This window comes from Bacillus sp. TE9106W (assembly GCF_054062215.1).
Map to the genome: position 1 here is coordinate 1 of NZ_JBSSFA010000005.1, position 56274 is coordinate 56274.

Annotated in this window: 68 protein-coding genes and 5 pseudogenes (1 of these 73 only partly in view); 56 read left to right on the plus strand and 17 right to left on the minus strand. The window is 33.4% G+C overall.

Annotated elements, in window-relative coordinates; translation table 11 throughout:
- Positions 1-219: 219 nt before the first annotated feature.
- Positions 220-963 (plus strand): annotated as a pseudogene (locus tag ACVWY7_RS11160) (class I SAM-dependent methyltransferase).
- Between the two features lie 22 nt (positions 964-985).
- Here ACVWY7_RS11160 and ACVWY7_RS11165 read toward each other — a convergent pair.
- Positions 986-1852 carry a CPBP family glutamic-type intramembrane protease gene (locus tag ACVWY7_RS11165; RefSeq protein ID WP_073523686.1) on the minus strand — a complete coding sequence of 289 codons (867 nt, stop codon included), beginning with the start codon at positions 1850-1852 and terminating at the stop codon, positions 986-988.
- 364 nt (positions 1853-2216) lie between these two features.
- Between ACVWY7_RS11165 and ACVWY7_RS11170 the strand changes: the two genes are divergently transcribed.
- The 8 genes and pseudogenes from ACVWY7_RS11170 (at position 2217) to ACVWY7_RS11205 (ending at position 8935) form a co-directional block, all read left to right on the plus strand.
- Entirely contained in the window at positions 2217-4286 is a 2070-nt protein-coding gene (locus tag ACVWY7_RS11170) for a HelD family protein (protein ID WP_456523798.1), read from the plus strand.
- Between the two features lie 62 nt (positions 4287-4348).
- The gene (locus ACVWY7_RS11175) at positions 4349-4681 is read left to right on the plus strand and encodes a DUF952 domain-containing protein (protein ID WP_000629066.1); all 333 of its coding nucleotides are present in this window, start codon (positions 4349-4351) and stop codon (positions 4679-4681) included.
- A gap of 169 nt (positions 4682-4850) precedes the next feature.
- The gene (locus ACVWY7_RS11180) at positions 4851-5198 is read left to right on the plus strand and encodes a PadR family transcriptional regulator (protein ID WP_000339344.1); all 348 of its coding nucleotides are present in this window, start codon (positions 4851-4853) and stop codon (positions 5196-5198) included.
- Positions 5185-6195: an HAAS signaling domain-containing protein gene (locus tag ACVWY7_RS11185; protein ID WP_001048860.1), complete on the plus strand. Its 1011-nt coding sequence runs from the start codon at positions 5185-5187 to the stop codon at positions 6193-6195. The genes ACVWY7_RS11180 and ACVWY7_RS11185 overlap by 14 nt, the downstream gene beginning before the upstream one ends.
- 34 nt (positions 6196-6229) lie before the next feature.
- Positions 6230-6742, plus strand: a complete 513-nt coding sequence (locus ACVWY7_RS11190) for a GNAT family N-acetyltransferase (protein ID WP_000617506.1) — start codon at positions 6230-6232, stop codon at positions 6740-6742.
- 376 nt (positions 6743-7118) lie between these two features.
- Positions 7119-7480: pseudogene (locus tag ACVWY7_RS11195) on the plus strand (hypothetical protein).
- Between the two features lie 26 nt (positions 7481-7506).
- Positions 7507-7922, plus strand: a pseudogene (locus ACVWY7_RS11200) (GNAT family N-acetyltransferase).
- 206 nt (positions 7923-8128) lie between these two features.
- The gene (locus ACVWY7_RS11205; protein ID WP_000540634.1) at positions 8129-8935 is read left to right on the plus strand and encodes a GH25 family lysozyme; all 807 of its coding nucleotides are present in this window, start codon (positions 8129-8131) and stop codon (positions 8933-8935) included.
- A gap of 65 nt (positions 8936-9000) precedes the next feature.
- On the opposite strand, the gene ACVWY7_RS11210 is transcribed toward ACVWY7_RS11205, so the two are convergent.
- Positions 9001-9213, minus strand: a complete 213-nt coding sequence (locus ACVWY7_RS11210) for a DUF3006 domain-containing protein (protein ID WP_000820168.1) — start codon at positions 9211-9213, stop codon at positions 9001-9003.
- Positions 9214-9215: 2 nt separating this feature from the next.
- Complete coding sequence (locus tag ACVWY7_RS11215) at positions 9216-10601, minus strand: S-layer homology domain-containing protein (RefSeq protein ID WP_073523690.1); 1386 nt, start codon at positions 10599-10601, stop codon at positions 9216-9218.
- A 247-nt stretch (positions 10602-10848) separates the two neighbouring features.
- Between ACVWY7_RS11215 and ACVWY7_RS11220 the strand changes: the two genes are divergently transcribed.
- The 7 genes from ACVWY7_RS11220 to ACVWY7_RS11250 all read left to right on the plus strand — a co-directional run bounded on the left by ACVWY7_RS11220 (position 10849) and on the right by ACVWY7_RS11250 (position 15495).
- On the plus strand, positions 10849-11253 hold the full coding sequence (locus ACVWY7_RS11220; protein WP_000288937.1) for a GNAT family N-acetyltransferase: 405 nt from the start codon (positions 10849-10851) through the stop codon (positions 11251-11253).
- Between the two features lie 12 nt (positions 11254-11265).
- Entirely contained in the window at positions 11266-11619 is a 354-nt protein-coding gene (locus ACVWY7_RS11225; protein ID WP_000994638.1) for an MmcQ/YjbR family DNA-binding protein, read from the plus strand.
- Between the two features lie 21 nt (positions 11620-11640).
- Positions 11641-11769 carry a hypothetical protein gene (locus ACVWY7_RS11230; protein WP_000655491.1) on the plus strand — a complete coding sequence of 43 codons (129 nt, stop codon included), beginning with the start codon at positions 11641-11643 and terminating at the stop codon, positions 11767-11769.
- Positions 11770-11834: 65 nt separating this feature from the next.
- Positions 11835-12230: a ribosomal maturation YjgA family protein gene (locus ACVWY7_RS11235; protein ID WP_001093445.1), complete on the plus strand. Its 396-nt coding sequence runs from the start codon at positions 11835-11837 to the stop codon at positions 12228-12230.
- A 15-nt stretch (positions 12231-12245) separates the two neighbouring features.
- Positions 12246-13175 carry a phosphotransferase enzyme family protein gene (locus tag ACVWY7_RS11240; protein ID WP_456523799.1) on the plus strand — a complete coding sequence of 310 codons (930 nt, stop codon included), beginning with the start codon at positions 12246-12248 and terminating at the stop codon, positions 13173-13175.
- Positions 13172-13690, plus strand: coding sequence for a DNA topology modulation protein (locus ACVWY7_RS11245; protein WP_000720566.1), 519 nt, complete (start codon positions 13172-13174; stop codon positions 13688-13690). The genes ACVWY7_RS11240 and ACVWY7_RS11245 overlap by 4 nt, the downstream gene beginning before the upstream one ends.
- Positions 13691-14127: 437 nt before the next feature.
- Positions 14128-15495 (plus strand): lytic polysaccharide monooxygenase, encoded by a 1368-nt coding sequence (locus tag ACVWY7_RS11250; protein ID WP_073523694.1) that lies wholly within the window; start codon positions 14128-14130, stop codon positions 15493-15495.
- A 130-nt stretch (positions 15496-15625) separates the two neighbouring features.
- Here ACVWY7_RS11250 and ACVWY7_RS11255 read toward each other — a convergent pair whose 3' ends face one another.
- From ACVWY7_RS11255 to ACVWY7_RS11265, 3 genes are all read right to left on the minus strand, one after another.
- Positions 15626-16060, minus strand: a complete 435-nt coding sequence (locus tag ACVWY7_RS11255) for a GNAT family N-acetyltransferase (RefSeq protein WP_000555719.1) — start codon at positions 16058-16060, stop codon at positions 15626-15628.
- A 107-nt stretch (positions 16061-16167) separates the two neighbouring features.
- Positions 16168-16830 (minus strand): ribose 5-phosphate isomerase A, encoded by a 663-nt coding sequence (gene rpiA / locus ACVWY7_RS11260; RefSeq protein WP_000364536.1) that lies wholly within the window; start codon positions 16828-16830, stop codon positions 16168-16170.
- Positions 16831-16834: 4 nt separating this feature from the next.
- Positions 16835-17155: a 2Fe-2S iron-sulfur cluster-binding protein gene (locus tag ACVWY7_RS11265; RefSeq protein ID WP_001125392.1), complete on the minus strand. Its 321-nt coding sequence runs from the start codon at positions 17153-17155 to the stop codon at positions 16835-16837.
- Between the two features lie 142 nt (positions 17156-17297).
- Here ACVWY7_RS11265 and ACVWY7_RS11270 point away from each other — a divergent pair, with 142 nt between their 5' ends.
- Positions 17298-17984, plus strand: a complete 687-nt coding sequence (locus ACVWY7_RS11270) for an RNA polymerase subunit sigma-70 (protein ID WP_000337493.1) — start codon at positions 17298-17300, stop codon at positions 17982-17984.
- 21 nt (positions 17985-18005) lie between these two features.
- On the plus strand, positions 18006-18587 hold the full coding sequence (gene clpP, locus ACVWY7_RS11275; RefSeq protein ID WP_000991625.1) for an ATP-dependent Clp endopeptidase proteolytic subunit ClpP: 582 nt from the start codon (positions 18006-18008) through the stop codon (positions 18585-18587).
- 45 nt (positions 18588-18632) lie between these two features.
- On the opposite strand, the gene ACVWY7_RS11280 is transcribed toward clpP, so the two are convergent.
- A complete protein-coding gene (locus ACVWY7_RS11280) occupies positions 18633-19490 on the minus strand; it encodes a glycine betaine ABC transporter substrate-binding protein (RefSeq protein ID WP_073523696.1) in 858 nt (285 codons plus the stop codon).
- A 171-nt stretch (positions 19491-19661) separates the two neighbouring features.
- On the opposite strand from ACVWY7_RS11280, the gene ACVWY7_RS11285 reads away from it, so the two are divergent.
- The 8 genes from ACVWY7_RS11285 to ACVWY7_RS11320 all read left to right on the plus strand — a co-directional run bounded on the left by ACVWY7_RS11285 (position 19662) and on the right by ACVWY7_RS11320 (position 24508).
- Complete coding sequence (locus tag ACVWY7_RS11285) at positions 19662-20867, plus strand: quaternary amine ABC transporter ATP-binding protein (protein WP_000370609.1); 1206 nt, start codon at positions 19662-19664, stop codon at positions 20865-20867.
- Positions 20860-21696, plus strand: coding sequence for an ABC transporter permease (locus ACVWY7_RS11290; protein ID WP_001084757.1), 837 nt, complete (start codon positions 20860-20862; stop codon positions 21694-21696). The genes ACVWY7_RS11285 and ACVWY7_RS11290 overlap by 8 nt, the downstream gene beginning before the upstream one ends.
- Before the next feature lie 283 nt (positions 21697-21979).
- Complete coding sequence (locus ACVWY7_RS11295) at positions 21980-22153, plus strand: septum formation initiator (protein WP_073524232.1); 174 nt, start codon at positions 21980-21982, stop codon at positions 22151-22153.
- A 20-nt stretch (positions 22154-22173) separates the two neighbouring features.
- On the plus strand, positions 22174-22413 hold the full coding sequence (locus ACVWY7_RS11300) for a hypothetical protein (RefSeq protein WP_456523800.1): 240 nt from the start codon (positions 22174-22176) through the stop codon (positions 22411-22413).
- 2 nt (positions 22414-22415) lie between these two features.
- Positions 22416-23252 carry a PP2C family serine/threonine-protein phosphatase gene (locus ACVWY7_RS11305; RefSeq protein WP_000557595.1) on the plus strand — a complete coding sequence of 279 codons (837 nt, stop codon included), beginning with the start codon at positions 22416-22418 and terminating at the stop codon, positions 23250-23252.
- A 41-nt stretch (positions 23253-23293) separates the two neighbouring features.
- Entirely contained in the window at positions 23294-23632 is a 339-nt protein-coding gene (locus ACVWY7_RS11310; RefSeq protein WP_168176182.1) for a DUF4181 domain-containing protein, read from the plus strand.
- Positions 23633-23667: 35 nt separating this feature from the next.
- The gene (locus tag ACVWY7_RS11315; RefSeq protein WP_001082142.1) at positions 23668-24108 is read left to right on the plus strand and encodes an NUDIX domain-containing protein; all 441 of its coding nucleotides are present in this window, start codon (positions 23668-23670) and stop codon (positions 24106-24108) included.
- A gap of 19 nt (positions 24109-24127) precedes the next feature.
- Positions 24128-24508 carry a DUF4181 domain-containing protein gene (locus ACVWY7_RS11320; protein WP_071728953.1) on the plus strand — a complete coding sequence of 127 codons (381 nt, stop codon included), beginning with the start codon at positions 24128-24130 and terminating at the stop codon, positions 24506-24508.
- A 78-nt stretch (positions 24509-24586) separates the two neighbouring features.
- On the opposite strand, the gene ACVWY7_RS11325 is transcribed toward ACVWY7_RS11320, so the two are convergent.
- Positions 24587-25096 carry a GrpB family protein gene (locus tag ACVWY7_RS11325; protein ID WP_017561560.1) on the minus strand — a complete coding sequence of 170 codons (510 nt, stop codon included), beginning with the start codon at positions 25094-25096 and terminating at the stop codon, positions 24587-24589.
- A 41-nt stretch (positions 25097-25137) separates the two neighbouring features.
- The gene (locus ACVWY7_RS11330) at positions 25138-25983 is read right to left on the minus strand and encodes an oxidoreductase (RefSeq protein WP_212113762.1); all 846 of its coding nucleotides are present in this window, start codon (positions 25981-25983) and stop codon (positions 25138-25140) included.
- 194 nt (positions 25984-26177) lie between these two features.
- Here ACVWY7_RS11330 and ACVWY7_RS11335 point away from each other — a divergent pair, with 194 nt between their 5' ends.
- The 5 genes from ACVWY7_RS11335 (at position 26178) to lpdA (ending at position 31502) form a co-directional block, all read left to right on the plus strand.
- Positions 26178-26657 (plus strand): DinB family protein, encoded by a 480-nt coding sequence (locus ACVWY7_RS11335; protein WP_071735916.1) that lies wholly within the window; start codon positions 26178-26180, stop codon positions 26655-26657.
- A 169-nt stretch (positions 26658-26826) separates the two neighbouring features.
- Complete coding sequence (gene acoA, locus ACVWY7_RS11340) at positions 26827-27825, plus strand: acetoin:2,6-dichlorophenolindophenol oxidoreductase subunit alpha (RefSeq protein WP_105989878.1); 999 nt, start codon at positions 26827-26829, stop codon at positions 27823-27825.
- A gap of 17 nt (positions 27826-27842) precedes the next feature.
- On the plus strand, positions 27843-28877 hold the full coding sequence (gene acoB, locus ACVWY7_RS11345) for an acetoin:2,6-dichlorophenolindophenol oxidoreductase subunit beta (protein WP_000198887.1): 1035 nt from the start codon (positions 27843-27845) through the stop codon (positions 28875-28877).
- A 27-nt stretch (positions 28878-28904) separates the two neighbouring features.
- Positions 28905-30107: an acetoin dehydrogenase complex dihydrolipoyllysine-residue acetyltransferase gene (gene acoC / locus ACVWY7_RS11350; protein ID WP_105989877.1), complete on the plus strand. Its 1203-nt coding sequence runs from the start codon at positions 28905-28907 to the stop codon at positions 30105-30107.
- A 15-nt stretch (positions 30108-30122) separates the two neighbouring features.
- Positions 30123-31502: a dihydrolipoyl dehydrogenase gene (gene lpdA, locus ACVWY7_RS11355; protein ID WP_105989876.1), complete on the plus strand. Its 1380-nt coding sequence runs from the start codon at positions 30123-30125 to the stop codon at positions 31500-31502.
- Between the two features lie 82 nt (positions 31503-31584).
- Here the strand turns inward: lpdA and ACVWY7_RS11360 are convergent, their stop codons facing one another.
- On the minus strand, positions 31585-32181 hold the full coding sequence (locus ACVWY7_RS11360; protein WP_456523801.1) for a hypothetical protein: 597 nt from the start codon (positions 32179-32181) through the stop codon (positions 31585-31587).
- Positions 32182-32402: 221 nt separating this feature from the next.
- On the opposite strand from ACVWY7_RS11360, the gene ACVWY7_RS11365 reads away from it, so the two are divergent.
- Positions 32403-33059, plus strand: coding sequence for a DUF4085 family protein (locus ACVWY7_RS11365; RefSeq protein WP_105989875.1), 657 nt, complete (start codon positions 32403-32405; stop codon positions 33057-33059).
- Between the two features lie 48 nt (positions 33060-33107).
- On the opposite strand, the gene ACVWY7_RS11370 is transcribed toward ACVWY7_RS11365, so the two are convergent.
- Positions 33108-33605, minus strand: coding sequence for a lipoprotein (locus tag ACVWY7_RS11370; protein WP_000836192.1), 498 nt, complete (start codon positions 33603-33605; stop codon positions 33108-33110).
- Between the two features lie 250 nt (positions 33606-33855).
- Here ACVWY7_RS11370 and ACVWY7_RS11375 point away from each other — a divergent pair, with 250 nt between their 5' ends.
- From ACVWY7_RS11375 to ACVWY7_RS11410, 8 genes are all read left to right on the plus strand, one after another.
- Positions 33856-34626 carry a DeoR/GlpR family DNA-binding transcription regulator gene (locus ACVWY7_RS11375; RefSeq protein WP_073523717.1) on the plus strand — a complete coding sequence of 257 codons (771 nt, stop codon included), beginning with the start codon at positions 33856-33858 and terminating at the stop codon, positions 34624-34626.
- A gap of 12 nt (positions 34627-34638) precedes the next feature.
- Positions 34639-35181, plus strand: a complete 543-nt coding sequence (locus tag ACVWY7_RS11380; protein WP_000584352.1) for a GNAT family N-acetyltransferase — start codon at positions 34639-34641, stop codon at positions 35179-35181.
- 150 nt (positions 35182-35331) lie between these two features.
- Positions 35332-35547: a hypothetical protein gene (locus ACVWY7_RS11385; RefSeq protein WP_000654325.1), complete on the plus strand. Its 216-nt coding sequence runs from the start codon at positions 35332-35334 to the stop codon at positions 35545-35547.
- A 23-nt stretch (positions 35548-35570) separates the two neighbouring features.
- Positions 35571-35738: a hypothetical protein gene (locus tag ACVWY7_RS11390; RefSeq protein WP_009879864.1), complete on the plus strand. Its 168-nt coding sequence runs from the start codon at positions 35571-35573 to the stop codon at positions 35736-35738.
- Positions 35739-35862: 124 nt separating this feature from the next.
- Entirely contained in the window at positions 35863-37713 is a 1851-nt protein-coding gene (locus tag ACVWY7_RS11395; protein WP_073523719.1) for a sigma-54-dependent Fis family transcriptional regulator, read from the plus strand.
- A gap of 114 nt (positions 37714-37827) precedes the next feature.
- A complete protein-coding gene (locus ACVWY7_RS11400) occupies positions 37828-38085 on the plus strand; it encodes a DUF3977 family protein (RefSeq protein ID WP_000873852.1) in 258 nt (85 codons plus the stop codon).
- 136 nt (positions 38086-38221) lie between these two features.
- Positions 38222-38455, plus strand: coding sequence for a YczI family protein (locus ACVWY7_RS11405; RefSeq protein ID WP_001080072.1), 234 nt, complete (start codon positions 38222-38224; stop codon positions 38453-38455).
- 152 nt (positions 38456-38607) lie between these two features.
- A complete protein-coding gene (locus tag ACVWY7_RS11410; RefSeq protein WP_456523802.1) occupies positions 38608-39066 on the plus strand; it encodes an SRPBCC domain-containing protein in 459 nt (152 codons plus the stop codon).
- A 22-nt stretch (positions 39067-39088) separates the two neighbouring features.
- On the opposite strand, the gene ACVWY7_RS11415 is transcribed toward ACVWY7_RS11410, so the two are convergent.
- Positions 39089-39892 (minus strand): arylamine N-acetyltransferase family protein, encoded by an 804-nt coding sequence (locus ACVWY7_RS11415; protein ID WP_001077639.1) that lies wholly within the window; start codon positions 39890-39892, stop codon positions 39089-39091.
- Positions 39893-39988: 96 nt separating this feature from the next.
- On the opposite strand from ACVWY7_RS11415, the gene ACVWY7_RS11420 reads away from it, so the two are divergent.
- Positions 39989-40426 (plus strand): NUDIX hydrolase, encoded by a 438-nt coding sequence (locus tag ACVWY7_RS11420; protein WP_000062916.1) that lies wholly within the window; start codon positions 39989-39991, stop codon positions 40424-40426.
- Between the two features lie 35 nt (positions 40427-40461).
- Here ACVWY7_RS11420 and ACVWY7_RS11425 read toward each other — a convergent pair whose 3' ends face one another.
- Positions 40462-41073 carry a TetR/AcrR family transcriptional regulator gene (locus ACVWY7_RS11425; RefSeq protein WP_000799606.1) on the minus strand — a complete coding sequence of 204 codons (612 nt, stop codon included), beginning with the start codon at positions 41071-41073 and terminating at the stop codon, positions 40462-40464.
- Positions 41074-41232: 159 nt separating this feature from the next.
- On the opposite strand from ACVWY7_RS11425, the gene kynU reads away from it, so the two are divergent.
- The 4 genes from kynU (at position 41233) to ACVWY7_RS11445 (ending at position 45058) form a co-directional block, all read left to right on the plus strand.
- Complete coding sequence (gene kynU, locus ACVWY7_RS11430; protein WP_073523724.1) at positions 41233-42519, plus strand: kynureninase; 1287 nt, start codon at positions 41233-41235, stop codon at positions 42517-42519.
- Between the two features lie 2 nt (positions 42520-42521).
- Positions 42522-43151, plus strand: a complete 630-nt coding sequence (gene kynB / locus ACVWY7_RS11435) for an arylformamidase (protein ID WP_000858055.1) — start codon at positions 42522-42524, stop codon at positions 43149-43151.
- Positions 43152-43184: 33 nt separating this feature from the next.
- Entirely contained in the window at positions 43185-44024 is an 840-nt protein-coding gene (gene kynA / locus ACVWY7_RS11440) for a tryptophan 2,3-dioxygenase (RefSeq protein ID WP_000661954.1), read from the plus strand.
- A 116-nt stretch (positions 44025-44140) separates the two neighbouring features.
- Entirely contained in the window at positions 44141-45058 is a 918-nt protein-coding gene (locus ACVWY7_RS11445) for a serine hydrolase domain-containing protein (protein ID WP_456523803.1), read from the plus strand.
- Positions 45059-45170: 112 nt separating this feature from the next.
- Here the strand turns inward: ACVWY7_RS11445 and ACVWY7_RS11450 are convergent, their stop codons facing one another.
- Entirely contained in the window at positions 45171-45503 is a 333-nt protein-coding gene (locus tag ACVWY7_RS11450; protein WP_001228775.1) for a DUF3889 domain-containing protein, read from the minus strand.
- Between the two features lie 145 nt (positions 45504-45648).
- Between ACVWY7_RS11450 and sleB the strand changes: the two genes are divergently transcribed.
- From sleB to ACVWY7_RS11490, 8 genes and pseudogenes are all read left to right on the plus strand, one after another.
- Positions 45649-46410 (plus strand): spore cortex-lytic enzyme, encoded by a 762-nt coding sequence (sleB, locus tag ACVWY7_RS11455; RefSeq protein WP_062921296.1) that lies wholly within the window; start codon positions 45649-45651, stop codon positions 46408-46410.
- Between the two features lie 15 nt (positions 46411-46425).
- The gene (gene ypeB / locus ACVWY7_RS11460; protein WP_000943705.1) at positions 46426-47766 is read left to right on the plus strand and encodes a germination protein YpeB; all 1341 of its coding nucleotides are present in this window, start codon (positions 46426-46428) and stop codon (positions 47764-47766) included.
- 26 nt (positions 47767-47792) lie between these two features.
- Positions 47793-48389, plus strand: a complete 597-nt coding sequence (locus ACVWY7_RS11465) for a YhcN/YlaJ family sporulation lipoprotein (protein WP_000697989.1) — start codon at positions 47793-47795, stop codon at positions 48387-48389.
- A 112-nt stretch (positions 48390-48501) separates the two neighbouring features.
- Positions 48502-48858: a lipoprotein gene (locus tag ACVWY7_RS11470; protein ID WP_000976539.1), complete on the plus strand. Its 357-nt coding sequence runs from the start codon at positions 48502-48504 to the stop codon at positions 48856-48858.
- Positions 48859-48883: 25 nt separating this feature from the next.
- The gene (locus tag ACVWY7_RS11475; RefSeq protein WP_456523804.1) at positions 48884-49381 is read left to right on the plus strand and encodes a GNAT family N-acetyltransferase; all 498 of its coding nucleotides are present in this window, start codon (positions 48884-48886) and stop codon (positions 49379-49381) included.
- Positions 49382-49489: 108 nt separating this feature from the next.
- Positions 49490-50567: pseudogene (locus tag ACVWY7_RS11480) on the plus strand (aromatic acid exporter family protein).
- 104 nt (positions 50568-50671) lie between these two features.
- Positions 50672-51100, plus strand: a complete 429-nt coding sequence (locus ACVWY7_RS11485; protein WP_073523753.1) for a hypothetical protein — start codon at positions 50672-50674, stop codon at positions 51098-51100.
- A gap of 91 nt (positions 51101-51191) precedes the next feature.
- Complete coding sequence (locus tag ACVWY7_RS11490; RefSeq protein ID WP_000366657.1) at positions 51192-51773, plus strand: SMI1/KNR4 family protein; 582 nt, start codon at positions 51192-51194, stop codon at positions 51771-51773.
- A 210-nt stretch (positions 51774-51983) separates the two neighbouring features.
- Here ACVWY7_RS11490 and ACVWY7_RS11495 read toward each other — a convergent pair whose 3' ends face one another.
- Positions 51984-52385: a hypothetical protein gene (locus ACVWY7_RS11495; protein WP_001015812.1), complete on the minus strand. Its 402-nt coding sequence runs from the start codon at positions 52383-52385 to the stop codon at positions 51984-51986.
- 209 nt (positions 52386-52594) lie between these two features.
- Here ACVWY7_RS11495 and ACVWY7_RS11500 point away from each other — a divergent pair, with 209 nt between their 5' ends.
- Together ACVWY7_RS11500 and ACVWY7_RS11505 are read left to right on the plus strand one after the other, a co-directional pair.
- Positions 52595-53764, plus strand: a complete 1170-nt coding sequence (locus tag ACVWY7_RS11500) for a ParM/StbA family protein (RefSeq protein WP_000025610.1) — start codon at positions 52595-52597, stop codon at positions 53762-53764.
- 11 nt (positions 53765-53775) lie between these two features.
- Positions 53776-54111 carry a hypothetical protein gene (locus tag ACVWY7_RS11505; protein WP_001257753.1) on the plus strand — a complete coding sequence of 112 codons (336 nt, stop codon included), beginning with the start codon at positions 53776-53778 and terminating at the stop codon, positions 54109-54111.
- Between the two features lie 118 nt (positions 54112-54229).
- On the opposite strand, the gene ACVWY7_RS11510 is transcribed toward ACVWY7_RS11505, so the two are convergent.
- Positions 54230-55084 carry an alpha/beta fold hydrolase gene (locus tag ACVWY7_RS11510; RefSeq protein ID WP_073523755.1) on the minus strand — a complete coding sequence of 285 codons (855 nt, stop codon included), beginning with the start codon at positions 55082-55084 and terminating at the stop codon, positions 54230-54232.
- Positions 55085-55263: 179 nt separating this feature from the next.
- Between ACVWY7_RS11510 and ACVWY7_RS11515 the strand changes: the two are divergent.
- A pseudogene (locus tag ACVWY7_RS11515) lies at positions 55264-55356 on the plus strand (NADP-dependent oxidoreductase); the annotation flags it as partial.
- A 177-nt stretch (positions 55357-55533) separates the two neighbouring features.
- Here the strand turns inward: ACVWY7_RS11515 and pdxR are convergent.
- Positions 55534-56274, minus strand: the 3' portion of a protein-coding gene (gene pdxR, locus ACVWY7_RS11520; protein WP_000706764.1) for a MocR-like pyridoxine biosynthesis transcription factor PdxR. Its footprint extends 693 nt past the window's final position; 741 of the gene's 1434 nt are visible here — the last part of the coding sequence; its start codon lies beyond the right edge, outside the window; its stop codon occupies positions 55534-55536.

The following is a 56274-nucleotide window of genomic DNA, read 5'->3' on the forward strand; positions in this document are numbered from 1 at the left end:
CACGTACGGTTTGATGAGGGGAAACTGAAACAGAAAAGGGATGGCAAAGCCACCCCTAAAGAAAATATAATCTGTTTCAGTTTTCTACTCTACTACTTTTAAAATTCTTATTATTTTGATAAATTGTAAATATAGAAAAGAAAGGAGGATTTTTCATGGGTATCAGAAATTTAGTTTCCCACCTGTAGTAGAAAAATAACGTACAGGAGGAGAATAATAATGAACGAATTAAATGTAAAAGAATTTTATAAAAAACAATTTGAATTACTAAGCTATGATATAAAAAATGAAAATTGGTTGCAGGAAGTTGCGAAAGAAGTACAAGAACAAATTGGATATCCATTTCAAACGATGTTAGAACTAGGAGCTGGAAATGGTGGTTTTGCAAGAGCGATGTCTAATTTGAATGTAAAAATGACTACTGTTGAGCTTGTACCAGAGTTAGTTATGTTTGCAAAAGAACATTCTACTAATGACATTGAGATTCATTGCGCTGATTTTTATAAAATTAACTTTGAAGAAAAGTTTGATGTTGTTAGTTATTTAGATGGATTTGGTGTAGGGACAGATGAAGAACAATTGGTTTTATTAAAACGAATCCATAATTGGTTGAAAGATGATGGGTGTGCACTTATTGATATTTATCAATCATTATATTGGGAAAAAGCAAATGGACAAGAAATGCCGATTTAGTCTGCAATGCGAAAATATGAATATGATAGTGAAAATGCTAGGATGCTGGACCACTGGTGGGAAACAGATTCTTCAAATGATATCGTGACACAATCTTTACGTTGCTATACGATAGATGAGATTAGTAATTTATGTGCAGAGGCTCATTTCAGTATAGTTGGAATTTTCCCAGGAGGAGCGTATGACTTTGAAGAGAGAAAATATAAAGAGCAAGCATCTTTAAATGAATGTTTATCATATCGAATAAAAGTAAAAAAGAGTAAGGATTAAACTCCTTACTCTTTTTGTGCTTCTATAGTGTGAATAATTGACTGTTTTTTGTATTTAATTTTCGTTCTTTTTTAATTCTTATAGATCTTAGTACGATCCCAATTCCAAGAAATATAATAGTAGCAACGACTCCGCTAATAGGGTTTAACCAAAAATCACTGCTGTTAGTAAGTGTAATGATCCCTGTTATTGTAACTAAAACAGTAGGAACGGCATCTTCAATTGCATGCATGATAACGCATGGCCATACTGACTTTGTAAGTCTATATATTTCAACATACATAATAGACCAAGAAACCATAAGTATACAGCCTGATAAAAGCATATGTAACCTTGAAATAGATTCAAAATATTCATTTGGTAAAAAGACTAAATAATAAGCGGCATGCCAAAGAGCCCAAACTAAACCAGAAATAATATAAATAAACCAATCGTTTAACTGTAGTTCAATGAGCTTAGGAGTTAAATAACCGCGCCATGAAAACTCCTCAAAAATATTTTTAATAAAGTTACCAATAGTAGACATGAATATGAGTGACAATAACGAATATATTTCAAAACTAGTTATGTTTGCTACTCCAAAAATAAGTGCTAAACTTATCGTTATTACTGTAACGAACGGATAAATTAGTATCGCAACGAAGTACCATTTAAAGTTTGCCTTCAAATTTAGTTTTATACCAAAATCATTCCAATCTCGGCTAATAACTCTAAGGAAAATACATGAGAGAAAAGGTAATATTAGCCACAGTCCCATGCCTAAAGAGTTCCCTTCAGGCTGATCTGTTAGAAAAGAATCTAGAATTACGCCAATCCAGCCACTTGCCAATACAATGAATACAAAAATAAGTAAATGTAACTTAATGGGTTTTCTTTTGGTAGCAGTCATTTTGAATAGACTCCTTTACTTTTATTTTTGTTTTTGTGATTTTAGTTATTTTATAAATGAAATAATAGATATCTAGAAAAGAAGCTGGAGAGTATGTAAGGGGGACTTAGTTAGATAGTATAAAGTCCTTTTAATCAATAGAAAATAGCAGCTTTTGTATAAATCACTTTATTATATGTGTAGTTGTATGATTTAGATGTTATATATTCTTATCATGTAAAAATATCATTTGAATTTCAATATTAGAAAGGTGAAAAGTAAGTTTTTTCAGAAAAAACAAATTAAGTCCTTGACTTTATAATTGGATTTTTAATACAATTATATTTCGACTGAAAAATTAGAACGGACAGGAGGGAATCATCAAATGAACAACATTTTTGAAGAAGAGTTACAAAAAATGAAAGATACATTACGTACGATGGATGATCAATTAGAACAGCTTGAAAAAATCCCAGTTTATTATGGCGATGATTTTAAAGAGCAAATTCTTGAAAGTATGAGGGAGTCTAATAGACAAAATTTACGTATTGGTGTACAAGAACCGTACTTTGGAAGATTAGATTTTCAAGAGGATGGTAAGGAAGAAGTTATGCCGATCTACATCGGTAAGGTAGGTGTTTCAGATAAAGATACGATGAAACCAATTGTAATTGATTGGCGGGCACCTGTCGCAAGTATGTTTTATTCATTTACCGGCGGTGATGAATTAGCGTTTTATCAATCACCAGACGGATTAGTAGAAGGTGATGTTTATTTAAAGCGAAACATCTCTATTCGAAAAAGAGAATTAGAACGTGTTGTTGATACATATGTAAAAGGAAATGAAGATGTCTCGCATGCCGATGATTTTCTTCTATATCGATTAGGTGAGAATAAAGATAATAAACTAAAGGATATTGTTTCGACGATACAATCGGAGCAAAATGATATTATTCGTGCGGAAAGAAACTTACCATTACTTATTCAAGGGGTTGCAGGAAGCGGTAAAACAACAATCGCTTTACATCGCCTTGCTTTTTTAATTTATGAATATCGTGAGCAATTAGAAGCGGAGCGAATGATTGTTTTCGCTCCGAATAGTCTGTTTTTAGACTATATTTCGAGTGTACTTCCTGAATTAGGTGTAGGGAATATTAGTCAAACAACATTTCCGGACTGGGCATTACGTACGTTAGATGATTCGGTGAAACTGAAGCAGACAGAAGAAAAGTTGAAAGAAGCATTTTCTATTCATCGTGATGAAAGAAAGGTTATGCTTGGTAAATTGAAAGGTACGCTAGAATTTAAGTCCTTTATTGAAGAGCAAATGATTCGAATTGAAAAAGAACTAGTACCAACAAGTAATTTTGAGGCATGGGATAAAGCTGTTATTCCAGTGGAAGATATTAAAAAGTGGATGCAAGTGGAATATAAACACTATCCATTAAAGAAAAGAAGAGAACGTCTAGTCGGCCGAATGAAACGCTGGATTGAAATTGAACTGAAAAAGTATGGAGAAACAAACGAGAAAAAATTACTCAAAAAAGAAGCAACTAAAAGACTGAACACTTATATGAAGTTTTGGCCGAAAATGAGTGCTCTTTCACTGTATAGTTCAATATTAAAAAGTAAGGAAATACTCGAAGTATTACCTGAAGAACTTGTTAAAGAAACAGAAAAGAATTGTCGTAAAAAAGAAGTGTATGTAGAAGATTTACCTGCTTTAATATACATACATCACCGCATCACAGGTATTGAAATTGGACAAAAGTTTCATCACGTCGTTATCGATGAAGCGCAAGATTTCTCGCCATTCCAAGTTTATGTATTAAAAGAAATTACACTTGGTAACTCTTTCACTATATTAGGTGATTTATCTCAAGCGATTTATGACTATCAAGGGATTGAAGATTGGAGTGCGTTTAAGGAAGTCTTCCAAGAAACCGGTTATTATGAACTGACGAGAAGTTATCGTTCTACAAAAGAAATTATTGAATTCGCAAATGAGATAATAAAAAATGCAGAAATTCCTGTAGGGCTTGCAATGCCAGTTTTCCGTAGTGGAGAAGAAGTAAAAGTAATTCATACAGAAGATCAGTTTACTGAAATTTTGAAGACATTAAAACAGCTACAAAATGCAGATGTGAAAACAATTGCGGTAATCGGAAGAACAGACGATGAATGCCGCGATATGTATGAGAAATTAACGAATGCAGGATTGACTGTAAACGTCATTGAAGCAGATCAAAGTAAATATGAAGGTGGTATTTCGGTAGTACCTGTATACTTAGCGAAAGGATTAGAATTTGATGCTGTTCTACTCATTGATGTCGATGAAGAACACTATAAAAATACGAAACACGATGCGAAGCTATTATATGTCGGATGTACAAGGTCGCTTCATGATTTATGGATTTTCCATAGCGGGGAAGCATCTCCGTTAATTAAGAAGTAAAAATTCAAATGGTTTTTCAATAGAGAAGCATCTTATTTTATAAAAATATAGGGGACATGATAATGATTACAAAAGTAATAACAAAGAGAAATTGGGAAATCGCAAAAATAACTGGAGAAATTAATGAAAAATCACTAATAGAAGAGAGATTTATCCACTGTTCATTTTTAGAACAAGCTTTAAACGTTGCTCAAAAACATTTCGTTCATGAAGAAGATGTTTTATTACTTACAATTAATCCAGCCGTTGTAAAAGCAGAAGTAAAATATGAACTTGCTTCAAATGGTCAAAAGTATCCACATGTTTACGGAGCAATTAATATAGATGCAATTATTGATGTTGTTCCATTCCCTAAAGAAACCGGGGAATTTATATTACCAGAGATACAAAGGTAATCGTGTTACAAGTAAATAATTTAGTTAGAAAAGCACAAATCATATAGTTTGTGCTTTTTATTATCCGTTTTTTGGTAAAATATTGTTGTTTTTGTCACACTAATACTGTACGATACATAGTATAAAACACATACTGTATGACATATAGTAATGGAAATGAGGTGAACACATGGATGCTTTATTAAATTCATTAATTACTGAACTAAGAAGAGGTACATTAACATTAGCGGTTTTAAGCCAATTAAGAACGCCACAGTATGGGTATTCACTTGTCCAATTATTAGAGAAATCAGGAATCGCAATCGATCAAAGCACTTTATATCCGCTGCTTCGCCGGTTAGAAAAGCAAGAGCTAGTGACGAGTAGTTGGGATAAAACAGAGAGTAGGCCTCGTAAGTATTATGTTTTAAGTGAATACGGATTAGAGATATTCCTGCAGTTGAAAAAGGAATGGATAAAGGATTCGAAAGAACTTTATAACTTACTAAAGGAGGAGGACAAGAATGAATTTAATTGATATTTATGTCGAGGAAGTAGCGAAGAGATTACCTGAAAAAAATCGTGAAGATATTATTCTTGAGCTACGGTCAACAATTGAGGATATGTTGCCTGATAATTATAATGAAGACGATGAAAAAAGAGTTCTTGAAAAATTGGGGAGTCCGGTTTCATTAGCTAATGGATATTTGGATAGACCGATGCATTTAATTGGACCGCGTTATTTTGATGTATATTTGACGTTATTAAAAATGATCATTCCAATTGCAGCTATTATCGCACTCATTGCAATGGTTGCAGAAAATTTCATAAATTATACTGGTGATCAAGCAGTATTAAATGTTATTTTACAATTAATAGGTAAAAGTATTGGGGGGATTTTTGAAGTGGCCCTCCATGTATTTTTCTGGTTAACACTTGTATTTGCTATTTTAGAAAGAACGGATAAAAACAAAGATACCGAACCATTGACGACAAGTTTAAAAAAGTGGACGCCAGATGATTTGAAAAACATTTCGCATATTCCGAAGAAAAAAGCAATCTCCAAGTTTGAAGTTTTTGGAGGATTAATGTGGACAGCAATATGGGGTACACTTTACTTTTATGCGAATCATCTCGTTGGCGTATACAGTGGTACAGAAAATGGATTGAAGTTTGTCGCGCCAACGTTTAATCAAGAGGTGTTACTTCAGTATTGGCCAATTGTTATGATTATGATTGTTCTTGAAATAGCTATATCTCTTTATAAGTTAGTACAGGGACAATGGACGAAAAGATTGGCAATCGGGAATGCTATTCTTCAAATAGCTGGAACGATAGTATTCATTATAATTGTAGTAAATCCGCACATATTTACCGATGGATTTATTACGTTTGTGGCAAATGTGTTCACTATTTCTCCGGAAGAACTTAAAAAGTGGCTAATTGGTGGGGGTATTCTCATTTACGTTTTATCTGCTGCATTAAACATTTATGATGGCTTTCGAAAAGCTAGTGTTCGTGTAACAAATAGGTAGTTAAAAAGAGAATGTATATGAAAGGAAGAAAACGATGATAAGGGAAGCAACGGAAAAAGATGTAATATACATTTTAGATATTTATAATGATGCAATACTGAATACAACTGCTGTATATACGTATAAACCCGTAACCCTTGAAAATAGAATAGATTGGTATGGACAAAAAAAGGCTGAAGCTTATCCAATCTTAGTAAACGAACTAGATAATAAAATAGTAGGATTTGCGACATTTGGCCCATTTAGAGCTTGGCCTGCCTATAAATATTCAATTGAACATTCTGTATACGTTAATAAGGAATATAGAAATAGAGGAATTGGGACATCTTTAATGAAAGAACTGATAGCCATTGCATGGGAAAGAGAATATATGACTTTAATTGCTGGAATTGATGCGGAAAATGAGAAAAGTATTGCTTTACATGAAAACTATGGATTTGTTCATGCAGGGACGATTAAAAAGGCTGGTTATAAGTTTAATAAATGGCTAGATTTAGCTTTTTATCAATTGGAGCTTAATGGCCCTAAAAATCCTTTAGAAGAATGAAGGTTTTTATCTTTTAGGTAGCAAGGAGTAATTCATGCTACCTTTTTCTTATTGTAAAAGCCTATTTAATCTGCAAAAAAGGGGTTTTTACATTCTATATTGAATGATTAAAGGTGATAAAACGATATGAAATGAGGAATGAAAATGGAAACTGTCATTCAAAAAATGAAAGAGATACAATCTGATCATGTTGGGGTAGCTATTTATTCTACAAAAAGCAATCGTTAGGAATATTTAACAAATTCCCGTTTCTTTATGTTGTTGGGGGAAAAGATTTACCTAATCGACGTGAAAATAAAGAGGTAGATGAAGCTTTTGCAGTAGCTTTGAAGTACCTATACAAAGAATATAGTGAAAGTATGCTAGGAGTGAGCGATTGAAAAGAAACTTAAAGGCATCAACAATTATTATTTTAATTGTAACCATTATTGCTCTTGAAGTGGGTATCGCACTATACAATCACAATTTGTCATTAGATACTATTTATTTTGCAGTGATCCTCATTTGTATTGTATTACTTTTTGGTACACGTGTTTCTGAGAAGAAAGAGAGACGAAGCAAAACAGCTCTTTTATTTTGGTCATCTATTTTACTGTCTATCGCTTCTTTTGCGGTTATAAGTTATATAGAGTAGGCTATGTTTCTGTGCCAGGGATAATTGGTTTTTCATGCTTTGTTACTTATGGTGGATTCGTATTTATTAGTATTTTAAAGAGAAAAAGTAAAAATGAAAGGTAGCTTAATAAGCTGAAAGGAAGGAATATATGAAACACATAGAGAATGGTACTCGCGCTGAAGGAGAATACATAAAAAATAAGGTCATTCAATATAACATGTCTATTTTAACAGATGAAGCAAAACAGCGATGGAACAAGTAAGTTTTGTAGTGAAAGATGAGAATGGGAGAATCTTCGGCGGAGTAACAGGAACAATGTATTTTTATCATCTTCATATAGATTTTTTATGGGTTGATGAATCAGTTCGTCATGATGGTTATGGTAGTCAACTATTACATAAAATTGAAGACATTGCGAAGGAAAAAGGTTGTAGATTAATATTATTAGATTCATTTAGTTTTCAAGCACCAGAATTTTATAAAAAGCACGGCTACCGAGAATATGGTGTTGTTGAAGATCATCCTAAAGGACATAGCCAACATTTTTTAGAGAAGAGATTATAGTCATAGTATTCTAGAAGAAAAATAGATTTTAAAAGTATCACTAACAAGGTGATGCTTTTTCTTTTTTATTGAAAATGAGCTATTATCTTTTTAGAAGACAGTGGCCGTATTTACTATACGTACTAACAAAGAGTATTGAATTTTTAGAAGGGCATGAGCAATAAGACGAGCACTGAATATAATAGTGATAAAGGAGGTGTTAAGTTATGGGTTATATTGTAGATATTTCGAAATGGAACGGTAACATTAACTGGGATGTAGCAGCTCCTCAATTAGATTTCGTTATTGCCAGGGTACAGGATGGATCAAATTATATAGATCCTTTATATAAAAGTTATGTTCAAGCAATGAAAACAAGAAATATTCCTTTTGGTAACTATGCATTTTGTCGTTTTATTTCAATTGCTGATGCGAAGAAGGAAGCGCAAGATTTCTGGAATCGCGGTGATAAGAGCGCTACGGTGTGGGTGGCTGATGTCGAAGTGAAAACAATGGATGACATGAGAGCCGGTACACAAGCTTTTATTGATGAATTACGCCGACTAGGTGCTAAGAAAGTTGGATTATATGTTGGTCATCATATGTATGGGCCTTTCGGTATGGCGAACGTAAAAAGTGACTTTGTATGGATCCCTAGATATGGTGGTAATAAACCAGCATATCCTTGTGATATTTGGCAATACACTGAGACAGGTAATGTACCAGGTATCGGGAAATGTGATTTAAACCAATTGATAGGAAATAAGCCACTTTCTTGGTTTACTGAATCAGTACCAAAACAAGAAAACATACAAGCACAAGTTTCTAAACAAAATATTATCCAATCTGGAGCTTTTTCACCTTATGAAACACCAGATGTTATGGGAGCGTTAACTTCTTTAAAAATGACTGCTACCTTCATTTTACAATCGGATGGTTTAACATATTTTGTTACTGAACCGACTAGTGATACGCAATTAAACGCACTGAAAAGTTGGCTTGATCGAAAAGGTTGGTGGTATGAAGTTAAATAATAAAAAAATAACTAGCTACCATTTGTACAAAAAAGAGCCGTCCAGTTGTGGAGGGCTCTTTTTTACTATTCAAATAGCTTATTCATTAAATTTTGTATTTCACGTCTTCTTTTAGCTGTTTCGTCCTTATCAATTGTATACGTATCATCCTCTATTATTAGAACATCACCCTCTTTTGCAGTGGAAGGGAGTTTGGATTTAGGTACATCAATTGTTACGTTATTCACTTCAATAACTGCTAGTTTGCCTTCAAAACGGTCAATAATACCTCTCTTCATAATTATCTCTCCGTTCTTACAGAAATGTTAGAACCATCACTATTAATAATTACAGTTCCATTTAAATCAGTTCTATATACCTTAACAGACATTGCATTTAACTTTGCTAAAGTTTCCTGAGTAGGATGGCCATATCGGTTACCTGCACCTGCACTGATTACAGCGATACTTGGTTTCACTGCATCTAAAAATGGCTGAGAAGAAGATGTCTTACTTCCGTGATGGCCAGGTTTTAATACATCGGATTTTAGGCCGGAACCATACGTTGCAACCATATCTTTTTCACTTTTAGATTCAGCATCACCAGTAAATAAGAAAGATTTGCTGCCATGTGTTACTTTTAATACAGCACTCCACTCATTTAAATCGTTACCGTATTCTTTAACAGGAGCTAAAAATTGTGAGTTTAAACCATTGATTGGTAAAGTTACTCCAGATTTCGCTTCTTTAATAGTCAATCCTTTGTTAGCTACTGCAGTTAAAAAGTCTTTAAACGTTTGTGTCGTATGACTTACTTTAGGTGCGTAAACGTTTTTTACATTCATAGCATAAAGTACTTCATCCAATCCGCCTACATGATCGGCATCAGGATGAGTGGCAATCATATAATCGATAGTTTGGAATCCTAATCCTTTTAAATAATTTGCTACAACTTTACCTTTTCCGTTATTTCCGCCATCAATAAGGATCGTTTCTCCACTTGGAGATTTAATAAATGTAGCATCACCTTGTCCGACATTTATATAATGGACTTCTAACTCTCCTTTAGGCTTAGGAAGACCTGGACGGAAATTTGGTTCTAATACTCTTGCTAAGAATGCAGCGAACTGTTCACGAGTTACTTTTACGTCTGGACCAAATGTACCATCAGGAAATCCAGCTGTAATATTATTTTGAGCTAAAATTTTGACATAATTGTAACCCCAATGATTAGATGGAACATCAGGGAAATTGACGTCAGCACCTGTAGGTTTCAAATTAAAAGTTTTAACTAGTACTACTGCCATTTCTGCACGAGTTAATGAGCGGTCAGGGAAGTAGTTTGTTTCACGTTGTACAATATTGTTATGTGCTAACTTATGTACAGAATCATAGTAATAGATACCTTTGGCTACATCGGAAAAAATATGATTATAGTTAGATGGTTTTTCTAATTTTAATGATAAATCTAGCATTAAGGCCATTTGTCCACGAGTTACATGATCACTCGGTTTAAAAGTTCCTTCTGGCGTACCATTAATGATACCTTTATCCGATAAATAGTTAATTTCTTTAATTGCCCAATGATTAGATTGGACATCAGGGAAAGATTTAGCACTTGTAAGATTTGGAATGAACAATGTTAAAATCATGACAAATGCTGTTAATAATAAACTAAACTTTTTCAAAAAATCGCCTCACTTAATGTATTTTTTACCTTATTAACTTTACCATTTCTTACAAGTGATTCAAAGTTTAATAGGTAAATATTTTATTAGTTGTTTTGTATTCCCATAAATTCGTTAATTTGAAATAACCTAACTTAATAGAGGGGATAGGAAAGGTAGTAGAGAATTGTTTGTATTGTAAAATCCATATTATAAATTTATAAAATCGTTTATAATAATTTATATTATGTTAAATGGGAGAAAGAAAATGTACACGTATAAATTACAAGATGAGAAACCAATCTGTTCAGAAAAATTAAAGAGGCTTTATGATTCTGTCGGTTGGTGGCCAGAAAGAAAAGAAATCGATATTCAAAAAATGTTAAAAAACAGTATAGCAATTGGGGTATGGAAAGAAAATGAGTTAATCGGTTTTGCTAGAGTTGTTTCAGATGGTGTTTTTCGAGCGTACATAGAAGATGTTGTTGTGCATGAAAGTGTAAGAAATAAAGGCATTGGTGAGAAGATGCTTACAATGTTGCTTGAAGAGATATCTTATATCGATATTGTGAGCTTATTTTGCGGAGAGAAACTTATAACTTTCTATGGGCAACAGCAATTTCAAGCGACGAAACAAATTGTAATGCATCGTAATCAAATGGTGAAAGAATAAGGGGGAATTAGAATGAATGCAACAAGAGAATATTGTTTATCGAAAAGAAAAGCGACAGAAGATTCACCAGATGGTTGGAATGCAACGTGTATGAGGCTTAATAATAAAATATTTGCAATAGTAAATCATGAAGAAGGAGAAAAAGCTGCAATTACATTGAAATGTGATCCAGAACTTGCGCTAAGATTAAGAGAAGAGTATCCAGAAACAATCATTCCGGGGTATCATATGAATAAAAAACATTGGAATACAGTGTATATACATAAAGATGTAGAACAAGTGCAAATTAATAAGATGATTGATTGGTCATATGATTTAGTTCTGCAGTCATTTTCAAAGAAAAAGCAGCAAGAGTTATTATATTAATATGTATAAGGGGTGGGTGTGTTGAAAGACACGATTAAAGGTACATATGATAAATTAGCGAGTACATATAAAGAAAATCTAGATGAAAAATCTTATCACTATTTAAATAAAAATCCACACTTTCTTATTGTTAAAGCAGTTAATAAATAGCTAGTAAAATGATTATATTTTACTAGCTATTTTGCAGTTTTAAATGATGAATTAGGAGTTTTAAAATGAATACGAAACGAAATAGATTACTATACGCAACGTTTACAATCATTGTTATTATTTTAGGGCTTAGTTCAAGAAAGTTTGCTTTCGCGTTACCTGAGTTATTAAATGATTATTTAGGTGATGCTTTATGGGCATTGATGATTTTTATTGGATTCGGATTTTTATTTCCTAAAATAGAAACGAAGAAATTAGCTTTTATTAGTTTAATATTTTGCTACGGGATTGAAATGAGCCAATTGTACCATGCGGAATGGATAGATAATATTCGTGCAACGACTTTAGGTGGACTTGTGTTAGGGTACGGATTTTTGTGGAGTGATTTAGTTGCTTATACAATTGGTGTTGGGGTAGGATTTCTTTTTGAGTTTATATTAAGGACGAATAAGCGATTTTAAATGGGGGTATTTATTATGGGGGATATATTAGAAATTGTGAATTTTTGGTTTGAAGATAAAGATGTCACAGCTACTGAAATAAAAGCAAACGTAACAAAGATTCATTGTAATAATAAATCCTATATTTTGAAGGAAAAGGGATCGATAAAACAACTATTAGTTGAAATACATGTATTAGAACAGCTTGATGAAAAAGGGGTTAAAGTACAAAAGTTAGTGGAAACGAGTAATAGTGAAAAGTATGTATTTTATAGAGAGAAGTATTATTGTTTGTACGAATATGTTGCTGGAAGTGTACTTGAAATAAAAGATACGGAAAATTTGAAAGAGCTAGGAAGTACAATTGGAGTAGAAATAGCTAATCTACATCAAGCACTTAATTCGGTGAATAATAATAACGAGTTAGTAAAAAGAGATTTGTATAAAGTAGTATACGGATGGGCTTTACCTATTTTAGAAAAGAATGAGTATGTTCATCAGGATGTAATTCGAAAAATGAATCAAATACATATAGATTTCAAGGAAACAGTTCACCCATTACGAAAACAAATTATTCATCGCGATATGCACTTATCAAATGTAATCTTTAAAGATAATGAATTTCAAGGTTTTATAGATTTTGAACTATTAGAAAGTAATGTAAGAGTATTCGATTTATGCTATTGCTGTACGAGTATTTTGAGTGAGTTATATAGTGATGAAGTATTAAGAGGGAAGTGGCAACATATTATCAGCACAATCTTTGAAGGATATAATAAACAAAACATTTTAACGAGAGAAGAACTACAATCCATTTGGTATGTTATGCTTTCTATTCAAGTTATATTTATTACTTATTTTGTTCAGTTAAAAGATTTATTAAAGTTAAATGAAGAGATGTTTTTTTGGATTTTTGTTAATAAAGAGGCTATTGAAGAGTCAATAGAAAGGATCGCAAGAAAATGAAAAAAATTATATTAATAGGTTCTGGTGGTTCAGGAAAATCTACACTAGCAAGGCAGTTAGGAAATAAATTAAATATTAAAGTACATCATCTTGATGCGTTATTTTGGAAACCGAATTGGGAGGGTGTTTCGAAAGAAGAGCAAAGAACGGTTCAAAATGAATTAGTGAAAGAAGATGAGTGGATTATTGATGGGAATTATGGCGGGACAATGGACATAAGAATGAAGGCAGCTGATACAATTATCTTTCTTGATATTCATAGAACAATATGTGTTTATCGTGCTTTTAAAAGGATTGTACAATATAGGAATAAAACAAGGCCGGATATGGGGGCTGGATGTGAAGAAAGATTTGATTTGCAATTTTTCAAATGGATATGGGAATACCCTAAAACGAAACGACCTTCCATTTTAAAGAGGCTAAATAAATTAAGTAAGGATAAAGATGTTGTTATTTTAAAATCTTCAAATGAAGTAAAACTATTTTTAGAGAAGTACGATAACGTAAATAGTTAGATTATAAAATGAAGTAATTTTGAAAATCTAGTGAATATAAACAAGCTGTTGATGAGATTTTTACATTTATAGGTCATTAATAAATAAAAGATTATACGTGAGAAGGGTGTCTATATGAAATGATATAGACACTTTTTTGTTATATGAAGAGGAGAATCAATTACATTGAAAGATAAAATATCATGTTTTATAAATTCTGGCCATAGTATTACCTGTTAGTAATGCTTTCACAGTTTCTGCACAACTTCTGCACATGTTTTGGTGATTTCTATGTCATGATATATTCATTAAGTGAAATGTTTCACATAAAAAGAAATATATTTTCACTGCGGTGTATGCATAACACACACATACATCGTTACAAGATTGTCTCTTGTTATTCTTTTACATCGAAGCCCACATTACACTACAAATTATAACAAAAAGGGGACAGGAACATGAATAATCGATTATTAAAACAACTACAAAACATGAAAATGAACAAAAAAAATCTAGGAGCTGTTGCATTAACAGCTGGAATTATTGGCACGACACTTATTCCTCAAAACACATATGCGCATGGTTTTGTTGAAAAACCTGGCAGTCGATCTGCTTTATGTAGTCCAACTTATGGTGCACTAAATGTAAATTGCAGAAGTGTTATGTATGAACCGCAAAGCTTAGAAGCACCAAAAGGATTCCCGCAAGGTGGCCCAGTTGATGGACAAATCGCTTCTGCAGGTGGTAAGTTTGGTGGTATTTTAGATCAACAAACAGCAAATCGTTGGTTTAAAAATACAATTACAGGCGGGGAAAATACTTTTACTTGGAAGTATACAGCGCCTCACTTAACGAGCAAATGGCATTACTATATTACTAAAAAAGGATGGGATTCAAATAAAGCGCTCACAAGAGCAGATTTAGAACCAATTGGAACTGTACAACATGATGGCTCTGCAGCCTCAAATCATTTAACTCACAAAATCAATGTACCTACTGATAGAAGTGGATATCATGTAATTTTAGCAGTATGGGATGTAGCTGATACTGCAAATGCATTCTATAATGTAATTGATGTTAATCTCATCAATGACGTAAAACCAGACACAGAAGCTCCAAGCATTCCAAATAGAATTCAGGCACAAAAAGTAACAGCGAATAGTATAGAACTAGCATGGAACGCTTCTACGGATAATGTAGGGGTAAAAGGGTATCAAATCTTCCGTAACGGAGAGATGATTGATACAGTAACAGGACCTCATTTTATTGATAAAAAATTACAACCAAGTACAGAATACTCTTATACTGTAAAAGCAATTGACGCAGCTGGAAATGTATCGAAAGAAAGTGCAACGCTTACAGTGAAAACAACAGTTGAGGCTCCTGATACAGAAGCACCAACACAACCAAAAGGATTACATAGTATGGGAACGACAGCGTCAAGTGTGGATCTAATGTGGAGTCCTTCTGACGATAATATTGGTATAGACCATTACGATATTTATAGAGAAACAGAAGGATCGATGAAAAAGATTGCAACATCCAATACGACTTCTTATATGGATAAATATTTACTCTCTAATACTACTTATAAATATGTAGTGAAAGCTATTGATGTAGCTGGAAATGAATCTATACAGAGTGATATATTCACAATTACTACAAAAACTGAAAGCGCTTCATATGGAGAGTGGGATGCAAAGAAAGCATATGAAAAGGGAGATAGAGTTCTACACGAGGGAAAAGTATATGAAGCAGTCCAAAGTTATAAAGGAAATGGGGATCCAAACTGGATTTATGCCTTATCATTATGGAAAACAGTGTAAGCTTTACCTTGGTATGAACTAAGAGATAATGGGCTTTGATGCAAAAGGACATCTTGAGAATTCATTTTTCTACAAATAAAAAAGGGCAGTATATGAATACATAAAGTAGTTTCATATACTGCCTTTTTTATTATGATAACATTTTTGTCATAAGTATATGCGGAATGCCATCTTCCATAAATACATCAGAAGAGGTTTGATAACCTAGTTTTTTATAAAATCCTTCAGCCTGTGTTTGACCGTGTAGTTTTACTTTTGTAGCAACTTTGTTGCGGGCAATTTCTTCTAATGTTTGAATAATTACTTTTCCTAAACCGTATTTACGATAGTCTTTTAAAATACAAATACGTTCTAATTTTCCAGTTCCATCAACAAATCGTATGCGACCTGTACCAACAGGAAGATTGTTATAATAAACTAAAATATGTTTACATTTCTCCCCGATTTCATCAAACATATCGAATTCATCTTCAAGTGGGACATTTTGTTCTTTTACAAATACTTCTTTTCGAATATGAAAGGCAGTTTCTAAATCTGTAAGTTCTGTTATGAGTTTGGAGTGCAAATTGTTCAATCCTTTCTAGTGTGATGTGCTTTTGTTTTCATAGTATATCATAATGTTACGTAATAACGAGAAAATATAAAAAAGCTGACTGTAAGAGTCAGCATTCATTATAATTCCTGTATCCCGTTTTTTGTTCCAATAATCGCCTTACTAGTCATATTAACAAACAATCCGGTTTCAACTACACCAGTAATCATTTTTAATCGTTTGTGTAAATCGGAAGGAGTAGGTATATGATTAGGGAATATACAATCGATAATCATGTTATTATTATCGGTTATAAACGTTTCATTATTTTTTAAGCGTAACGTTGTTTGACATCCTAAAGATTGAATTTTACTTTCGGTTTGTTTCCATGCAAAAGGTATGATTTCAATAGGTAATGGAAAAGTCCCTAAACGTGTCACAACTTTTGATTCATCAACGATAATGATAAGTTCTTTCGAGGAGGAGGCTACAATTTTCTCGCGAAGTAATGCACCACCGCCTCCTTTAATAAGCTGTAAATTAGAATCAATTTCATCAGCTCCATCAATTGTAAGATCAAGACTTTGTACGTCGTTTAACGAAATCAACGGAATATTTAGCTGCTGTGCCAATGCTTCCGTTTCCTTTGATGTCGGGACAGCTTGAATTGATAATCCCTCTTTTACACGTTGACCTAATTTTTGTATCGTCCAGTATGCGGTTGATCCTGTACCAAGACCAATCTTCATACCATCTTTTACGAAGGTTGCAGCATATTCACCAGCTATCTGTTTTAAATCCATCGCTTTACTCCGCCGGACGTGGTCCAGCATCAAGGCCTGAATTTTCAACTGTAAGTACCGGACGAACGACTATATCCTTATGTACACGCATTTGACAAGATAATCGTAAATGATCTTCAATTCCTTTTTCTGTCATCGCATTTTTTTCATTCGCACTCGCTTCACAAAAATCACCGGCTATAATTTCTACTCTACAAGTTGTGCAACGTGCTTTTCCACCACAGCGATGGAGTATGTTTACACCGTTATCTTTAATCGCTAATACTAACTTTGTTCCTTCTTTTACATCAAAAGTTCCCGCACCTTCAATTGTTAATTTTGGCAAATTTGTTCCTCCTCACGTAAAATTGTACATAACATATTTATGACCGCGAATTATTGAACATAAACATAATTTTTTATATGCCCCGTAACTTTTTTATTTGTTGAATCGTTAATTAAGTAAGCGCTGAAAAGGAGTGGTTATTTTGTGCACAAAAGTAACTCATATTTTGAAAAATCATATCGATATGAATCATTCAAATATAACTTTTTTAATTGAGCAATACGGAGAACTGAAAAGGTACTGTACATTTTTAACGAAAAATAAATGGGATGGCGAAGATCTTGCCCAAGAAACAGTTTGTAAAGTGCTTCAAAAATATAGTAATAAAGATATTTGTATGACGCTCGTATATAAAATAGCTAGAAATCGTTGGTTAGATCAAATAAAGTCAAAATCAGTTCATGAAAAAATAAGAGACCAAATTACTTTTGAAGAACCACATGAAAAAATTGCAGATTTGCATGAAATGGTAGGGAAAGTATTATCTTCATTAAATGTACAGCAATCCGCAATTTTATTATTAAAGGATGTTTTTCAATATAGTATCGCTGATATTGCTAAAGTATGTTCCGTATCGGAAGGGGCAGTAAAAGCTTCTTTGTTTCGGAGTAGAAATAGGTTGAAAACTGTAAGTGAAGAAGGGATAGAGATAGTTGAATTCACAGATGATATGGAAGTTGTAGTAACGTCTATTCGAGAAGAGAGACCGGAATTATTAACGAAACTGCTTCCGACAATAGATTTTACTAAGTTACCATCTAAACAGCCAGTCTTATTATTTAATGTGAAACAACCTTCTTCCTACAGTTGTATGCTTTGCGTTGCATAACAATTATTGGAGGGATTTAAAATGAATGCAATTCCATATGTTGTAGAACAAACGAAATTAGGAGAACGTTCCTATGATATATACTCAAGGTTATTAAAAGACCGTATTGTTATTATCGGTTCAGAAATAAATGATCAAGTAGCGAGTAGTGTCGTAGCTCAATTATTATTTTTAGAAGCAGAAGATGCAGAGAAAGATATATTTTTATACATTAATAGCCCAGGCGGATCAACGACAGCAGGTTTTGCCATATTAGATACGATGAATTTAATCAAACCAGACGTGCAAACGCTATGCATGGGCTTTGCAGCATCATTTGGTGCATTGCTATTATTATCAGGTGCAAAAGGAAAACGGTTTGCACTCCCAAATAGTGAAATTATGATTCATCAGCCGCTTGGTGGTGCACAAGGGCAAGCAACGGAAATTGAAATAACAGCAAAAAGAATTTTAAAGTTAAAACATGATATTAATAAAATGATTGCAGAAAAAACAGGGCAACCGATTGAAAGAGTAGCACATGATACAGAAAGAGATTATTTTATGACTGCAGAAGAAGCGAAGGCATATGGGATTGTAGATGATGTTGTTACGAAAAAATAGTAGAAAGCAGGCTAGAGAGTAAAGTATATTCTCTAGCCTGTTTTATTAATCTTTAATCCATTCATCAACTAACGTTTGGTTCTTTTTAATCCATTTTCGCGCCGCTTCTTCGGGATCTTTCGTTTTATTTAACTCGACCATTAATGTACCGAGCTGTTCATCGTTCATTTTCCATTTGTCAAAGTATTTTATGATATCTGGATGATCTTTTTCGAAACCTTTACGAACAGAGTAATAAATGTCATCTTTTTCACCATATACTTTCTTAGGGTCTTTTAAATATTTTAAATCAAATTCTGAAAAGCCCCAATGCGGATTCCAAAGCGTAACAGCGATTGGTTTCTTTTTCGTATATGCTTTTTTTAGTTCACTCATCAAAGCAGCTTCAGAAGACTGGACAAGTTTTAGCTTTATATCATATTCTTTCATCGCTTTATTCGTTAAATTCATAAGACTACTACCTGGTTCGATACCGACGATTTTGTTATCTAATTCATCTTTATGAGCATTTAAATCCTCGATACTATTTATGTTTTTCATATAAGAAGGTACGACAAGGCCAAGTCCAGTACCTTCATACCATTTTGATTTTAAGACAATAGCATCTTTATAGCGATTATTTAGTGGTTTATCTGTAACGGGTAGCCATACTTCTAAATTAGCATCAACATCACCGCGAGCCACACCAGTCCAAATTGCCGCTTTTTCTAAATACATGAGTTCAACTTTGTAGCCTTTTTGTTCTAGTAGTACTTTCCACATATTTGCAGTTGCAATATTTTCTTTCCAACTTGTTACACCAAGTTTAATTTTTCCTTTCGAATTTGCATTTGTTGCATTACATGAAGTGAAAATCATAGTAATAAATAATGCAAGGCATATAAACCAAATTTTCTTTCGCATCGAAAACCTCCTAAGTAACGTTTGCCTCTTTAAATAAATGTATAAGTAAGCATTCTTATTATGAACGGAAACGAGAATTTTAAAGAATTCTTATGAATGTTATTTTTATGTAATATTTCTTTGTAAAATCGCAACACTATGTGAATAGATGGGTAGAAAAGGAGTAGTGACATGGATAATACAAAGGTGCGTGTTGAAAACGTAACAAAAGTATTCGGGAAACATCCGCAAAGAGCCCTTTCCTTATTAAAAGAAGGAAAAAGCAAGTCGGAAATTTTAAAAGAGACAGGAATGAACGTTGGTGTGAAAAAAGCAACGTTTGAAGTATACTCTGGAGAAATTTTCGTTATTATGGGTTTGTCAGGTAGCGGGAAATCTACGTTAGTTCGTATGTTAAATCAATTAATTAAACCGACAGCAGGCCATATATACATAGATGGTGAAGATATCGCGACGATGGGCAAGGAAGAATTACGGAGAGTAAGAAGAACGAAAATGAGCATGGTATTTCAGAAATTCGCTCTATTTCCTCACCGTACCGTTTTGCAAAACGTTGCATATGGATTAGAAATACAAGGAGTTCCAGTAGAAGAACGTGAGAAAAAAGCATTAGAATCATTGAAATTAGTTGGACTTGATCATCATAAAGATAATTATCCAAGTCAACTGAGTGGTGGTATGCAGCAGCGTGTTGGCATTGCAAGAGCGCTTACGAATGATCCAGATGTTTTACTTATGGATGAGTCATTTAGTGCATTAGATCCACTTATTCGAAAAGAAATGCAAGATGAGCTATTAGAACTTCAAGATAAAATGGAAAAAACAATTATTTTTATTACGCATGATTTAGATGAAGCGCTTCGAATTGGTGATCGAATTGCATTGATGAAAGACGGAGAAGTTGTCCAAATTGGAACACCAGAAGAAATTATGATGAGTCCTGCCAATGAATTTGTAGAGAAGTTCGTGGCGGACGTGAATTTAGGAAAAGTAATTACGGCAGAATCTATTTTAAAACGACCGGAGACTTTATTAATTGATCGTGGACCACGTGTAGCACTTCAAATTATGAGGAACGCCGGGGTTTCTACTGTGTATGTTGTTAATAAAAAGTATGAATTTTTAGGTATATTAACTGCGGATGATGCAAGTAAAGCCGTTCAAAAACAGTGGCCGATTGCCGATTTATTACTTAACGATATTCCGCACGTGTATTTAGATACTTTATTAGAGGAAACGTATGCAAAAATGGCAGAGATGAAATATCCGTTACCCGTAATTGATGAGAAGAAAAGACTTAGAGGAATCATTAAACGTGAAAGTGTCATTCAAGCTCTTGCAGGAAACATTGAGGAAGAGGTGAAAGACGATGAATAGTATTCCGCGTATTCCATTAGGGGAATGGGTTGATTCATTTGTTGCAAGTTTATATGAGCACTTTGAAGGATTATTCCGAGGATTCTCTTATATTATTGGAGGATTCGTTGATTTACTCACTAATTTTTTAATAATAATACCGGCCATATTGATGATTATTTTACTATGTTTCCTCATTTGGTACACAACGAGAAAAGTATCTTTAGTTATTTTTACACTGATCGGATTATTATTTATTTTAAATATTAACTACTGGGCACAGACGATGCAAACATTAGCACTCGTACTTACTTCCGTTATTATTTCAATTATTGTCGGAATTCCAATTGGGATATTAGCATCTCAAAATGAGCGTTTCTCAAAATTTTTAAAACCGACATTAGATTTTATGCAAACAATGCCGGCTTTCGTATATCTTATTCCTGCGATTACATTTTTCGGAGTAGGTGTAGTACCGGGGATTATTGCATCAGTAATCTTTGCAATGCCACCGACAATTCGTTTTACTGATTTAGGAATTAGACAAGTTCCAGAAGATTTAATTGAAGCAGCGAATGCATTTGGCTCTACCGCATCACAAAAACTATTTAAAGTACAATTACCACTCGCAACTGGGACGATTATGGCTGGTGTGAACCAAAGCATTATGCTCTCTTTATCTATGGTAGTAACAGCATCTCTTGTAGGAGCGCCAGGTCTCGGCGTTGATGTATACCGCTCAGTAACACAAGTTAATATCGGAATGGGATTTGAAGCTGGACTAGCAATTGTTGTCATTGCGATTATATTAGACCGCATTACACAAGGATTTCATCAAAAAAGAAGATAAAAGGAAAACACACTTTATTATACAAAGTGTGTTTTTTGTTTGAATAGATTACATTCAGCTGATACAAAAACTTGGTTTTGTTGTTATTTCATTGATTTAATTCTTCGATGAATAACGATATGTTTATTTAATATAATAGCGACTTGAAAATCTCTTCTTAAGAAGAGGAATATGTGGTGGAAAAGTATAAGTAATAAAGTACATTTTTTGGAAATTATTAATTGGAATAGCGAATATATTAGGAGACAGTGACGTCATGTAAATAGATATTATTTTGGAAAAAATGATGAGAGGAGATGCTATTTTGTCTAAAAAGAAAAAAAGTAATGATGCCTTGGCAATAGGCGTCGGTATAGGGGTTGTAATCGGTGTAGTCCAAGGTTATTTTACAAATAATTTAGTAATCGGAATTGTGATTGGGATTGTAATTGGAGTTGTGGTTTTGAAGAAAAAATGAGGTGTAAATTCAATTCAAAATTGTCCCATCAAAAGAATGAATTTTCGGAATATAAATCCTATTTTTCCTTTTTTTATGATATTATATATATAAAGGTTGATGGTGGAGATATTAATAAACAATCGTTTGCGAAAAACATTAAGAAAAAGTGTATTGGTTACAAAATGCTTGATATCATCGACCAAATTGCATATTGGACTGGTGCACGATATGAAGATTCAGTGGAAATAAAAAAATATGCGAAAGTATATGGTGAGTGAATATGCATACAACAAATAATACAAAATATTCATGGGTTGGAAGTAGAGAAATGTGCTTAGACGAAATTTCGATAAAGCAATATGGTGAAATCGTAATTGGTAAATACGGGGGGAATATAAGTGCTGGAGCAAAAAAGAATGAAGATGGTGCGTTAGTTTGGTCAAATGGTGATTGGGAATTTGCAGCTATACTAGATGGACATAATAGTGCAGAAAGTGTTGATTTAGTATTAAACACAATTCAAAAAGAATATGAAAGTATAAAAGAAATGATGAATGAATCGATTGATAAAGTATTTCAATCTATTGAAAATCATATTCTTACAATATTTCAATCTTCTTCATTTAAGGAAAAGTGTCAAAAAATTAAAGGTGAAACAGCTTGCTTACTATGTGTAAGAAAAGAAAACTATATATGGTGGCTATCTATTGGAGACTGTTTAGTCTATGTATTTCATGATGAATTACATAAATTAGGACAATACGCACTAAATCAACGGCATTTTTACGAATGGATTGGTAACGTAAATACTTTTGATTTACCTGTTCCTTGCTATTCATCAGGAATTCGTGAATTACGTACGGGCAACAATCGAATTGTAATGGTGACAGATGGGGTATTAGAATGCGGAGAACGTCGATATGAAACACCATTAAATCTGTATAATGATATGAATAGAAATAATATAAAACTTGAAGAAAGTGTTCATCATGTATTAGAGCACGTTCATCATCAATTCGGACGCGATAGTGCGACAATTATTAGTTGGGACATTGATAATAAAGGAAAGGCTACTTATCCGAGTGATCAGCCAGAGAAAATAAAAGTAAGAAAATAAAAGGAGAGGGTTTTCTGTCAATTACCAAAATAACTCTATTAATTTTATGGGTACTATGTATATTCGTTTTTGAAAAAATAGCAAGAAAAAGATTAAACATCCCGAAACAAAAGGGATGGGATAATCAATATGTGAATAAAACACATAAATGGGGGAATAGAATTATTATTTTCTCTTATATAGTTGTTATTGCGATAAGTGCTTTTTTTCCAAACCGTATATTTATGGGGTATGTACCTCTTTTGTTTTTTATCACGTTATATGGATTTCAATCATATATGGAGTGGAAATATGATAAGGAATCGCGCGAGTTCTTGATTTCATTATTTGCAGTTACAGCGCTAATAATAACTGGATTAATTATATACTTCTTTCTTTAATAAATTTTCAATTAAAGATTTAAAGGAGGAAAATAATGAATAGATCTGTATTGCGTGTAGAAGTCATTATTTATAATGGAGATAACTCAAAAGTGCTCGTTCAATGCGATGAAAATGAATCATTTTATCGTTTTCCAGGAGGTTCTATTGAATTTAGTGAAACAGCAAAAGAAGCGATAATACGAGAATTAATGGAAGAATACGATTTGAAAATTGATGTTCAAGAGCTAGCTGTTGTAAATGAGCATATTTTCGAGTGGAACAACGAAAAAGGACATCATTGTACATTGATACATTGGGGAACTGTTAAAGAGAGAGTTACAAATGAAATAAGACATAAAGAATATGAGGATATTATATTAACATGGAAGAGCATAGAGGAATTAAAGGAGAAACCAACATATCCTGAAGGAATTGTAAGTTATTTAGAAGAGAATAAACGTAATATAGTCCACTTTATTACTAAAGATAAATAAGGTAATAGGAGGGGTAGCAATGGGTATTTCTACAATTTTGCTTATTATTATTGGACTTGGCATAGGTGGTTACTTTATAGAACAGTTTTTAAGAAGAAAATTAAATATGGAGAAAAGAGGCTTCTTTGGATATAAGCATGTGAATAGTTTACATGTAAAATTAGAAATAGGACTTATTATTATTTATGTAATAAGTAGTTGTTATTATATGTTTAAATTTGAAAACGCTAAAATGGCTTATGTCATGTTCACTTATTTAGGGATATCATGGACTTTAAGAGCATGGATGGAATGGAAATATGATAGAAAATCAAAAGAATATATACTTTCGATAACGGGAATGGTTTCTTTTATATTGATGCTCTCGATACTATTTTATTTCGTTCCACCTGCTGTATAATAAAAAATTTGATAGTATAAATAATGAGATAACTAATAAATAAGAAACCATTTACTACTAAATGGTTTCTTATTCAATTTAAACATTTAATTTCGCTAATACGGATTTAATGAAATTTGTTTTATCCTCTGCATATTGATGTTTATCATTAGGATTAGCTTGTGAAAGTTGAATCTTTAACTGTTCATACTGTATACGAGCAGTTTTATTGTCTATTAAGTAATCTCGAAATTGTAATTGTTCTATTAAATATGTATTCCCTCGTTCATACATATGAATTTGGTGGGTTCTTGGTTCACCTTTATTAAAATAGTATCGTTCAGGCAATACATCTTTTCTATATTTATAGTTTAGTAGTTCTAATTTTTTAATACAATGTATACCGTCCGTATAATTTTCTAATTCGATTGCTATATCAATAATTGGCTTTGCACTTAAATGTGGAATAGAAGTACTACCAATATGGTGTATCGCTAAAATATGTTCGCCAATTTGTTCCTCAATGAATTGTTTCTCCTTTACAAATTCAATTGCCCACTCTTCAGTCCACGGAACTAAAAACACTTTACCATAGGGTAAACCTAACATTTAATTAGCACCTCTTTCAAAATGGTTTTTAATAAAGGGAACTACATCTTCTTAAAGCTTCTCAAAACAAGGTGTTCCCACAATCTCCAAGGAAGAATCTTCTTTGCTAAGATCATAAATTTTACACCTTTTCCAATTGGGTATCGTAATGTTGTGCGCTTAGCTTCAGCAATATCAACGATTTTTTTAGCAACATCTATTGGATTACCAAATGTATCACTGCCGCTATTAATATGTTTTTGTATTTTGTCCATATATTCTTTGTAAGGAGAAGTAGTATCAGATTGGTTTGTAGCTAGTTGTTTACCAACTTCCCAAATATTCGTGTTATAAGAACCAGGTTCCACTAAAGCAACATCTATTCCGAACGGTTTTACTTCTAAACGAAGGGATTCACTCCATCCTTCTAATGCATGTTTTGAAGAAACGTAAGGAGATAGACCAGGGAATCCAACTTGACCACTAATGCTACTTATATTAATAATTTTCCCACTTTTTTGTTCTCTCATATATGGTAAAACAAGCTGAGTAATCGATATAGCACCAAAAAGATTCGTTTCAAATTGTTTGCGATATTCCTCTACTGGAATTTTTTCTACAAAGCCACCATTAGCATATCCTGCATTATTAATAAGGAGGTCTACTCTGTTTATTTCTTTTAAAAATAATTGAAAGTTATGTATAGAGTTTTGATCGGTTACATCTAATTGTTGAACTGTTATGTTTTGCTGCAAGTTGAGTTGAGTAGCTTGAGATATTAAGTTCGCTTGTTTTTCAAGGTTTCGCATTGTAGCGATAATTAAATAATCTTTTTTTGCGAGTTCGAGTGTAGTTAATAGTCCAAATCCACTTGAGGCTCCTGTAATAATTGCGACTTTTTTGTTCATTTTCTGCCAGCTTTCTTTTTCTTTTATCATAACGAGTTATGATAAGAAAATCTATTATTCTATCATTCATTTTGAAAGAAGTACCCATTCATGTTATACGAGCTTTTTTAACGACTTTTAAAAGAGGAAATTATACGGACTCAGCGTATATAGAGAAGTGAGTATGAATACGTTTATGAAATGAGGGAAGAATAATGGCCCATGTGAAGGATGTATTAGCAGATCAATTGTTGGCGAATGCAAATGATCCTAGTTGGTATATCCCATTTTCAGATGCAGTGAAAGATTTATCTGAGAGGGAAGCTTTCTGGAAACCGAATGAAGAGAGTAATAGTATAGCTGAAATTGTACAACATTTACTGTATTGGAATTCAACGTGGCAAACTAGGTACAAAGAATCGAATGTGAATGCAGTGCCCGCTATTGGTGATAATAACAAAAGTTTTATGCTTTCAAATAATCAAACTTTCGATGAATTACGAGAAAAACTACTAGAGAAACTGTTACTATGGCAAAATCTCATAAATGAAGAAAAGGTTGAAAGCGATGTAGTGGGATTTCCTGTTTCTGCAAAGTGGTGGGAAGTGCTAGCCAATGTAACTACTCATAATGCATATCATATCGGTCAAATTATTTACATCCGAAAATTACGGAAGAGTTTTGATAATGAATAAGATAATAATTTTCAAATTAGGTGAACAAAAGTGGACAAAACGAGACTAATGTCTCATTTTGTCCACTTTTTTATTTTCAACATAGAGAGAAAACCTATTAAATCAAGGATTAGAATTTGGCACGGTACTTGCAATATAAAAGATGAACAAGAAAATAGGAGGGCTGAACATGTTAAAAACAACTGAAAGTAAAGGGAATGGAATTATGAAAGAACAAGCTCGCTGGATGTATGAAAAAATGTTAGAGATTCGTAAATTTGAAGATAAGGTACATGAATTGTTCGCGCAAGGCGTGCTGCCAGGTTTTGTTCATTTATACGCAGGTGAAGAAGCGGTAGCAGTTGGTGTATGTGCCCACTTAACGGATAGTGACAGTATTACAAGTACGCATAGAGGACATGGACACTGTATCGCAAAAGGTTGTGATTTAAACGGTATGATGGCTGAACTTTTCGGGAAAGCGACAGGGTTATGTAAAGGTAAAGGCGGCTCCATGCATATTGCCGATTTAGATAAAGGAATGCTTGGTGCAAATGGCATTGTAGGTGGTGGTTTCCCACTTGCTTGCGGTTCGGCATTAACAGCTAAATATAAAGGAACGAAAGATGTAAGTGTTTGTTTCTTCGGTGACGGAGCAAATAATGAAGGAACATTCCATGAAGGGGTTAATTTAGCGGCGATTTGGAAGTTACCTGTTATTTTTATTGCAGAAAATAACGGTTACGGTGAAGCAACGACCTTTGAATATGCTTCAAGTTGCGATTCTATTGCAGATCGTGCGAAAGCTTATAACATTCCAGGTGTTCAAGTAGATGGAAAGGATCTGCTAGCTGTATATAAAGCTGCTGAAGAAGCAGTAGAACGTGCGCGTAATGGCGATGGTCCAACAATAATTGAATGTATGACATATCGTAATTACGGTCATTTCGAAGGTGAAGCACAAACGTATAAAACTTCAGAAGAAAAAGAAGAACATTTAAACGAAAAAGATGCAATTGTGAATTTCCGTAAGCATTTAATTCATGAAGCTTTATTAACTGAGTCTGAACTTGTGGATATGGAAAAGGCAGTAGATGATGCAGTACAAAAATCAATTGAATTTAGTGAAAATAGTCCATATCCAGAGGATGAAGAATTATTAAAAGATGTATACGTTTCTTACAAATAAGAGGAGGGTGAAACAGAATGACTAGAACAGTAAGTATGTCAACTGCAATTAATGAAGCGATGAAAATCTCAATGCGCCGTGATGAAAATGTAATTTTAATAGGAGAGGACGTTGCAGGTGGTGCTCAAGTTGATCACTTGCAAGATGATGAAGCATGGGGCGGTGTTCTTGGTGTTACGAAAGGTCTTGTACAAGAATTTGGTCGAAATCGTATTTTAGATACACCAATTTCAGAAGCGGGTTATATGGGAGCAGCGATGGCAGCTGCGGCAACAGGTTTACGTCCGATAGCTGAATTAATGTTTAATGATTTTATCGGTAGTTGCCTCGATCAAGTATTAAACCAAGGTGCAAAGTTCCGTTATATGTTCGGTGGTAAAGCGAAAGTGCCAGTTACAGTACGTACGATGCATGGTGCTGGATTTAGCGCAGCAGCGCAGCATTCACAAAGTTTATATGCGTTGTTTACGAGTATTCCAGGAATTAAAGTTGTCGTTCCTTCTACTCCGTATGATGCAAAAGGTTTACTATTAGCGGCAATTGAAGATGATGATCCAGTAATCTTCTTTGAAGATAAAACACTCTACAATATGAAGGGTGAAGTGCCAGAAGGTTATTACACAATTCCATTAGGAAAAGCGGATATTAAACGGGAAGGTTCTGACGTAACAATCGTCGCAATTGGAAAACAAGTTCATACAGCACTTGCGGCTGCTGAGCAATTAGCGAAAAAAGGACTTGAAGTAGAAGTGATTGATCCGCGTTCTTTATCACCACTTGATGAAGATACAATCTTATCATCTGTTGAAAAAACGAATCGACTGATTGTTATTGATGAAGCAAACCCTAGATGTAGCATTGCGACAGATATTGCAGCAATTGTAGCGGATAAAGGATTTGATTTATTAGATGCACCTATTAAACGAATTACAGCACCACATACACCAGTTCCGTTCTCACCACCACTTGAAAAGTTATATTTACCAACGCCGGAGAAAGTAATTGAAACTGTATCAGAAATGATCGGAGACCAATCTTTATTACATGTGTAATGAAACGATGAGAAGGGAGAGAGAAATATGGCTGTAGAAGTTGTAATGCCGAAGTTAGGGATGGCGATGAAAGAGGGTATTATTACGAGCTGGAATATTAAAGCGGGTGATCATGTCTCAAAAGGAGAATTAATTGCCAGTATTAACTCGGAAAAAATTGAAACGGAAATAGAAGCACCAGCTGATGGAACTGTTCTTGATATAGCTGTAAGTGAAGATGAGGGGGTTCCACCTGGCACTGTAATTTGCTACATTGGTAAACCGAATGAAAAAGTAGAGGTACATGAAAGCACAAAGGTTGAGGAAGAGCTGACAGCGAGTGAAGTACCGCAAAATGTACAACATCCAGAACCGTTAGGGAAAGAAGTTACGAATAAACAAAGAATCAAAATATCTCCTGTAGCGAAGAAGATTGCGAAAACTGAAAATCTTGATATTAGAGCATTACTTGGTACAGGTCCAGGTGGAAGAATTACAAAGGTAGATGTATTAAAGGCACTTGAAGAAAGAGTAGCAATCCCAGAAGTACTTGAACAAGAAGAAAGTAAAGTAATTCCTGTTACTGGTATGCGGAAAGCAATCGCAAATCGTATGCATGCAAGCTTACAAAATAGCGCACAATTAACGTTAACGATGAAAGTAGATGTAACAGATTTAGTTGCTTTACATAAAGAAATAGCAGAAGTTGTACAAAAACGGTACGATAACAAATTAACCATTACGGATTTCGTTTCTCGAGCTGTTGTATTAGCGCTTGGGGATCATAAAGAAATGAACAGCGCTTATATAGATGATGCAATTCATCAATTTGAACATGTTCATTTAGGTATGGCAGTCGCATTAGAAAAAGGATTAGTCGTTCCAGCTATTCGCTTCGCAAATAATCTCTCATTAGTAGAGTTATCTAAAGAGATTAAGAATGCGGCACAAAAGGCACGAGCAGGCAATTTAAATAGTGATGATATGCAAGGAACAACATTTACAATTAGTAATTTAGGAAGCTTCGGTATTGAATATTTTACACCAGTATTAAACACACCAGAAACTGGTATTTTAGGTGTAGGTGCAATTGAATATGTTCCTGTATATAAAGGAAAAAAATTTAAAAAAGGAAGTATGTTACCTTTAAGTTTAACATTCGATCATCGTGTACTAGACGGTGCACCAGCAGCTGCATTTTTACGCACAATTAAACGCTATTTAGAAGAACCTGTAACAATTCTTTTATAAAGAGAAGGTGAGAGAATGAGTAAATTAGTCGTTATTGGAGGCGGACCTGCTGGCTATGTAGCGGCAATTACCGCGGCTCAAAATGGAAAAAATGTCACTCTTATTGATGAAGCTGTTCTTGGCGGGACTTGTTTAAATGTCGGGTGCATGCCTACAAAATCATTGTTAGAAAGTGCAGAAGTGCATGACATTGTGAGAAAAGCGAATCATTATGGAGTTACACTTAACAAAGAAAGTATATCAGTTGATTGGAAGCAAATGCAGGTGAGGAAATCGCAAATTGTAACGCAGCTCGTCCAAGGAATTCAATATTTAATGAAGAAAAATAAAATAAAAGTTATACAAGGTAAAGCGAAATTTAAAACGGATCATCGTGTACGAATTATATACGGTGATAAAGAAGATATAGTAGATGGAGAACAGTTCATTATAGCGACAGGTTCAGAACCAACTGAATTACCTCTTGCTCCATTTGACGGGAAGTGGATTTTAAATAGTACGCATGCAATGTCTCTAAAAAACATACCGAAATCATTATTAATCGTTGGCGGTGGTGTAATAGGGTGCGAGTTTGCAAGTATTTATAGTCGTCTTGGAACAAAAGTTACAATTATTGAAATGGCACCGCAATTATTACCAGGTGAAGATGAAGATATCGCACACATTTTAAGAGGGGAGCTAGAAAATGATGGCGTAAAAATATTTACAGGAGCAACTTTAAAAGGATTAAATAGTTATAAGAAGCAGGCTTTATTTGAATATGAAGGAAGTATCCAAGAAGTTAATCCAGAATTTGTTCTCGTTTCTGTCGGCCGACAACCACGTGTACAACAATTAAATTTAGAAAAAGCAGGCATTCAATATTCAAATAAAGGAATTTCTGTGAATGAACATATGCAAACCAATGTATCACATATTTACGCAGCAGGTGATGTGATTGGTGGAATCCAGCTTGCTCACGTTGCATTCCATGAAGGAACGACGGCAGCATTACACGCGAGTGGAGAAGATGTAAAAGTAAACTACCATGCTGTACCTCGCTGTATTTATACCGCTCCAGAAATTGCTAGCGTCGGTTTAACAGAAAAAGATGCAAAAGAGCAGTACGGTGACATACAAATTGGCGAATTTCCTTTTACAGCGAATGGAAAAGCGCTTATTATTGGAGAACAAACGGGGAAAGTAAAAGTTATTGTGGAACCTAAATATCAAGAAATTGTTGGAATTTCTATTATTGGTCCTCGCGCAACAGAACTAATTGGTCAAGGAACTGTAATGATTCATACGGAAGTTACCGCTGATATTATGAGAGATTATATTGCAGCGCATCCAACTTTATCTGAATCGATTCATGAAGCTTTATTGCAAGCTGTAGGGCATGCTGTACATGCTTAAATGGAATTATAATAAACCACTATTCTCTAAACGAATAAGAGAATAGTGGTTTGAATTTTTACGGAAGAAATTGAATATCCTATTATTTTTTTACGTCAATAGCTGAAGTTTTATCGTTCCATTCAGGAGCTAAATTAGCAGTTTTACCATACCAATCAGCGTGTTTAAATATAACACCTTTTCCATATCCTTGTGTAGAAGTATGCTCCCAAAGTGTCGTTGAATAACTTGCAGAAGGTGAAGCCGTACTTACAGAAGAAATTCTATCGTTCCAGCTAGAAGGTAAATTCTTAAAGCCGCTGCTCCAGTAAATGTATTGTCCACCTTTATTTATATGTTCATAAAAATCAGTACTACCAGCGCCGCTACCTAAAGGATTAATTTTATTTTTAAGTACTTTTTTATCCTTTTCAATATAAGCATCTAATGTTTCTCTGCTAGTAAAACCGTAAGCTAACCAATCTCCATTTTCATTTTGCTCAGGTAATACCATAGTAATTTGGATGTCTTTTTTCTCTTGATCACTTAATTTAGCAAAGGAAGTAACATTTTGTTCATCAACTTTTAAATAATCAAATGATTTAATTGTGTTACTTTTTTCTTCAGCACTTGCTACGCCTAGTCCCCCAGTTAATGCAAATCCAGCTACTAATGTCCCTGCTACTAATTTCTTCAACATATAACCATCCCTTTTTGTTTAGATTTTTGTACATGTGAATCTTTGTACTAGTAAAATGTATTCTAATTATCAACTATTGTAAATATTCTGAAGTTTTAGAAATAAAAGGCGGAATATTTACAGTTTTGCATTTTTTCTTTAGAAAAAATAGTTATTGGAATGATATGATAAATAGATATATCGCTTTTATTGGATGCTAAAATATTTTAGGGGGAAAGTCTTTGAAGTATTTTAATAAAGATTGGTATAAAGAAATGCAAGTGTCTGGATTTTTAAACTTCTCAGAAACAGTAGAAGGATGGGAAGAGATGTTGCGAGAGAGTGAAAAGATAGGAATGGATCATAAGCAAAGTTTAAGAGAAGATGCGGAAGAAAAGAAAGAAGATTTATTAAAGTTTCTACCTAAGTCACTACATCCGTACATTCATGATAATACAATTAATTCAGAATACCCATCGGAAAAACTAAAGAAACTTATGCTTGAATGGACAGAGGATTATGAGAAAAGAATGGATGATTTAGAACAAGCTTATAAAGATAATTATAATTCTATAAAAGAAAGACTCGCGCAGAATGTCGTTCAACTACATGAATACTCACTACATGACAGTCAAGTTACATCAGTTGAGAGAAGATCAAAAGATACGATAATTATAACTTTAGATTGCAGCGGTACTTTTAATGAATTTGATAAACTAAAAGTAACTTTTACAGGAGTTTCAAAATGTTCTATTCCAGAAAATTTTGAAGGTGCTTGGTGGTTATGTCATGAAATAGATCTTGCTGAAGATGGTTTTGAACTAGGGGTTTTATTTGATTGTCCATTTGAAGAAGTGATGATTTGTGCAAAAAATGTATTGCTGGAAATAGATAACTAGTAAACTTTATAACTCTACAAATAAAAAACAGTCGTTTTTGACTGTTTTTTATTTAGATACTAAATGATCCAGCTTCCAATATGTATCTGTTAACGGTGCAGCTTTGCTATCTATGTATAGATACATATTATTTAAATCTTTTGGTGAAGTTTTCAGTTCAAATACAACGTCAGTAGTTAAAGAGAATTCGTGTGGAACATTTTTATAGTGCTCGTCATATATCGGATGAGCTTCACCTTCATATTTCTGACCAGTTTTTTCATCTTGTATGAAATATTTTATTTCCGAAAGATCAATAGTTTGTCCATCGTCTCGAACATTATTAATCATAACACGAGTAGTGATGCGCCGTTCTTTGTCTATTTTTTCAAACTTTGCATTTTCAACAGTTGCTCTATAGTATTCGTTTTTAACTATTTCCCCATAGTGCATTGCATTCTTTTCAATAGCGCTCTTTTCTTGTTTTGGTGCAGTATTCCCATTACATCCTGCCATTAGTCCTGTAAATAATAGTGCTGTACAAGTTACTTTCATTATAGATTTCATAGTAATTCCTTTCTGTGTTAAAAAGTAAAACATAGGAATAATTTTACATCAATAGGAAGGTAAATGGAAGTGTGTTTGTGGAATATGCAAATATACATTTATTTCGTTGTCCAGTTAACGGAATAGAAAGAGGAAAAAAGCTGAATAAAACGGAGTGAATAAGAATTGAAAATATTGTAAAGCGGAAGAGACATGCATATAATTAAAATAAGGATAAGATTTCAGAATCTTCAATAACGGCGGTGGACACATGTTTACTGAAGAGCGTAGAGAGAAAATTTTAGAGTTACTTAAGAAAAATGGAAGGGTAATTGCAAGGGATCTTGCGGAAAGTTTCGATATGTCTATCGATTCTATAAGAAGAGATTTGTCTATTATGGAGAAGGATGGCTTGTTAAAAAGAACACATGGAGGAGCAATTGAACTTGCTAGAGTAAGGAATTTAGCTACCAAGCCATTGAAACGTTATAGTAATGGTTCTGTATATGAAGACGCAATTGCAAAAATCGCAGCTTCTTATATACAAGAAGGAGATTCCGTTTTTATTGGTGGAGCTTCTATTCATTATGCCATGTTAAAATATTTACCTGAAACATCATTTACAGTTATTACGAATGCTTTAGAAATTGCTAGTACGTTACGGGAATATAAGAACATTGATATGTACTTAATTGGTGGAATGGTGAAACCATCAGGAAATATGACAGATACACTTGCCTCAGAGTTGATAAGTAGATTTTCTATTGATCTTAATTTCTCTACAGGTGGTGGCATTTCATTAAACGGTATAAGTACTGCAACGCCGGAAGTTGCTTTTTTTAGTAAAACAGTAAGTAAGATTGCTAGAAGAAATATTTGTTTAGCTCCTCATAATAAACTTGGAATAGACTACTTTATAAAAGGAGAGTCACTGATTGAAATTGACCTTATAATAACAGATTCGGAGGCTAGTAAAGAAACAATTCAAGAATTTGAGAAACAAGGTAAAGAAATTGTAATAGCATCAATAGACTGCATTTAAAAGGAGTTTGAAATGATTATAAAAGGGCAAGAGTTTCACATAAATGGATTAGTTTATACAGTTCGTTCTGCAGCTGAAACAGATGCGGAACAGTTGTCGGAAATTAGAGTTCAGATCGATGGAGAAACTGAAAATATGGATAGAGAAGCTGGAGAGGGATTTATAGATAAGATAGGATTTCAAAACATAATAAAAACAGATAGTGAAGAGAGTAAGAACCTGTTTTTAGTTGCAGAAGTACATGATCGAATCGTTGGATTTTCAAGATGCGAAGGGTCAAATTTAAAGAGATTATCTCATAAAATAGAATTTGGTGTTTGTATTTTAAAAGAATTTTGGGGATATGGAATAGGTAAGAGTCTATTGGGACAATCTATTCATTGGGCTGATGAAAATGAGATTAAAAAGATATCATTACAAGTATTAGAGACAAATGAAAAAGCCATTCAGCTTTATAAAAAGTTAGGTTTTGAAGTAGAAGGTATTTTAAAAAATGATAAAAGGCTGTCGGATGGGAAGTATTATAATACGGTAGTAATGGGAAGGTGTATTTGAGTCTGTTCATTAAAGAGGTGGAAATGTATGTTTTATAGAAGAAAGTACTATATAGTAAAAAATGAATTTATTAAAATTTTTAATGATCATTTCAATAACACGAACTTACCTAATCAGTTAAAGCATGGATCTAGGCTAATAGGGCGCTGAATGAAAGATAATAAGAATGGCACGACTGAAGTGTTTGCCATATGGGAATATGATAGTTATGAACAGTATAAAGAAATAGAATCAAAAATTAGAAGTGATGAGAAGCATACTAAAAAAATACACGAATGGTATGAAAAACATGGAGGGAAACAATATGTTTTTCAGGAGTACATAGTAGAGATGAAAAATGAAGAGTTAGTGTGTACTGTAAAGTGATAGAGAGGTGAGGGATAATGGGAATGAAAACAAAATTATATTTTAGTGTAGCATCCACAATTTTATTTGCAATAGCCGTAATTATTTTCTTTATAAACGGTAATCCACAAATGTGGTTTTGGTTATGTATTTTCTTTGCGTCCATTATACAAAACATAGTGCTACTAAAAAAGAATAAAGAAGCGCATTAAGATATTCAAATTATTAACATATTTGTGTCGTCTTTCTAGTTTTATTGAAAACGCTTTTATTCAGTTTTATAATAAAGGTATGTTTTTTACAGATCTCCAAAACAATAAATAGGGAGATGATACAATGTTAGCTTCACCGTTTTACTTACATACATGGAAAAAGTTTGTTGATGAAGGAGTCCTTGATTCGAACCGTATAAACGAAAGAATTTCAGAGTCATGGTATCGATGTAAACAAGCAAATGTGAATCCTCATATGAATAAAGGTCAGAAAATTTTGTCTTCTAATATTTTTCAAGACCAAAAGAAAAAGAGTGAAATCTTCTTAGATATAGCAATACCTCAAATACAAAATATGAGAAAAACCATTGATGAACTGCAAATGATGGCATTATTAATTGATCCAGATGGTTACGTTCTATCGTTAAGTGGAAATGAACAAACATTGAAACGAGCAAAACATATTAACTTCATTGAAGGTGTGAAATGGACGGAAGCAGCTGTTGGTACAAATGCAATAGGAACAGCGCTTGAGATTGAAGAGGCTATTATGATAAGTGGTACAGAGCATTATTCTGTCGCATCTCATAGCTGGAGCTGTGCGGCTGCTCCCATTCATAACGATGATGGGAAATTAATTGGTGTTCTAGATTTCTCCTGTCCAATTGAATTTTCGCATCCATATATGCTCGGAATGGTAACTTCGATTGCACATGCGATTGAACGTGAATGTAGTATTCGAGTACATCAAAATGAACTGCATTTAATCCATCGTTTTTTAGATGTAATTGATAGTGATGAACAAGTTGTAATTTGTAATCATCGTGATGTTATCGTTTCTGCAAGCAAGAGGGTTCGGGAACGAGTATGTAATTGGTCACGAATGAAACTTGCAGATTTAATGCACTATGGATTGAAAACTAAATTAGAAGTTCCAGTATACAGTAATAATAGAATGATTGGGAAATGTATTTATGTAAAGGAAAATAAACAAGAAAAATTATTTTCAACTTCCCTATTTATAAATGGCATCACTTTCCCTGGAGTAATTGGGACAAGCGATGCATTTCAACATACATTAGAAGAAATTAAGCTTGTATCACCAACTGATGCAAGTGTATATGTTTGTGGTGAAACAGGTGTAGGAAAAGAATATGTAGCGAGAGCGATTCATGAAAATAGTCCAAGAAAAAATGGTCCTTTTATAGCTGTTAACTGCGGTTCATTACCGAAAGAATTAATGGAAAGTGAATTGTTCGGTTATGCTGAAGGAGCGTTTACAGGTGCACGGCGCCAAGGATATAAAGGGAAATTCGAACAAGCAGACGGAGGAACAATATTTTTAGATGAAATTGGTGAAGTGCCACCAGAGATGCAAGTAGCATTATTGCGTGTTTTACAAGAACGAACAGTAACCCCAATTGGCAGTTCAAAAGAGGTGCCAGTTAATATTCGTATTATTACTGCGACACATAAAGATCTATTGCGATTAGTAGAAGAAGGGAAATTCCGTCAAGATTTATATTATCGTTTACATGTTTATCCGCTATATGTTCCATCGTTAATAGAAAGAAAAGAGGATATTCCGTACTTCATAAAACACTTTTGCAAACGAAAGAATTGGAATGTTGTATTTCCAAAAAGTATTTGTAATCAATTTTCTCAGCATACATGGCCCGGAAATATTCGAGAATTATTAAATGCATTAGAACGCATCTACATTTTGTCGCAAGGACGGGAAATATGCGAAAAACAAATCTCTTTTTTATTACAAACAATGATGAGAAATCAACATCAGCTTGAATTGCAAACAGAAAATAAAACAGAGGACACATTGAATTTCCGTGAAAAAATACAGCGTGATAGCATGATTGAAGCGCTAGAAAAGACGAACGGAAATGTTTCGTTAGCTGCAAAACTGTTAGATGTACCTCGAAGTACATTTTATAAACGAATGCAAAAATACAAGTTATAAAGTAGATTTTTGTAATCTACTTTTTCTTTGTGTACTCATGTTCTGTCGGAATGTGCGCTTACCGGGGAAATAATAGAATAGTTAGAAATTAATTCCCGGAAGGGGGGGCTTACTATGAAGTATATTGAAATCGGCATTGGAAATAGGTGGTTCGTTCGAACAGAAACTGAAAATAAAGATGGAACTGAATTTGAAGAACGAGGAATTATAAAACCTATTTACTTGGAGTCTGTATACATACGAATTTGGTTTCGGAAAACTTGTTTTATTTTTGATACGAAAGAAGGTTTTAAAAAGATAAAGAAGAGGAGGTTTGAATATAAATTTATTTTTGGAATTGTGAGTAGACTGGATAAAGAAAAAGTGGGCTAACATGCGAATTTATATTGACCAGGAAATTCTTTTGACTTATATCAAATTCATGAAAAGCACTTTTTATAAATATCAATTGTTAATAAAACCGCTAAGGAAACTTAGCGGTTTCTTTTTAAAAAGGGAGGATTTGCGTATGAATAGGATTGTAACTGTTTTACTTGCAATTATTATAATGGGGTATTCCATTTATAGTTGGAATGATACTTCGGAACTGAGTATGCTAATTTTACAAACGCTTTTAGGGTTTATGTTAGTTAGTTTAGGGGTTCAAAATTTTAAAAATAAAGAAAATAGAAGTATGGGTATCGTTTTACTACTCGTTGCGCTATATTTAATTGTTGTATCGTTAGTAAAATATTTGGCATGAATAAGTATTTAAATGACTTATTCATGCTTTCCTTATTACGATAAATATTCTCGTAATAAAAATTAAAATTCCACTTGTATTTCACTATATAAAATATGGCATAATGATTTAGTTAAATAGAAATGGATAGGGTATTTGAGAGGGGCAGTATAATGAGTTTTGCAATTGAAATAGTAATAAAAGCACCAATGGATGTTGTATGTGACTACATAATAGAAGATGAAAAAATAAAAGAATGGAATACATTTATGATAGAAAATCGCTATCCTTCAAATATAGATAAAGAGAATCCACGTGTAGGAGATAAATATATTTCTGTTCAAAAAGTCGGTAAGAAAATATTGGAGGCAGAAGTAGAAATTCTTGAATACGATACACCCCATATTATTTCACTAGGTAGTGAAATGAAGCAAGGTTATTCAGCGATGACTTATATGTTAGAAGAAGATGAAGAAGGTACAGCACTAACATTAATTTCAGAATATGAACCGACTAATTTTTACTATAAAATTATGTATAAGTTAACAGGCTGGATTTCACGAGGTTTAGCAATGGAACAAATGGAGCGTCTAGCAGAATGTGTAGAAACTGCTTATCATAAAGAAGTTTAATATTAAAAATAAGGTAAAAGCGTTACTCAATTCCGTGAGTAACGCTTTTACTGTTTGAAGATTTTTCATTGAAAATCTCAATAGCTCTTTCATATATTTCTTTATCAACACAAAATCTTTCTGTTATCCAATAATTAAGTTCAGAAGATGTAATGATGTGTTCTCTTTTCTTACCTTGGAAATATCGTTTTAAAACATTATTATTAATAGAAGTTGGAATACCATCGATATAACCGAAAATCTGAATTTTCTTTAATACAGGAGATGTATGCCAATCGTTAGACATTGTAATGAGTTCTTTCATACTTGATAAATGTATTAGCTCTGTATGTAAGATTTTTGCTGGACCTGGCTTTCTAGCAATTTTAATCCTATTATTTGAGACTTCATAAGTGAAAGTTTCTCTTACATTACTTACTTGAAATGATTCATAAAGTGGGTAAGCTTGGAATAAAGGTGCATAATAACCAACATCAACATAATAAGGTCGGTCTAAGTTAACCTGTAAGCATAAATGTCCGGGATCCATATACATATAATGAACATCAAAACCAAGATTTGATAATAACCAATGGAATCCAATTGAGTGCGTCCAACAAGTACCCCCGAGACCTTTTGTTGTAATACGGTTTATGTATGTCTCAATGGAAGGAAAATAATTGCCTGTTTCATTACCTTTTTCCCAGTCAATTATTTTAGTAAGAGTTTCCCATTTTATTTTTTCTTGATGAGCTTTAATAAGCTCATTTAAAAATTTTAAGCTAGTAGGCTGTTTTGTCGTATCTAAAAATGATAGAAAGCTATTTACTAGTTGTACTTGGTTCATTTTGTTATCCTTTCTATATAGAAATTATTATTGGTATTATTATACAATTTGTGTCAGAAAATACAGTTATTTATTAATGGAGTAGGAGAGAATTATATGTCGATGTCGCTATATTATAAAAAAATCCGTGAGCAATTAGGTCATGAACTAATTTTTATACCGAGTGTAGCTGCTGTTATTAAAAATGAGCAAGGGGAAATCTTATTTCAATATCCTGGCGGAGAATACTGGAGCTTGCCAGCTGGAGCAATTGAACTTGGAGAAACTCCAGAAGAAGCAGTAGTTCGGGAAGTTTGGGAAGAAACGGGGCTGAAAGTACGAGTGAAAAAGCAAAAAGGGATATTTGGAGGGAAAGAGTTCCGTCATACATATTCGAATGGAGATCAAGTAGAATACATTGTTGTTGTGTTTGAATGTGAAGTTATCAGTGGTAAGCTGAAGTCAATAGATGGTGAATCTTTAAAACTACAATATTTCTCATTATCTGAAAAGCCTTCTGTAGCGCTACCATACCCAAATAATATATTTTTATAGATGTAAAATAGCACACCTTATGTATTGAAGGTGTGCTATTTATATAAACCCGTCGTATACATTTTCGTCAATGTATGCACAATTTCTTCTAGGTCGATCTTTTTATCATTTTGCACAATCGTCCAAAGAAACATCTCATTCATCGCAAACCAAGCACGTGCTACAATTTCTTTATTCAATTCAGAATGTGCTAACCCACTTTCTTGAGAGTATGTAATATCTTGCGTAATACTGTTTATAAAGCGTTCCCGTATCTCATCCCATTTTTGACGTATCTCTTTTGATAACCCAATTGCTTCTTCTACAACTTGTAAAATTGCTCGTTCTTTCTCTGCTAATTGTAAAAATGCTTTAACTTGATTTTGAATCATTGTACGTGCTTCTTCTGTCGTTTGAGGCGAAAAAGAGCGCTCAGCGATATTATAAAATTGATTCATAACATCTTCCATTAAAACGATGAGGAGATCATCTTTGTTTTTAAAGTATACATATGCCGTGCCATAACCGGTTTCAGCGTGTTTAATAATTTGTGTAATTGTCGTTTTTTGAAATCCGTTACGAATAAAAATAGTGTAACCAGAGTGTAATAGTTTCTTCTTTGTTTCTAAGGAGCGGTGTTTTCTTGATGAAAGAGTAGTGTTTTTCAAAGAATCACCTCTTTATACTGAAATATCTGAAAATATAACTGTATTGTAAAAGAAATTCATATATAAAGTCAACTGACATAATATCATTGACGTTATATCAACTAAGGTGATATATTTCAATTAGTTAGAATAAAAAGAAAATTAAGAGAAGGTGACACCATGTATAAAGAACCATTTCAACCAACTTATGAGTATGCGCTTGAATGTGATAAACATGATGAACTGAAAGATTTTCAAACTGAATTTTATAAAAAAGAAGGAACAATATATTTAGATGGAAACTCATTAGGGCTACTTTCAAAAAGAGCAGAGAAATCGTTACTTACGTTGCTAGATTCATGGAAAGAGTATGGCATTGACGGCTGGACCGAGGGTGAGCATCCGTGGTTTTTCCTTTCGGAGAAATTAGGTGAATTGACTGCACCTCTTATTGGAGCTTTACCAGAAGAAAATATTGTAACCGGTTCCACGACAACGAATATTCATCAAGTAATCGCAACTTTCTATGAGCCGAAAGGAATTCGGACAAAAATTCTTGCGGATGAATTAACATTTCCGTCAGATATATATGCACTTCAAAGTCAAATTCGTTTAAAGGGCCTAGATCCAGATGAGCATTTAGTACGAGTGAAGAGCCGAGACGGTAGAACACTTTCTGAAGATGATATTATTCAAGCAATGACAGATGACATCGCGTTAATTTTATTGCCTTCTGTACTATATAGAAGTGGACAAATTCTTGATATGAAACGTTTAACAGCGGAAGCTCATGAGCGTGGTATTCATATCGGGTTCGATTTATGTCACTCAATCGGTTCTATTCCGCATCATTTCAAAGAATGGGATGTTGACTTTGCTATTTGGTGTAATTATAAATACTTAAACGCAGGACCTGGCGGTGTTGCTGGCCTTTATGTAAATAAAAAGCATTTTAATAGACTTCCAGGCTTGTCTGGCTGGTTTAGTTCTAGAAAAGATAAGCAGTTTGATATGGAACATACATTAACAGCTGCTGATCATGCAGGTGCGTATCAAATTGGTACACCGCACATATTAAGTACTGCACCTTTAATCGGTTCACTTGAAATATTTAAAGATGCTGGTATAGAACGTTTACGTGAAAAATCCTTACATATTACAAGGTACATGCTTGATTTAATTGTTCATGAATTAAAAGATTTCGGCTTTACAATTGGAAATCCATTAGAGGATGAAAAACGAGGCGGGCATATTTATTTAGAGCATGCAGAAGCAGCACGTATATGTAAAGCGTTAAAAGCAAATGGAGTAATTCCAGATTTTAGAGCGCCAAATGGAGTGAGACTTGCGCCAGTTGCTTTATATAATACGTACGAAGAAGTATGGCAGTCTGTTATGATTTTAAAGAAAATTATGAAAGATGAAGAGTACAAGCAATTTGAAAATAAGCGAGAGGTTGTGGCATAAGTATGAAAACATCAGAGTGGATTGATATTTCACAACCGCTAAATAATGATATTGCTACTTGGCCAGGGGATACACCGTTCTCGTATGAAGTATCATGGTCAAAAGAAGAGAGTGGCTCAGTAAATGTCGGAAAGTTAACGATGAGTATTCATACAGGCACTCATATTGATGCACCGTTTCATTTTGATAATGATGGAAAGAAAGTGTTAGATTTAGATATTCAAGTTTATGTCGGACCTACGCGAATCATTGACGTTTCTAATCTTGAAAGCATTGGGAAAAAGGAATTAGAGAAATTTCATTTAGAAGGCGTAGAACGCTTGTTGTTACGCACATCTTCACATGGTAAAGCGAATGAATTCCCAGATATAATCCCGCATTTACGTGCGGATATAGCACCATTTCTTTCAGAAAAAGGTATACGTTTAATCGGGGTGGATGTACCATCAGTTGATCCATTAGATGATAAAGAATTAGCAGCGCATCATCAATTGTTTAAACATGGTATACACATTTTAGAAAATGTCGCACTAGATCATGTAGCAGATGGTGATTACGAACTAATCGCATTACCACTTGCCTTATCAGATGCAGATGGAAGTCCAGTTCGAGCAGTTATTAGACCAATATAAGTAGAAATATATATAAAGGGGCGTTTTGCTAATATGAAAGAAAATGAAAAGGTAATTATGGAAAAAGGGATTCATACGGACTTTAAAGAGAATATGACGTACGGGGAATATTTACAATTAGATAGTTTACTATCTTCTCAAAAGAGATTATCAGACCACCATGATGAAATGTTGTTCATCGTTATTCACCAAGCAAGCGAACTTTGGATGAAGCTTATTTTACATGAGTTAAACGCAGCAATTGAATCTATTAAACAAGACAAATTACAACCAGCTTTTAAAATGTTAGCACGTGTATCAAAAATTCAATCACAAATCATTCAATCTTGGGATATTCTTGCGACATTAACGCCATCCGAGTACATTGAGTTTCGTGACTCGCTCGGTCAAGCTTCAGGTTTTCAATCGTATCAATATCGTATGATTGAGTATGCGCTTGGTTATAAAACGCCGCATGCCTTAAAAATTTATGAAAAAGATCCAGAATTACATGCTCGACTTCATAAAGCGCTACATGCACCAAGTTTATATGATGTGGCAATTCAAGCCCTTGTAAAAGAAGGATTCCCAATTCATAAAGACGTGTTAAATCGTGATATTACGCAGCCTTACGAAGAAGATGCAACAGTAGAAGCAGCATGGCTTGAAGTGTATGCGGATGTGAAAAAATATTGGAATTTATATCAGCTTGCTGAAAAACTTATCGATATTGAAGATTGGCTACAACAATGGCGTTTCCGTCATATGAAAACAGTAGAACGCATTATCGGACATAAAATAGGAACAGGCGGCTCTTCTGGTGTATCTTATTTAAAACGAGTACTTGATCAACGTTTCTTCCCAGAGCTTTGGAATGTTCGCACGAAATTATAAAAACAAACCTGTCAGTTCATTACTGGCAGGTTTGTTTTTTATTTGAACACAAGTATGTTTTAATTAAAGCTACAAGATATAATAAATTAGGTAATGATTTAATTGGAGGTAAAGTATTGGATTTCAAGCAGCTAGAAAATAAATTTGAAAAGAAAAAAGTAAATACATTTCTTGTTTATCGAAAAGGGGAATTAACAACTGAGTATTATAAAACACCCGAATGTGCAAATAACTTATATAAAATAAATTCGATTACAAAAAGCATTGTATCTATATTAATAGGTATTGCAATCGATAAAGCATATATAAATGATATACATACACCGATTACAGAGTGGATTGAAAATGTATCTGAGGAAAAGCAGGATTTGACTCTGTATCATTTATTAACGATGACTACAGGTGAGGATTGGAAAGAGTTCGGAAATGGAGTAGTGTTCCCAAACGATTTTGTAGAATCGGATAACTGGGTGCAGTACATATTAGAAAAACCAATGATTGAAGAACTGGCTACAAAAATGAATTATAACTCAGGCTCTTCGCATTTACTTAGTTACATTATCCAAAAAGCTACTGGAATGCCGACAGAACAGTTTGCGAAAAAATATGTATTTGATCCATTAGAAATTACCGAATATGAGTGGCAGCAAGATCCGCAAGGAATACATGTCGGCGGCTTCGGAATGAAAATGAAGTCTAAAGATTTATTAAAGTTAGGAATATTATGTTTACAAAATGGGTATTGGCAAGGGAATGAAATTGTATCATCGAAATGGTTAGAAGAATCAAGTGTAGCTCTATTTGAAACGTATGAACATGTTGGGGCGTATGGATATCACTGGTGGGTTTTGAATAACGAAAGATTTCACATACCGTATTGTATGTACTTTGCTATGGGATATGGCGGACAATATATCATCATCGTTCCGCAGTTAGAGGTAGTTGCTGTAATAAGTAGTCATATGCCTAAACGTGGACTTGTTCCATTAAAATTATTTATTGAACATATACAAGAGAATTGTAATTTTCAGTAAGGGCACAAGTAAATCCATTCAATCCAGTTCAATTATTTCATTTCTTCACAATTGAAAGTAATTTAGAAATGAAAACCTCACTGTTTATAATGTAAACAGTGAGGTTTTCATTTTATCTACTCGTCTTCTGAAACGACACCTTAATAAATTTCTCTGTCTTCGTTTCAAATTCTACATCCACAAAAACACCATATTCTTTTCCATCTTCACGTAACCATAATTTAAATTTTTCAACTGTTATTTGAACTGTTTTCGGTTTTCTACCTATATGAAGATAATCAATTATATCAGCTTTCGGGTATTGTTCTTTCGTCTTTTCTACAGCAAGTTTCCCCCATTTCGCATACGGCGGCTGCGCATGAACAATTGATGAGCCGGTATATATATTTGAACATGTTGTTATGAGCAGAATGACCAGTACGACACGCTTTAACAATTTCCTCATGATGAACTCCTTTTATCCTTTTTATATATTGTTTACATATTTTTTCAACGATATGAGCTTGGATTTTTTTGTCTTCTTTACATAAAAGCGAGCCTTTTACAAAACATAACCAAGAAATCATTTCCGTAATTAAGGAGGGAAAATTATGCGCCAAAAAGCTATTTTTAAAATAGCAGTTTTACTTGCGTTCATAGGACTATCTTTCATGGTCAGTAGTATACAACTAAAAAATGTAGAAGCCTTTTCTAATCAAGTCATTCAAAGGGGAGCATCTGGCGAAGATGTCATTGAACTGCAATCTCGTTTGAAATATAACGGATTTTATACGGGAAAAGTGGATGGTGTTTTCGGATGGGGTACATACTGGGCACTTCGAAATTTTCAAGAGAAATTTGGATTACCTGTTGATGGTTTAGCTGGAGCTAAAACGAAGCAAATGCTTGTGAAGGCAACGAAGTATGATAAGTCAACTGCTAATAAAGGAAATAGTGGTGGTACAGCACAAAAAAATAAACCATCTCAAAATAAAGGGACAAATGTTCCAAATGGTTATTCTCAAAATGATATTCAGCTCATGGCAAACGCAGTATATGGAGAGTCTCGTGGTGAGCCGTACTTAGGACAAGTTGCGGTAGCTGCGGTTATTTTGAATCGCGTTACAAGTGCATCATTTCCAAATACCGTTTCGGGTGTAATCTTTGAGCCAAGAGCATTTACAGCGGTAGCAGACGGACAGATATATTTAACGCCAAATGAAACAGCGAAAAAGGCTGTATTAGATGCAATTAATGGATGGGATCCAACAGGAAACGCATTGTACTACTTCAATCCAGATACTGCAACAAGTAAATGGATTTGGACTCGTCCACAAATTAAAAAGATCGGGAAACATATTTTCTGTAAATAGAGCGGAGGTGGAACTATGTTACGAGGTATTATAATCGTATTATTAACAATCGGTGTAGTCGGCACAGGGTACTGGGGCTATAAAGAGCATCAAGAGAAGAATGCAGTATTAATTCGGGCAGAAAATAGCTATCAACGTGCGTTTCACGATTTAGCGTACGAGGTAGATTTATTGCACGATAAAATTGGCACAACGCTTGCGATGAATTCACGTGCATCTTTATCACCTGCATTAGCAGATGTATGGAGATTAACATCTGAAGCTCGTTCAGATGTAGGGCAACTTCCTTTAACATTAATGCCTTTTAATAAAACGGAAGAATTTTTAGCGAATATCGGTGATTTTAGTTACCGTGCAGCTATTCGTGATTTAGAAAAAGAGCCGTTAAATGATCAAGAATACAAAACGTTGCAAACTTTATACTCAAATGCCGGAAATATACAAGATGAACTAAGAAAAGTGCAACATCTTGTTTTGAAAAACAATTTACGCTGGATGGATGTTGAGATGGCACTCGCATCCAATCGTGATCCTGCCGACAATACAATTATTGACGGACTAAAGACAGTAGAAAAAAATGTAACATCGTATTCATCTACAAACTTCGGACCTACCTTTACAAGTGCACAAAAAAATAAAAAAGGTGGATTTGAAGCAGAAGGAAAAGCAATTTCAAAAGATGAAGCGGGGAAAATCGCAAAATCGTTCTTGAATTTAAAAGGAAATGAAAAAGTAGAAGTTGAGAAAAGTGGAAAAGGTGCAAAAGAATCTTTCTATAGTGTGAAAATTAAAGATGAAGCAACGAATAATGAGTTTTATATGGATATTACCGGAAAAGGCGGATATCCAATTTGGGTTATGAATAATCGAGAAATTAAAGAACAGAAGATTAGTTTAAATGACGCAGGAAGTAAAGGTTTGAAATTCTTAAAGGACCATAAGTTTAATAATATGGAGCTTTATGATAGCTCACAATATGATAATGTTGGAGTATTTACGTATGTAGTAAATGAGAATGGCGTACGAATTTATCCTGAAGCAATTCAAATGAAAATTGCTTTAGATGACGGTTCTATCGTTGGATTCTCCGCAAAAGAATATTTAGCGTCACATCAAAAACGAACAGTTCCATCAGCAAAACTAACTGCAGCAGAAGCAAGAAAAAAAATTAATCCAGATGTGAAAGTTATGGAAGAACGTAAAGCTGTCGTAGTAAATGATCTGCATAATGAAGTACTTTGCTATGAATTTGTAGGTACGTTAGGGAAAGATACGTACCAAATCTTCATTAATGCAAATAGCGGAGCAGAAGAAAAAGTGAAGAAAATGCAGGCTGTTGAAAAAATTTATGATTAAACTTTAATGGTAAAGTGGTGAGAATAATGAAAATCTTAATATATATATTGATGGTTTGTTTTTTAATAACTGGATGTAGTATTGGAAAAAAGGATAGTCCAAACGAAAAGTCAGAGCAAAAAAATGTTTCGATGAAAAATGTTAATTATACGAATAAGTCAAATAAGCCAAATGAAAAAGCAGCGGATCATCTAGCATCTTTAGCAGCAAGTGTGCCAGGTGTGAATGATGCGACAGCGGTAGTAGTTGGGAAATATGCTATCGTAGGAATCGATGTAAAAGCGAAACTCGATCGAACTCGTGTTGAATCCATTAAATACTCTGTTGCAGAAAGTTTGAAAAACGATCCTGATGGTGCTAATGCAGTTGTTGTAGCAGATGTTGATACGTACGAACGACTGAAACAAATTGGAAAGCAAATTAAAAAAGGAAAAACAGGCGAAGGTATACTGGATGAGTTAGCAGCAATTGTCGGCCGTGTAATGCCACAAGTTCCAAATGACATGATTGAAAATAAAGAAACGAATCCAATTCAAGATAATGATAAACAATTACCAAAAGATGAAGAACAAGAACTAAGAAAAGAACAGAATGATCAATCAAATAATCATTTGAATAAATAAAGATAACCTTAACCCTGTACTAAATTGTGCAGGGTTTTTTAATATAATATTAAATATTCAGTTTATTTTTAAGGGAAAATATGGTTTAATTATGATGGGAGGGACAACTGTTATGATGAAAAAAAGCACATTAATATTATGTAGTTTATGCTTAGGTTTCAGTATGACAGCGTGTGAACAGAAGAAAGAAGTAAAAAAGCAAACAGCGACTTCTTCTACTGTGATGGAAAATCAGAAGAAAGAATCTATCAATATAAATCATTTTTCAAATATAAATGAAGGAATGACTTATAAAGAAGTAAAAGATTTAATTGGTTTTGAAGGGGATTTACTCATAGAAGAAGGTGTAGAACATTCTACACAAATTAAGCAAATTTTTGCTTGGAAGGGAAGCAATCCAACTGCATTAGTTGAAATTACCTTTTTAGATGGAAAAGTACATTCTAAAGTGCAGCAAGGCTTAAGTTAATAAGTTGAAAATGGGAGAGTTTAGCATGAACATACATACAGGGGAGATTCAATTAGTTCCGTATAAAGAGGAATATAAAGAAGTTATAGAAACATTTACTTTACCAAGTGAACAAGTTCAATTTACGTCGGACCCAGCTGAATTATTGAAAAAAGCAAAAAATGATCGTACAAAAAATGTCATTGTTATTTTAGATTACAATGGGGTACCTGTTGGTCTTTTTGCATTGCAAGCAGGAGATAGAGTACAGGAATTCACAGAAAATGAGAACGCTTTACTTTTAACTTCATTTTCTGTAAATCACAATAAACAAAGGAAGGGATATGCTAAAAAATCACTGGCATTATTACAAGAGTTTGTACAACGTTATTTTCCGATAAAAAATGAAGTTGTACTTGCTGTGAATGAAAAAAATATTCCAGCACAAAATTTATATGAAAAAGTTGGTTTCCAAGATAAAGGACTTAGAAGAATGGGACCAATTGGTCAACAAATTATAATGCATTTACCTATCATAAAATAATGAGAAGAAAAACTTACTCTTGCATAGTAAAGTAGTAAGTTTTTTTATTTGGAACAATATATGTTGTAAAATATATAAATAAACGAAATAGAAATGAAGGAAATACAAATGAATCAAGTTAGAAAATGGAATATTATTGGTGGAAGGGTGATAAAGACAGGAATTGCGGTTTTTCTTACAGTTCTAGTTTGCGAATTTTTCAATATACCAACTATTTTTGCTGTTATTACGGCAATTGTAACGATTGAGCCAACCGCAACGGATTCTATAAAAAAAGGACTAGTTCGTTTTCCAGCTTCAACAATTGGATCGGCGTATGCAATGACTTTCACATTTTTCCTAGGTCATCAGGCTCTTTCTTATGCGTTAGCGGCAATGTTTACAATCGTTACATGTCAAAAACTAAGGCTACACGCTGGAACGTTAGTCGCAACTTTAACTGCTGTTGCAATGATTCCCATTACGGCAGATCATTATTTTACTGCATTTTTAATTCGATTAGCTACTACATCTACTGGTATTATAGTGTCTACTGTAGTCAATTTTTTTATTTTGCCACCACACTATGTTAAAACAATTTCGGGATGTACAGAGGAGCTATTTGTTAAAACGGCAAATGTTATGGAGGAATGGCTTACTGCGTTAATGGATGGGAAAGTTATAAAAAAAGGAGACAACCTATAATCTTTCTAAATTAACTGTATTATTACATAAAGCAGTACAATTTGTTCAATATGAGCAAAAAGATTGGAAATACCATCGACATACAAAAAAAGAAATGAGAAGCTTTTTACTTGTACAAAAGCAACTTCATTTATTACAGCAAATTATTTATCATATAGATAATTTAGCTCGAGCACCAATTGAAACATGTGATTGGTCACAAAATGAAAAAGAAATTTTGCGACGAACAATTCATTCTATAATTTCTATATTAAGAAATCATTGTGAAAAAATAGATGAGGAACATTTTAAACTGATTGATGAATTAGATAAGCAATTTTGGACTAATAAAAATGATTTGGCACATTGTAAACCGAATCAATATCATCATCATTTTTCAAGCGAATCTATCATTTTATTTGAGGTATTATCTATACATGATATGTTAGAGGAATTAAAACAAATATTCGAGAAATATGAAGATGAAAATCAAGAGAAATCAATATTGGTGGACATAAAGTAATAAAGATGTCTGATTAGAGATTGATGCTTGAAACAACAGGATTAGAAAAATTAAGAGACTATGGTTGTTATAGTATAAAACAAACGAATTAAGGGGTAGATAAAATGGGGAAATATGTGAAAGATCAAAAGGTAGTTGCATTTACACTAGAAGGGCTAGCACCATGTACAGTTGTAAGAGTAGGTTGGATTTTCATTATGGTACAAGTAGAAGAAACGAAACATTTATATTCTGTTACAAAAAGTAAACTAACACCTATAGAAGAAGAGGAACACTACCTTTTAGAAGAGAGTATGGATGAAGAAGGGGTATTCGATATAGGTAGATTGTTTGCTAAAATAGAAGCAGAAAACCTGGACCTTGCAAAGAAATCATTTGAAGAGAATGAAGACTTCAAGAAATACGAAGATTTTCACAATCCACCAGAAGGGAAACTGTATGGTGGAGAGTACTATACTACAATCAAAACAGGTAAAGAGTTACTAGAACAATACTTTAATCGAGAAGAGCTAGAACGTAATGGTACTAATTAAATTAGATGTGAAAACAGTTAAAGGCCAAATCTTATTTATGTTAGATATATAGACTAAAAAAAATATATTTGATTATTTGGAGGATAAAATAATGGATTTGGTAAACAAATTTTTAAACGGTTTGAAAGCAGCATTATCAACAGATGATCTCGAAGCACTAAATAAAGCATACGGTGCTACAAAAGAGGATATTGATATATTAAGGTTGAAATATCCGAATTGTCCAGAATCATTAATCTCTTTACTTGAAAATATCGATGGTACATATTGGCGGAAATATGGAGAAAACGAAGTCACGGTATGTATTTTAGGTTCAGATGTTGAAGAGTATCCATATTATTTGCTTTCTACACAAGAGATGATCGAAAGTTCAAAAGAAGGAGAAGACGTCTCCTATCTTTTAGAATACCAAGATGACGAGGATGTTGTTGACTCTAAAATAAATCCAGAAGGCCTTCTCCCTGGTACGTATATTCATTTTTCAGATTGTATGAATAACGGGGGGACATCAAAGCTGTATATTGATTTTAATCCTTCTGATGAAGGGGTATGTGGTCAAATCATTCGTTTTTTACACGACCCTGATGAATATGAAGTGATTGCAAACAGCTTTGATGAGTATTTACAGGATCTAATTGATGGTGATTTTAATTTTCTAGAAGAATCTCAATAATTTGTGAAGAATTACATTTCAACTAATGAGAGCTTTTGTTGAAGAAGATTTAAACAAATTTATTATTTATATTTGTCTACAAACTCATTTAAAAGGTTAGAAATTAAACAACTTTAAAGAGCCTTACTACAATATGTTTTGTAGCAAGGCTCTTATATTTTTAAATCAAAATTAAATAACATTATTATCACTTTACAAAATCTCATCTTTTTATTTATATTGTTTTGCGACTATAAGTTCAACAATAGGATAAATAAAGAAAGAAGAGCAAAGGGCGATAAAAAGAGGCAGGTTCTTTATTTCATCAAGTAATAGGAATGCAAATCCTTCTGATAAGATTAAAATAAAAACCATAAGGCATATAAGTACAAAATAAGCAACTTTAAAACTTTTATATTGGATTTGCTGTCCCATTTCATCTTGGCTTTCTTTTGATACTCCGTTTGGATCTCCCCAAGTAATTTGATTAATTAAATTACCGATAATTAACGAAAAAGCGAATATTGTTCCTCCCAAAATCGAACCTTCCGTTACATATTTATATGCACCATGTATAAGGACTCCAATCAATGATAAAACAATAATCATGAAAATAAATTTTTTATGGTTCAACTTAGAAATGGCACCTCCATATCTGTAAAAAACTCTTTACAACTATAGTATAAAATTGGAAAAGTTTAATGTCAAATACTTTTTACACATAGAGCCGAGAAAATAATATTTTGTATGTACGGTTAATAAAAAATTACATTACATTTGAATGTAAAAGAATGGGCTCGCATATATTTGGAAGGGATGTCAGATTAATTTAGGGGGTAGTTATGTCTATTCTTTTAAAAGCTGGTGCTGATGCAGGAAATAATGGTTTGAAGTTAATGGTGAAAGGGCAAGATCCTATTTTTATTCCGAGTATATATGCTTTATATATAGGAGAGCCTACAGGACTCTTAGATGAGGAAGATGTTTCATTATCTGAATTAGAAAACCACATTGACGTGACCATTAGTTCTCCATCGTTAATGTTAAATAATGTGCGGTATATCGTTGGAGAAAAAGTCATTCAAGATCAATTAAAAGGTACTGAGGTTGAGAAGAAATCGAATAAGTCAACTGATGAGTTAATGGTTATTACAATTCTATCTGGTTTAGCCGTAAGTGCTATGCGTCAAAGCCCAACTTCTAGCCATATTAACATTCGATATGATTTATCTGTTGCTCTCCCTATGCAGCTTATTACACAAGAAATAGCGGCGGAAAATGCAAAGCGTTATATGGGGAATCATAAAGTTGTGTTTCATTATCCAAACGGACGTGATGTTACAATTAATATTTCAATCGAATATTGCAAATGTCTACCTGAGGGTGCTTCTGGGACGTGGGGCATTGTATATGATGAAGAAGGAAATGTTGTGAAACATAAAATAGAATGTGAACAAAATAAAGTTTCAGAAATTGATTTTGTTGATAAAACACTATTATCTTTTGATATTGGAGCAGGGACGACAGAAGAAGTCGTTTCACTAGGCGTAAACTTTAGACCTCAATTAAGTAAGGGCTTATCATACGGTGTGAAAGAAACGTTACTACAAATTATTACGAGATGGAACCGGAAGTATCCAACAAAGACGATTGATAGCATTACAGAATTTAATCAAATTTATTTAAATGATAAACACCCTAGAAATGCATTATTAGTTGAGGAATCACAACCAGCGTTATTAGGTTTAGCAGCGCGCGTTGCAACGGATATTATAAACAAAATTGATGATATGAAAGATGATCCATATGTATTTATTTATGGCGGGGGCGCAGTTATCATAAAAAATAGCTTGAAAATGATTTTAAAACAAAAAGGGCGTTTAACAAATGTAATTTTTGTAGATAATCCATTATTTACAAATGCACGTGGATTATTAGTATACACTTGTTCACCAAAATATAGAGAGCATAAGCAAAAAGAGTTAGGATTTACAAACTTAACGATAAGTTAGTTGGTGGAAACATGCGATCTAGGCGATATAAACGTGGTGATCGAGTGAAAATCAATATTCATAAATCAGTATCACCTGAAATGCTTGCATGGCTGAATAAACAATCAAACCCAACCAATTTCTTTTTCTTTGCAGCGCAGCAACTCTTTAAACAAGTAGGAGATATTGATGTGTCAAAAGCTATACCAAGTAGCCATGTTTTCTCATTATACGTAGAGCCATCATCCTTATTAAAGGTTGAAGTTAATCCTTTTAAAAACGTACCACTAGAAGCAAATAAATCCACCGATAATATAAAAAAAAAATCATGGGAAGCTGTTGACCAATTAGATTGTCCGTTTTTTTAAACATAGAAAAAATAAGTATTGCCCATCATTATACATACGGATACAATGATGGGCTTTTTTACATGTAACGAATAGAGGGGACACAAATTGTGATGTGCCCCTTCTATTCGTTATTTATCTATAATTTAGATGTATGCTCAGTAACTGCATGAATGATGTCTTCCCAATCATCAGGATGATTTTCATGTCCTGCGCCTTCAAGGGTTAATAGAGCTGAGTTAGGAATTTCATCAATAAGTGCGAGACCATGTTCAAAAGGGAGTGCAGTATCGTCTGTTCCGTGAATGACTAATGTAGGTGCTTGTATGGAGTGAAGAGCCCCTTCATATGCATCATCGCCTTGAAGTAAAGCGTGATTAAACATGCTTAATAAATTGTTAGCTCGTTCAATTTCTTGTTTGACTTGTTTGTAACTCCTTGTTTCATCAAATGTACGTTTTGATCCACATAATAGGCGAGATCCTGAAACTAAATATTCTGCTATAACATTTTTGTTTGTCCAATCTAAATGTGCGCCATTTGCGTGATGTGTTAAAATTCTTTCATCCATTGGTGGTAAATCACGAGTATTATTGTCAGACCCTATCACACTTGTAGCTAGTAATGTTAACGTTAAAATTCTTTCCGGATGTTTTACAGCAGCAATTTGAGCAATCATACCACCTAATGACATACCAAATAGATGTGCTTTATCAATATGATAAGCATCTAATACCCCACTTGCATCTTCAGCCATATCTGTAACGGTATAATTGGAAGTTCCAGGTTCATATGCAACAGATCGTCCCACATCACGGTTATCAAAACGAATTACAAATTTCCCTGTGTTCGCCAACCGTTCACAAAACTCTTCATCCCAATAAACCATTGAACACGTAGCCCCCATAATTAATAAAACAGCTGGATTTTTAGGATTCCCAAAGCTTTCTGTACATATATCAATCCCGTTTATTTTAAATATTTTTTCGGTCATAGAGTTCTCTCCATTTCTTTTGAATTTAATTTAAAATACAATTTTGAATGACTCTACGGTGCATAAGATTTGCTTTGTTTCTTGCATAATTACCCCCAAAAATAAGTTTATGATAATTTAAGGGAAAAAAATTTGAGAAATAATTGTATGTTATTAAAATAAACAGCAAGGGAGAGGACATGAAAGCAATTGTTATAGATCAATATAGTAGTGTTGAAGAATGAAAAGAAAGACAAATTTTAAAACCGGTTGTTAAGAATAACGAGGTATTAAAATGAAGAAGGCGTTAGAGAAGCTTATATTTTGAGTGAAGATAAACATGTTAGAGGTACGGTGATAATGAAAGTGGAATAGTAATGACTTAGCATACTTCAAAATTTCATAATACCCCAAAACAAAAATATTTTGGGGTATTTACTTTTTAGTTTACAGGGATTGTGCATTTGTTTCTAAAGTTTATAGTTTCGTATTGAATCATGTAATTTCTCTAATCCAATCGACATATCTTTTTCATTTAACATAGAATAGCTAATTCTTAATTGGTTATTATTTCTTTCGTTATTTAATAGACAAGCTGTTCCCGGTAAAAAAGAAACATCTACTTCATTTGCTTTTTGTAATAAAGTAAAAGGATCTATCGAATTAGGAAGAGTAATCCATAAATTAAAGCCACCATCAGGTATTTCAAATTGTATTTCTTTAAGTGGTGATAACATATCAATCGTTATATCACGTCTAATTTGTAAAGCTGTACGTAATTTTTCTAAATGATTTTTCATACGTTCTGCACGTAAAAACGGTAGAAGTGCTTTTTGTGTTAATAAAGGGCTACCGATATCCATCGAACCTTTTACGGCATATAACCATGCGAAAATAGGACCATCGGCAATAAGAGATGCGATACGCAGTCCTGGTGCTAACGTTTTACTAAATCCTTTTATATATAGTACGTGTCCGTTTGTATCAAAATTTTTGATAGGAGGGGGAACAATAGCATCTTCAAAATATATTTCTCCGAAAGAATCATCTTCAATTATAAAAAACTCATATAGCTCCGCTAGTTCTATAAGTTCCATTCTTCGTTCTTTACTCATTACTGTACCTGTCGGGTTCTGGAAAGTTGGATTCGTATACAATAAAACGGGATTTTTACTTTGACAAATATCATCGATTAAATCGGATCGAACCCC

Excerpts from the sequence above, each read along its gene's own strand:
- ACVWY7_RS11180 (WP_000339344.1), top strand. The coding sequence starts at position 4,851 with ATGGATGCTTTATTAAATTCATTAATTACTGAACTAAGAAGAGGTACA.
- rpiA (WP_000364536.1), bottom strand. The coding sequence starts at position 16,830 with ATGGATTTAAAACAGATAGCTGGTGAATATGCTGCAACCTTCGTAAAA.
- acoA (WP_105989878.1), top strand. The coding sequence starts at position 26,827 with ATGTTAAAAACAACTGAAAGTAAAGGGAATGGAATTATGAAAGAACAA.
- ACVWY7_RS11235 (WP_001093445.1), top strand. The coding sequence starts at position 11,835 with ATGAATACGAAACGAAATAGATTACTATACGCAACGTTTACAATCATT.
- lpdA (WP_105989876.1), top strand. The coding sequence starts at position 30,123 with ATGAGTAAATTAGTCGTTATTGGAGGCGGACCTGCTGGCTATGTAGCG.
- kynU (WP_073523724.1), top strand. The coding sequence starts at position 41,233 with ATGTATAAAGAACCATTTCAACCAACTTATGAGTATGCGCTTGAATGT.
- acoC (WP_105989877.1), top strand. The coding sequence starts at position 28,905 with ATGGCTGTAGAAGTTGTAATGCCGAAGTTAGGGATGGCGATGAAAGAG.
- ACVWY7_RS11295 (WP_073524232.1), top strand. The coding sequence starts at position 21,980 with ATGATGAGAGGAGATGCTATTTTGTCTAAAAAGAAAAAAAGTAATGAT.
- ACVWY7_RS11320 (WP_071728953.1), top strand. The coding sequence starts at position 24,128 with ATGGGTATTTCTACAATTTTGCTTATTATTATTGGACTTGGCATAGGT.
- ACVWY7_RS11475 (WP_456523804.1), top strand. The coding sequence starts at position 48,884 with ATGAACATACATACAGGGGAGATTCAATTAGTTCCGTATAAAGAGGAA.
- ACVWY7_RS11375 (WP_073523717.1), top strand. The coding sequence starts at position 33,856 with ATGTTTACTGAAGAGCGTAGAGAGAAAATTTTAGAGTTACTTAAGAAA.
- ACVWY7_RS11315 (WP_001082142.1), top strand. The coding sequence starts at position 23,668 with ATGAATAGATCTGTATTGCGTGTAGAAGTCATTATTTATAATGGAGAT.
- ACVWY7_RS11380 (WP_000584352.1), top strand. The coding sequence starts at position 34,639 with ATGATTATAAAAGGGCAAGAGTTTCACATAAATGGATTAGTTTATACA.
- ACVWY7_RS11290 (WP_001084757.1), top strand. The coding sequence starts at position 20,860 with ATGAATAGTATTCCGCGTATTCCATTAGGGGAATGGGTTGATTCATTT.
- ACVWY7_RS11220 (WP_000288937.1), top strand. The coding sequence starts at position 10,849 with ATGTACACGTATAAATTACAAGATGAGAAACCAATCTGTTCAGAAAAA.
- ACVWY7_RS11385 (WP_000654325.1), top strand. The coding sequence starts at position 35,332 with ATGAAAGATAATAAGAATGGCACGACTGAAGTGTTTGCCATATGGGAA.
- ACVWY7_RS11185 (WP_001048860.1), top strand. The coding sequence starts at position 5,185 with ATGAATTTAATTGATATTTATGTCGAGGAAGTAGCGAAGAGATTACCT.
- ACVWY7_RS11400 (WP_000873852.1), top strand. The coding sequence starts at position 37,828 with ATGAAGTATATTGAAATCGGCATTGGAAATAGGTGGTTCGTTCGAACA.
- ACVWY7_RS11175 (WP_000629066.1), top strand. The coding sequence starts at position 4,349 with ATGATTACAAAAGTAATAACAAAGAGAAATTGGGAAATCGCAAAAATA.
- ACVWY7_RS11280 (WP_073523696.1), bottom strand. The coding sequence starts at position 19,490 with ATGCGAAAGAAAATTTGGTTTATATGCCTTGCATTATTTATTACTATG.
- ACVWY7_RS11500 (WP_000025610.1), top strand. The coding sequence starts at position 52,595 with ATGTCTATTCTTTTAAAAGCTGGTGCTGATGCAGGAAATAATGGTTTG.
- ACVWY7_RS11245 (WP_000720566.1), top strand. The coding sequence starts at position 13,172 with ATGAAAAAAATTATATTAATAGGTTCTGGTGGTTCAGGAAAATCTACA.
- ACVWY7_RS11360 (WP_456523801.1), bottom strand. The coding sequence starts at position 32,181 with ATGTTGAAGAAATTAGTAGCAGGGACATTAGTAGCTGGATTTGCATTA.
- ACVWY7_RS11505 (WP_001257753.1), top strand. The coding sequence starts at position 53,776 with ATGCGATCTAGGCGATATAAACGTGGTGATCGAGTGAAAATCAATATT.
- kynA (WP_000661954.1), top strand. The coding sequence starts at position 43,185 with ATGAAAGAAAATGAAAAGGTAATTATGGAAAAAGGGATTCATACGGAC.
- sleB (WP_062921296.1), top strand. The coding sequence starts at position 45,649 with ATGCGCCAAAAAGCTATTTTTAAAATAGCAGTTTTACTTGCGTTCATA.
- ACVWY7_RS11190 (WP_000617506.1), top strand. The coding sequence starts at position 6,230 with ATGATAAGGGAAGCAACGGAAAAAGATGTAATATACATTTTAGATATT.
- ACVWY7_RS11225 (WP_000994638.1), top strand. The coding sequence starts at position 11,266 with ATGAATGCAACAAGAGAATATTGTTTATCGAAAAGAAAAGCGACAGAA.
- ypeB (WP_000943705.1), top strand. The coding sequence starts at position 46,426 with ATGTTACGAGGTATTATAATCGTATTATTAACAATCGGTGTAGTCGGC.
- ACVWY7_RS11465 (WP_000697989.1), top strand. The coding sequence starts at position 47,793 with ATGAAAATCTTAATATATATATTGATGGTTTGTTTTTTAATAACTGGA.
- ACVWY7_RS11325 (WP_017561560.1), bottom strand. The coding sequence starts at position 25,096 with ATGTTAGGTTTACCCTATGGTAAAGTGTTTTTAGTTCCGTGGACTGAA.
- ACVWY7_RS11330 (WP_212113762.1), bottom strand. The coding sequence starts at position 25,983 with ATGAACAAAAAAGTCGCAATTATTACAGGAGCCTCAAGTGGATTTGGA.
- ACVWY7_RS11285 (WP_000370609.1), top strand. The coding sequence starts at position 19,662 with ATGGATAATACAAAGGTGCGTGTTGAAAACGTAACAAAAGTATTCGGG.
- kynB (WP_000858055.1), top strand. The coding sequence starts at position 42,522 with ATGAAAACATCAGAGTGGATTGATATTTCACAACCGCTAAATAATGAT.
- ACVWY7_RS11240 (WP_456523799.1), top strand. The coding sequence starts at position 12,246 with ATGGGGGATATATTAGAAATTGTGAATTTTTGGTTTGAAGATAAAGAT.
- ACVWY7_RS11420 (WP_000062916.1), top strand. The coding sequence starts at position 39,989 with ATGTCGATGTCGCTATATTATAAAAAAATCCGTGAGCAATTAGGTCAT.
- ACVWY7_RS11405 (WP_001080072.1), top strand. The coding sequence starts at position 38,222 with ATGAATAGGATTGTAACTGTTTTACTTGCAATTATTATAATGGGGTAT.
- acoB (WP_000198887.1), top strand. The coding sequence starts at position 27,843 with ATGACTAGAACAGTAAGTATGTCAACTGCAATTAATGAAGCGATGAAA.
- ACVWY7_RS11370 (WP_000836192.1), bottom strand. The coding sequence starts at position 33,605 with ATGAAATCTATAATGAAAGTAACTTGTACAGCACTATTATTTACAGGA.
- ACVWY7_RS11335 (WP_071735916.1), top strand. The coding sequence starts at position 26,178 with ATGGCCCATGTGAAGGATGTATTAGCAGATCAATTGTTGGCGAATGCA.
- ACVWY7_RS11510 (WP_073523755.1), bottom strand. The coding sequence starts at position 55,084 with ATGACCGAAAAAATATTTAAAATAAACGGGATTGATATATGTACAGAA.
- ACVWY7_RS11410 (WP_456523802.1), top strand. The coding sequence starts at position 38,608 with ATGAGTTTTGCAATTGAAATAGTAATAAAAGCACCAATGGATGTTGTA.
- ACVWY7_RS11165 (WP_073523686.1), bottom strand. The coding sequence starts at position 1,852 with ATGACTGCTACCAAAAGAAAACCCATTAAGTTACATTTACTTATTTTT.
- ACVWY7_RS11395 (WP_073523719.1), top strand. The coding sequence starts at position 35,863 with ATGTTAGCTTCACCGTTTTACTTACATACATGGAAAAAGTTTGTTGAT.
- clpP (WP_000991625.1), top strand. The coding sequence starts at position 18,006 with ATGAATGCAATTCCATATGTTGTAGAACAAACGAAATTAGGAGAACGT.
- ACVWY7_RS11170 (WP_456523798.1), top strand. The coding sequence starts at position 2,217 with ATGAACAACATTTTTGAAGAAGAGTTACAAAAAATGAAAGATACATTA.
- ACVWY7_RS11490 (WP_000366657.1), top strand. The coding sequence starts at position 51,192 with ATGGATTTGGTAAACAAATTTTTAAACGGTTTGAAAGCAGCATTATCA.
- ACVWY7_RS11205 (WP_000540634.1), top strand. The coding sequence starts at position 8,129 with ATGGGTTATATTGTAGATATTTCGAAATGGAACGGTAACATTAACTGG.
- ACVWY7_RS11485 (WP_073523753.1), top strand. The coding sequence starts at position 50,672 with ATGGGGAAATATGTGAAAGATCAAAAGGTAGTTGCATTTACACTAGAA.
- ACVWY7_RS11390 (WP_009879864.1), top strand. The coding sequence starts at position 35,571 with ATGAAAACAAAATTATATTTTAGTGTAGCATCCACAATTTTATTTGCA.
- ACVWY7_RS11450 (WP_001228775.1), bottom strand. The coding sequence starts at position 45,503 with ATGAGGAAATTGTTAAAGCGTGTCGTACTGGTCATTCTGCTCATAACA.
- ACVWY7_RS11470 (WP_000976539.1), top strand. The coding sequence starts at position 48,502 with ATGATGAAAAAAAGCACATTAATATTATGTAGTTTATGCTTAGGTTTC.
- ACVWY7_RS11250 (WP_073523694.1), top strand. The coding sequence starts at position 14,128 with ATGAATAATCGATTATTAAAACAACTACAAAACATGAAAATGAACAAA.
- ACVWY7_RS11210 (WP_000820168.1), bottom strand. The coding sequence starts at position 9,213 with ATGAAGAGAGGTATTATTGACCGTTTTGAAGGCAAACTAGCAGTTATT.
- ACVWY7_RS11415 (WP_001077639.1), bottom strand. The coding sequence starts at position 39,892 with ATGAACCAAGTACAACTAGTAAATAGCTTTCTATCATTTTTAGATACG.
- ACVWY7_RS11305 (WP_000557595.1), top strand. The coding sequence starts at position 22,416 with ATGCATACAACAAATAATACAAAATATTCATGGGTTGGAAGTAGAGAA.